At 67.7% G+C, this 57106-nt stretch carries 54 protein-coding genes (1 of these 54 cut by a window edge); 26 read left to right on the top strand and 28 right to left on the bottom strand.

All coding sequences use genetic code 11. From position 1 onward, the window contains the following. The first annotated feature begins 270 nt into the window (after positions 1-270). Positions 271-1404, top strand: coding sequence for a mechanosensitive ion channel family protein (locus AWC24_RS13825; protein ID WP_085085805.1), 1134 nt, complete (start codon positions 271-273; stop codon positions 1402-1404). A 21-nt stretch (positions 1405-1425) separates the two neighbouring features. Here the strand turns inward: AWC24_RS13825 and AWC24_RS13830 are convergent, their stop codons facing one another. Further along, positions 1426-2406 (bottom strand): PE-PPE domain-containing protein, encoded by a 981-nt coding sequence (locus tag AWC24_RS13830; protein ID WP_234807377.1) that lies wholly within the window; start codon positions 2404-2406, stop codon positions 1426-1428. A 265-nt stretch (positions 2407-2671) separates the two neighbouring features. Between AWC24_RS13830 and AWC24_RS13835 the strand changes: the two genes are divergently transcribed. Beyond that, positions 2672-3652, top strand: coding sequence for a PE-PPE domain-containing protein (locus tag AWC24_RS13835; protein WP_085085807.1), 981 nt, complete (start codon positions 2672-2674; stop codon positions 3650-3652). Positions 3653-3672: 20 nt separating this feature from the next. Here the strand turns inward: AWC24_RS13835 and AWC24_RS13840 are convergent, their stop codons facing one another. From AWC24_RS13840 to AWC24_RS13860, 5 genes are all read right to left on the bottom strand, one after another. After that, the gene (locus AWC24_RS13840; protein WP_085085809.1) at positions 3673-5172 is read right to left on the bottom strand and encodes a bifunctional phosphatase PAP2/diacylglycerol kinase family protein; all 1500 of its coding nucleotides are present in this window, start codon (positions 5170-5172) and stop codon (positions 3673-3675) included. A 128-nt stretch (positions 5173-5300) separates the two neighbouring features. Then, positions 5301-6743, bottom strand: coding sequence for an alkaline phosphatase family protein (locus tag AWC24_RS13845; protein ID WP_085085811.1), 1443 nt, complete (start codon positions 6741-6743; stop codon positions 5301-5303). 164 nt (positions 6744-6907) lie between these two features. After that, positions 6908-7819 carry an MBL fold metallo-hydrolase gene (locus AWC24_RS13850; protein WP_085085813.1) on the bottom strand — a complete coding sequence of 304 codons (912 nt, stop codon included), beginning with the start codon at positions 7817-7819 and terminating at the stop codon, positions 6908-6910. 279 nt (positions 7820-8098) lie between these two features. Continuing rightward, positions 8099-8893 (bottom strand): DUF1906 domain-containing protein, encoded by a 795-nt coding sequence (locus tag AWC24_RS13855; protein WP_109560474.1) that lies wholly within the window; start codon positions 8891-8893, stop codon positions 8099-8101. A 73-nt stretch (positions 8894-8966) separates the two neighbouring features. Further along, positions 8967-9419 carry a hypothetical protein gene (locus AWC24_RS13860; RefSeq protein WP_085085815.1) on the bottom strand — a complete coding sequence of 151 codons (453 nt, stop codon included), beginning with the start codon at positions 9417-9419 and terminating at the stop codon, positions 8967-8969. 181 nt (positions 9420-9600) lie between these two features. Between AWC24_RS13860 and AWC24_RS13865 the strand changes: the two genes are divergently transcribed. Genes AWC24_RS13865 through AWC24_RS13900 form a run of 8 tightly spaced genes read left to right on the top strand, consistent with a single transcriptional unit; the run spans position 9601 to position 18794 of the window. Beyond that, complete coding sequence (locus AWC24_RS13865) at positions 9601-10419, top strand: MlaE family ABC transporter permease (protein ID WP_085085817.1); 819 nt, start codon at positions 9601-9603, stop codon at positions 10417-10419. Positions 10420-10422: 3 nt separating this feature from the next. Further along, the gene (locus AWC24_RS13870; protein ID WP_085085819.1) at positions 10423-11277 is read left to right on the top strand and encodes an MlaE family ABC transporter permease; all 855 of its coding nucleotides are present in this window, start codon (positions 10423-10425) and stop codon (positions 11275-11277) included. 13 nt (positions 11278-11290) lie between these two features. After that, positions 11291-12484: an MCE family protein gene (locus AWC24_RS13875; RefSeq protein WP_085085821.1), complete on the top strand. Its 1194-nt coding sequence runs from the start codon at positions 11291-11293 to the stop codon at positions 12482-12484. Then, on the top strand, positions 12481-13512 hold the full coding sequence (locus AWC24_RS13880) for an MCE family protein (RefSeq protein WP_085085823.1): 1032 nt from the start codon (positions 12481-12483) through the stop codon (positions 13510-13512). The genes AWC24_RS13875 and AWC24_RS13880 overlap by 4 nt, the downstream gene beginning before the upstream one ends. Next, on the top strand, positions 13512-14594 hold the full coding sequence (locus AWC24_RS13885; protein WP_085085949.1) for an MCE family protein: 1083 nt from the start codon (positions 13512-13514) through the stop codon (positions 14592-14594). The genes AWC24_RS13880 and AWC24_RS13885 overlap by 1 nt, the downstream gene beginning before the upstream one ends. Next, the gene (locus AWC24_RS13890) at positions 14591-16045 is read left to right on the top strand and encodes an MCE family protein (RefSeq protein WP_109560475.1); all 1455 of its coding nucleotides are present in this window, start codon (positions 14591-14593) and stop codon (positions 16043-16045) included. Before AWC24_RS13885 ends, AWC24_RS13890 begins: the two co-directional genes overlap by 4 nt. Positions 16046-16053: 8 nt before the next feature. Beyond that, a complete protein-coding gene (locus tag AWC24_RS13895; protein ID WP_085085953.1) occupies positions 16054-17232 on the top strand; it encodes an MCE family protein in 1179 nt (392 codons plus the stop codon). Then, positions 17232-18794 (top strand): MCE family protein, encoded by a 1563-nt coding sequence (locus AWC24_RS13900; RefSeq protein ID WP_085085825.1) that lies wholly within the window; start codon positions 17232-17234, stop codon positions 18792-18794. Before AWC24_RS13895 ends, AWC24_RS13900 begins: the two co-directional genes overlap by 1 nt. A 21-nt stretch (positions 18795-18815) precedes the next feature. On the opposite strand, the gene AWC24_RS13905 is transcribed toward AWC24_RS13900, so the two are convergent. Then, complete coding sequence (locus tag AWC24_RS13905; protein ID WP_085085827.1) at positions 18816-19328, bottom strand: Rv2253/PknI dimerization domain-containing protein; 513 nt, start codon at positions 19326-19328, stop codon at positions 18816-18818. 131 nt (positions 19329-19459) lie between these two features. Here AWC24_RS13905 and AWC24_RS13910 point away from each other — a divergent pair, with 131 nt between their 5' ends. From AWC24_RS13910 to AWC24_RS13925, 4 genes are all read left to right on the top strand, one after another. Continuing rightward, positions 19460-19855 carry a hypothetical protein gene (locus AWC24_RS13910; RefSeq protein ID WP_085085829.1) on the top strand — a complete coding sequence of 132 codons (396 nt, stop codon included), beginning with the start codon at positions 19460-19462 and terminating at the stop codon, positions 19853-19855. 10 nt (positions 19856-19865) lie between these two features. Continuing rightward, positions 19866-20255 carry an Rv2576c family protein gene (locus AWC24_RS13915; protein ID WP_234807381.1) on the top strand — a complete coding sequence of 130 codons (390 nt, stop codon included), beginning with the start codon at positions 19866-19868 and terminating at the stop codon, positions 20253-20255. A 146-nt stretch (positions 20256-20401) separates the two neighbouring features. Then, positions 20402-21073, top strand: coding sequence for an Rv1363c family protein (locus AWC24_RS13920; RefSeq protein ID WP_234807378.1), 672 nt, complete (start codon positions 20402-20404; stop codon positions 21071-21073). Next, on the top strand, positions 21070-21603 hold the full coding sequence (locus AWC24_RS13925) for a hypothetical protein (RefSeq protein WP_085085835.1): 534 nt from the start codon (positions 21070-21072) through the stop codon (positions 21601-21603). The genes AWC24_RS13920 and AWC24_RS13925 overlap by 4 nt, the downstream gene beginning before the upstream one ends. Positions 21604-21643: 40 nt before the next feature. On the opposite strand, the gene AWC24_RS13930 is transcribed toward AWC24_RS13925, so the two are convergent. Next, complete coding sequence (locus AWC24_RS13930) at positions 21644-22264, bottom strand: PaaI family thioesterase (RefSeq protein WP_085085837.1); 621 nt, start codon at positions 22262-22264, stop codon at positions 21644-21646. Further along, entirely contained in the window at positions 22261-23835 is a 1575-nt protein-coding gene (locus tag AWC24_RS13935) for an FAD-binding protein (protein ID WP_085085839.1), read from the bottom strand. Before AWC24_RS13935 ends, AWC24_RS13930 begins: the two co-directional genes overlap by 4 nt. Before the next feature lie 130 nt (positions 23836-23965). On the opposite strand from AWC24_RS13935, the gene AWC24_RS13940 reads away from it, so the two are divergent. Next, positions 23966-24634: a PadR family transcriptional regulator gene (locus tag AWC24_RS13940; protein WP_085085841.1), complete on the top strand. Its 669-nt coding sequence runs from the start codon at positions 23966-23968 to the stop codon at positions 24632-24634. 16 nt (positions 24635-24650) lie between these two features. Here the strand turns inward: AWC24_RS13940 and AWC24_RS13945 are convergent, their stop codons facing one another. Next, complete coding sequence (locus AWC24_RS13945; RefSeq protein WP_085085843.1) at positions 24651-26330, bottom strand: 3-ketosteroid-delta-1-dehydrogenase; 1680 nt, start codon at positions 26328-26330, stop codon at positions 24651-24653. A 131-nt stretch (positions 26331-26461) separates the two neighbouring features. Between AWC24_RS13945 and AWC24_RS13950 the strand changes: the two genes are divergently transcribed. Both AWC24_RS13950 and AWC24_RS13955 read left to right on the top strand, forming a co-directional pair. Further along, positions 26462-27634, top strand: coding sequence for a 3-ketosteroid-9-alpha-monooxygenase, oxygenase component (locus AWC24_RS13950; RefSeq protein ID WP_085085845.1), 1173 nt, complete (start codon positions 26462-26464; stop codon positions 27632-27634). Further along, positions 27634-27915, top strand: a complete 282-nt coding sequence (locus tag AWC24_RS13955) for a hypothetical protein (protein ID WP_085085847.1) — start codon at positions 27634-27636, stop codon at positions 27913-27915. Before AWC24_RS13950 ends, AWC24_RS13955 begins: the two co-directional genes overlap by 1 nt. A gap of 37 nt (positions 27916-27952) precedes the next feature. Here the strand turns inward: AWC24_RS13955 and AWC24_RS13960 are convergent, their stop codons facing one another. The 10 genes from AWC24_RS13960 to AWC24_RS14005 all read right to left on the bottom strand — a co-directional run bounded on the left by AWC24_RS13960 (position 27953) and on the right by AWC24_RS14005 (position 38782). After that, a complete protein-coding gene (locus tag AWC24_RS13960; RefSeq protein WP_085085849.1) occupies positions 27953-29032 on the bottom strand; it encodes a hypothetical protein in 1080 nt (359 codons plus the stop codon). 120 nt (positions 29033-29152) lie between these two features. Then, positions 29153-30109, bottom strand: a complete 957-nt coding sequence (locus tag AWC24_RS13965; protein WP_085085851.1) for an alpha/beta hydrolase — start codon at positions 30107-30109, stop codon at positions 29153-29155. Further along, on the bottom strand, positions 30106-30993 hold the full coding sequence (locus AWC24_RS13970; RefSeq protein ID WP_085085853.1) for an SDR family NAD(P)-dependent oxidoreductase: 888 nt from the start codon (positions 30991-30993) through the stop codon (positions 30106-30108). The genes AWC24_RS13965 and AWC24_RS13970 overlap by 4 nt, the downstream gene beginning before the upstream one ends. Before the next feature lie 19 nt (positions 30994-31012). Continuing rightward, positions 31013-31513: a nuclear transport factor 2 family protein gene (locus AWC24_RS13975; RefSeq protein ID WP_085085855.1), complete on the bottom strand. Its 501-nt coding sequence runs from the start codon at positions 31511-31513 to the stop codon at positions 31013-31015. Positions 31514-31622: 109 nt separating this feature from the next. Next, the gene (locus AWC24_RS13980; RefSeq protein ID WP_085085857.1) at positions 31623-32663 is read right to left on the bottom strand and encodes an acyl-CoA dehydrogenase family protein; all 1041 of its coding nucleotides are present in this window, start codon (positions 32661-32663) and stop codon (positions 31623-31625) included. Then, entirely contained in the window at positions 32660-33811 is a 1152-nt protein-coding gene (locus AWC24_RS13985; protein WP_085085955.1) for an acyl-CoA dehydrogenase family protein, read from the bottom strand. Before AWC24_RS13985 ends, AWC24_RS13980 begins: the two co-directional genes overlap by 4 nt. Next, on the bottom strand, positions 33811-34596 hold the full coding sequence (locus AWC24_RS13990) for a crotonase/enoyl-CoA hydratase family protein (protein WP_085085859.1): 786 nt from the start codon (positions 34594-34596) through the stop codon (positions 33811-33813). The genes AWC24_RS13985 and AWC24_RS13990 overlap by 1 nt, the downstream gene beginning before the upstream one ends. A gap of 34 nt (positions 34597-34630) precedes the next feature. After that, a complete protein-coding gene (locus AWC24_RS13995; RefSeq protein ID WP_085085861.1) occupies positions 34631-36052 on the bottom strand; it encodes an aldehyde dehydrogenase family protein in 1422 nt (473 codons plus the stop codon). A 13-nt stretch (positions 36053-36065) separates the two neighbouring features. After that, on the bottom strand, positions 36066-37193 hold the full coding sequence (locus AWC24_RS14000; RefSeq protein ID WP_085085863.1) for a zinc-binding dehydrogenase: 1128 nt from the start codon (positions 37191-37193) through the stop codon (positions 36066-36068). Then, positions 37190-38782: an acyl-CoA synthetase gene (locus tag AWC24_RS14005; RefSeq protein WP_085085865.1), complete on the bottom strand. Its 1593-nt coding sequence runs from the start codon at positions 38780-38782 to the stop codon at positions 37190-37192. Before AWC24_RS14005 ends, AWC24_RS14000 begins: the two co-directional genes overlap by 4 nt. A 118-nt stretch (positions 38783-38900) precedes the next feature. Here AWC24_RS14005 and AWC24_RS14010 point away from each other — a divergent pair, with 118 nt between their 5' ends. Next, the gene (locus AWC24_RS14010) at positions 38901-40820 is read left to right on the top strand and encodes a flavin-containing monooxygenase (protein ID WP_085085867.1); all 1920 of its coding nucleotides are present in this window, start codon (positions 38901-38903) and stop codon (positions 40818-40820) included. Next, complete coding sequence (locus tag AWC24_RS14015) at positions 40817-41704, top strand: SDR family NAD(P)-dependent oxidoreductase (protein WP_085085869.1); 888 nt, start codon at positions 40817-40819, stop codon at positions 41702-41704. The genes AWC24_RS14010 and AWC24_RS14015 overlap by 4 nt, the downstream gene beginning before the upstream one ends. Positions 41705-41706: 2 nt before the next feature. On the opposite strand, the gene AWC24_RS14020 is transcribed toward AWC24_RS14015, so the two are convergent. Together AWC24_RS14020 and AWC24_RS14025 are read right to left on the bottom strand one after the other, a co-directional pair. Further along, a complete protein-coding gene (locus AWC24_RS14020; protein WP_085085871.1) occupies positions 41707-42333 on the bottom strand; it encodes a Dabb family protein in 627 nt (208 codons plus the stop codon). Then, on the bottom strand, positions 42326-42694 hold the full coding sequence (locus tag AWC24_RS14025) for a hypothetical protein (RefSeq protein ID WP_085085873.1): 369 nt from the start codon (positions 42692-42694) through the stop codon (positions 42326-42328). The genes AWC24_RS14020 and AWC24_RS14025 overlap by 8 nt, the downstream gene beginning before the upstream one ends. Before the next feature lie 101 nt (positions 42695-42795). Here AWC24_RS14025 and AWC24_RS14030 point away from each other — a divergent pair, with 101 nt between their 5' ends. Then, positions 42796-44049 (top strand): NADH:flavin oxidoreductase, encoded by a 1254-nt coding sequence (locus AWC24_RS14030; protein ID WP_085085875.1) that lies wholly within the window; start codon positions 42796-42798, stop codon positions 44047-44049. Here AWC24_RS14030 and lipP1 read toward each other — a convergent pair. From lipP1 to AWC24_RS14050, 4 genes are all read right to left on the bottom strand, one after another. Beyond that, positions 44039-44986: a LipP1 family hormone-sensitive lipase gene (gene lipP1 / locus AWC24_RS14035; RefSeq protein WP_085085877.1), complete on the bottom strand. Its 948-nt coding sequence runs from the start codon at positions 44984-44986 to the stop codon at positions 44039-44041. The genes AWC24_RS14030 and lipP1 overlap by 11 nt on opposite strands. Beyond that, positions 44983-45864 (bottom strand): IclR family transcriptional regulator, encoded by an 882-nt coding sequence (locus AWC24_RS14040; protein WP_085085879.1) that lies wholly within the window; start codon positions 45862-45864, stop codon positions 44983-44985. The genes lipP1 and AWC24_RS14040 overlap by 4 nt, the downstream gene beginning before the upstream one ends. 243 nt (positions 45865-46107) lie before the next feature. After that, the gene (gene bphC, locus AWC24_RS14045) at positions 46108-47016 is read right to left on the bottom strand and encodes a biphenyl-2,3-diol 1,2-dioxygenase (RefSeq protein WP_085085881.1); all 909 of its coding nucleotides are present in this window, start codon (positions 47014-47016) and stop codon (positions 46108-46110) included. Between the two features lie 16 nt (positions 47017-47032). Beyond that, entirely contained in the window at positions 47033-48214 is a 1182-nt protein-coding gene (locus AWC24_RS14050; RefSeq protein WP_085085883.1) for an acyl-CoA dehydrogenase family protein, read from the bottom strand. Positions 48215-48351: 137 nt separating this feature from the next. Here AWC24_RS14050 and AWC24_RS14055 point away from each other — a divergent pair, with 137 nt between their 5' ends. Continuing rightward, complete coding sequence (locus tag AWC24_RS14055) at positions 48352-49962, top strand: flavin-containing monooxygenase (protein WP_085085885.1); 1611 nt, start codon at positions 48352-48354, stop codon at positions 49960-49962. 9 nt (positions 49963-49971) lie between these two features. Here AWC24_RS14055 and AWC24_RS14060 read toward each other — a convergent pair whose 3' ends face one another. Further along, positions 49972-51588: an FAD-binding protein gene (locus tag AWC24_RS14060; protein ID WP_085085887.1), complete on the bottom strand. Its 1617-nt coding sequence runs from the start codon at positions 51586-51588 to the stop codon at positions 49972-49974. A 204-nt stretch (positions 51589-51792) separates the two neighbouring features. Here AWC24_RS14060 and AWC24_RS14065 point away from each other — a divergent pair, with 204 nt between their 5' ends. Beyond that, the gene (locus tag AWC24_RS14065; RefSeq protein ID WP_163705472.1) at positions 51793-52683 is read left to right on the top strand and encodes a carotenoid biosynthesis protein; all 891 of its coding nucleotides are present in this window, start codon (positions 51793-51795) and stop codon (positions 52681-52683) included. A gap of 14 nt (positions 52684-52697) precedes the next feature. On the opposite strand, the gene AWC24_RS14070 is transcribed toward AWC24_RS14065, so the two are convergent. Further along, positions 52698-53351: a TetR/AcrR family transcriptional regulator gene (locus AWC24_RS14070; protein ID WP_163705470.1), complete on the bottom strand. Its 654-nt coding sequence runs from the start codon at positions 53349-53351 to the stop codon at positions 52698-52700. Between the two features lie 129 nt (positions 53352-53480). Here AWC24_RS14070 and AWC24_RS14075 point away from each other — a divergent pair, with 129 nt between their 5' ends. The 4 genes in view from AWC24_RS14075 to AWC24_RS14090 are tightly spaced (at most 35 nt apart) and all read left to right on the top strand, a layout consistent with a single transcriptional unit that may run on beyond the window. After that, positions 53481-54446 carry an acyl-CoA thioesterase gene (locus tag AWC24_RS14075; protein ID WP_085085891.1) on the top strand — a complete coding sequence of 322 codons (966 nt, stop codon included), beginning with the start codon at positions 53481-53483 and terminating at the stop codon, positions 54444-54446. Continuing rightward, positions 54443-55054, top strand: a complete 612-nt coding sequence (locus tag AWC24_RS14080) for a VOC family protein (RefSeq protein WP_085085893.1) — start codon at positions 54443-54445, stop codon at positions 55052-55054. The genes AWC24_RS14075 and AWC24_RS14080 overlap by 4 nt, the downstream gene beginning before the upstream one ends. Further along, on the top strand, positions 55033-56460 hold the full coding sequence (locus AWC24_RS14085) for an aldehyde dehydrogenase family protein (protein ID WP_085085895.1): 1428 nt from the start codon (positions 55033-55035) through the stop codon (positions 56458-56460). Before AWC24_RS14080 ends, AWC24_RS14085 begins: the two co-directional genes overlap by 22 nt. Positions 56461-56495: 35 nt before the next feature. After that, on the top strand, positions 56496-57106 hold the 5' portion of the coding sequence (locus AWC24_RS14090; RefSeq protein WP_085085897.1) for an SDR family NAD(P)-dependent oxidoreductase. Its footprint extends 211 nt past the window's final position; 611 of the gene's 822 nt are visible here — the first part of the coding sequence; the start codon lies at positions 56496-56498; its stop codon lies off the right edge, out of view.

Raw genomic sequence — 57106 nt, forward strand, 5'->3', positions numbered from 1 at the left:
TCTGGACCAAAACCGCCGACCAAATCCTGGAATCCATCGCCAACTACTGCCGACGAATTAATGACTCAGGACACTAGGCCGGCTGGGCCGACTTCCGGATCTTGCGGTGGCGCTGCGAGCGTTTAACAAGTCGGGCCATTGGGAACCGGAAGTCGAGTACGTCTTGGGCCGGGGGAGAGCCCCGACCGATTTCGCAGCATCGGCGCAGCAACGGCGATCTCACCTAGACTCGCGGCCGATCCGAATCCGACCGAAAGAGGTGATATGGCTATGCCAGAAGAACTCGATCGAGGTTCCGCAATCCACCTTGCTGCCACCACGGCGTGGCTGGCGGGCGCGGTAGCCGGGGCCTGGGTGCTGGGCTGGGTGCTGTATTGGCTGCTGCAGCGCGTCAGCCGGCGCAGCGGACTCGTCAACGACTTCGCGGCGTTGACCCGAATGCCGGTTCGGGTGATCCTGATGGTGATTGCCGCGCGCATCGCCTTCGAGGCCACCGTTCCTGCATCGACACCGGCCGGCGGCTGGATCGATCAGCTGTTCCGCATCTTGATGATTGCCGCCATGACGTGGTTGCTTGCCGCGTTGACGCTGCTGGCGGAGCGACGCGCCATCGCCCGCTTCGTGGGCGGCGGGGTGCAGGTAAGCGATGCCGATCGGCTCCAGCGGCGGGTCAAGACGCAGATCACCACGCTGCGGCGGCTCGCCATCGCCGTCGTTGTCGTCCTCGGCACGGCAGCGGCGCTGATGACCTTTCCGTCCTTCACCCAGATCGGCACGACGATGTTCGCCTCGGCCGGAATCCTCTCGGTGGTCGCCGGCCTGGCCGCGCAAACCTCACTGGGCTCGGTGTTCGCCGGCATGCAGATCTCATTTTCAGATGCCGTTCGGGTCGGTGACGTCGTCGTGCTCGAAGGCGAGTGGGGACGCATCGAGGAGATCACGCTGACGTATGTCGTGGTCCAGATCTGGGATGAGCGACGCATGATCCTTCCCACCACCTACTTCACCAAGACGCCCTTCGAGAACTGGACCCGCCGAACGACGGAGTTGCTGGGCACCGTGCAGCTCGACGTCGACTTCACGGCACCGGTTGATGCGATGCGCGCCGAGCTGGACCGCCTGCTTTCAGCGAGCGACTTGTGGGATGGCCGATCCAGCGGGCTGGTGGTCACCGACGCCGTCGACGGCTACCTGCGGGTGCGGATCACGGTGAGCGCGGCCGATTCCGGTGCGCTGTTCACCCTCAGATGCGCCGTGCGTGAGGGCATGGTCGAGTGGCTGCAGCGCAACCACCCCACGGCTTTGCCGCGCTGGCGCGTCGATCAACCGCCGGCAAGTGGCCTGGCCGGCGATTCGGGTGTGGACAGCGACAGTGACACGAAGACCCCCGCCTACGCGCATTAGCCCGGCCGTCCAGGAGACGCGTTACGGCTCCACCGGGAACCAGAAGTCGAGGGTGTCCTCGACCCCACCCCAGTCGATGCCCAGCCAGTCGCCGAAGAAGTCCTCGATGTTGCCGAACGCGCTGTAGAAGAACGCCACGACGGAGTAGAAGATGCCTTCCCACCAGCCGCTGTCGACCAGGCCGTGGCTCCAGGCGTTGAGCCAGGCGTCGAACTGGTCGAAGTCGCCGGAGATGTCGATGTCGGTGATCGTGCCGTCGGTGGTGGCAATGTGGTCGGCCACCTGATCGGGCGTGAGCCCCAGGTACATCATGTGTTCGTAGAGCAACCCCAACGCCGAGGTGGAGGTGGGGTCGGTGACCGGGTCGCCGGGGATCGTGTAGTCGGTTACCGCGAACCAGTCGTTCGGGGTCTGGACACCTGACAGCAGACCCGTGTCGAAAAAGTCGGGCGAGGAGGCCCCGCCCATATCCGCCGACGCGGTGTCCGCGCCGACCGGATTGCCGATGAACACGAAGTGCACCAACTGCGGGTCGACGTCGTCGTGGGCCAGCTGAGCCATCGCGATCGAGGCGGCCGTGGCGCCCTGCGACCAGCCGAACACCCACAGCGGGTTGTCGGCGTCATAGGCGTCCGGGTTGGCGTCGAGCTCGGCGTGCACCGCGCGAACGATCTCGGCGGCACCGACGAAGCTGCTGTGGCCCTGCTGGATGAGGGCAGGGGTGGACAGCACCCGCAGCGGCGCGTCACAGTCCCCGATGCCGACCACGCACGAGGCGGGGTCGTCACCGGCGTCGAAGCCCAGCGGCTGTAAGAACAGATCGGCCGCGGTCTGGGCGAACGTCGGCGACGGTGTGGACAACGTGGTGGGACCGACGAAGAACGCGGTGCCGGCCAGCAGGTTGATGTCGGCATAGGTGGCGTAGGCCGCCGGGCCGGCGAGCACCCCGCCGGCCACGGTGCTGGCGATCGCGATCGGCGCGAAGGCCTTGGTCAGGATCACTGGTCGCTACCCTTCGCTCGTCATCGGAGCCTCTGCTGCGCCGCCGCTCCCGCTGGACCTGAAAATCCCACGAGTAAACAAAAAGCGTCGGCTGAGGGCGATCATGGCAAGGCACCGCCCGCAAGTCAATGGAGGTTGCCGCCGATACGCCGGTCACCGGTGCCGAGCCGGCCGCATAGTCGTTGACTCTCGTCACGCAGGAATGCGATTATCAGCGCTTCACGCTCTGTTGACCGGCCGCTACATAAACCCTAGGTGTGTCGCAATGAACGTAACCAAAGCTTTCGCTCCGATCGCCGTCGCGAGCGCGATCGCCGCCGGCGTCGTGGGAACTCCGGTCGTCCAGACGACACACGCCCGGGTGGCCCTGCTATCGGACACCGCCATTTTCGTCGGCGGGACCATGTTGTCCACCCCGTCGGCGACGTTCGCCCAGAACGCCGCCGATCTGTTCCTGCAGCCGCTGGGCTTCGACGCCGGCGACGACCCGGCGGTGTGCGTCATCGGTGCCGGCGTCTGTGATGGCCCGCTGCAGGTGCTGACCACCCCGCAACTCATCCTGCAGGGCCACAGCAGCTTCGTCGGTGCCGCCGAGATCGTTCGCGCGGTGCACGCCCAACTCGACGCCAACCCGGACGCCTACGACGCCGACAACCCGCTGTGGGTGTTCGGCTACTCGCAGGGCGCCACGGCCGCCTCGATCGCGATGGCTCAGTTGGCCCACGACGACGTCGACCCGCAGTTGCTGCACTTCGTGTTCATCGGCGACCCCTCCGGTCCGACCGGCACCTGGCCGGGCAATGACAGCGACACGCTGTGGGACCGGCTTTTCGACATGCCGATACTGAACGGCAACGAAACCCCGAACGACGCGTTCGCGGCAACCATCTACACCTTCCCGGGCGACCCCGTCGCCGACGCGAGTTCCAATTCGATGCTCGGCCTGTTCTACGAGCACGTTATGTACCTGGGGCTCACCCCGGAGCAGGTCGCCGACCACACGGCCATACCCGACGGTCTGATCACCAACATCGACATCTCCGGCGATATCGACCAATTCAGCGCCTGGCTCAGCGCGTTCGGCAACGGGTTACTCGACAGCGCCTCGTTGGAAGCCTTCGTCAATTCGCTGGTGGCCTTGGTCTACAACGCTTTCGGCAATATCGAGGGCTTCTTCACCGACTGGATGGGCATCGACTGGGGCGGGGTGGAGCAGACGCTCGACTTCTGGTTCCCGGAGGTCTGACCAATCGCCGGGCGGTCTGCTCACCGCGGGCCCGGCGGCAGTGGCCGAAAAACCTGCAACGCGCGGTAGCAGACAGTGAATTCGGCTTCGGCACAAGGGTTGTCGACTTCGCCATCGCGGGCGATCGGCACTGGACCGTCGGGGGCGGTGAACCGGAATCGGGGAACCCGAAGCTCGTGGTAGAGCCGGCTGCGCTGCAGTCGCCCGGTCAGCAGGGCCGCCGTTATCCGCAGCGTGGACCACGGCCGGCCGACGTCGAGGATCCGCACGTCCAACAACCCGTCGTCCATCCGGTGCCGGACGGCCGGAGCGAAGCCGGCCGGCAGATACACCGAGTTGCCGAGGAAGAACAGCGACGTCTGCAGCGTCTTGTCGTCATAGGCGATGCGCACCGGCTGCTCGCGTCGCAATGTCAACAGCATCGCGTAAGCGCTGGCCAATGGCTTACCGACCTTGTGCTGCAACCGCTCCCGCCGGCGCACGAACGCCGGGTAGGCGCCGATGCTGGCGGTGTTGACGACGGTCGCCGCATCGTTGAACCGCACCACGTCGACACGGGACAGCGATCCTTCAGCCACGGCAGCAACAGTTTTCGCGGCGGTGTCGCAGCCGATGTCCTTGGCGAAGTGGTTCAACGTGCCGCCCGGGAAGACTGCCAGCGGCAGGTCCCGTTCCACCGCCACCCCGGCCGCCGCGGCCACCGATCCGTCGCCGCCGGCGATCGCCAGCACCTCGGCGGAATCGGCCGCTCGCCGCAACACCTCGGTCACGTCATCGTCGGGGCCGAGTTCGATCACCCTGGCCGCCGGCAGGGCCTGGCGCACCTGCTCGGCGACCTCGCCCGCCCGTCCGCCGCCGGAGCGCGGGTTGACCACCAAGATCACGCCGGCACCGTCGGGACGCGCGGGACAGCCCACCCGTAGGGCGTCGGTGTGTGGCGGTGGCGGCGACGCGATCCGCGGCACCAGTTGGGCGCCGAGCACCGAGATCGACGCGCCGATGCCCAGCCCGGCGAGCACATCGCCGGGGTAGTGGGCGCCGGTGACGATCCGCGACAGCCCGACCAGGCCGGCCAACCCCGCCACGGGCAGACCCAGCAGCGGACTCTCCAGCCCGACCCCGGTGGCGAACGCCGCTGCACTCGCGGCGTGGCCCGACGGCAGCGAGTTCGACCGCGGCAACCGGTGGGCGCGGCGCAGCAGCGGGACCAGCATGACGTTAGGGCGCGCGCGGGGCCGGATCCGCTTGACCAGTTGGTTGGTCACCAGACTGGTGATTGCCAGGCTGGCCACCCCGCGCGCGGCGGCACGCCGGGTGGCCGGCCGGCCGGTCACCGCCATGGCCGCGGCGAGCGCCAGCCACAGTTTGGAGTGGTCGGCGGCGCGGGTCAGCCCCGGCATGGTGGCATCAAGGAGCCGGCTCGGCGAGTGCGCGATCGCCTCGAACACCTCGGCGTCGAGTTCGCCGAGGCCTTCGGTGATCCGGCGAAGCCCGGAACGTCGCCGCTGAAACGGCATCATCGGTCGTCGACCACGGCAGTGATTCCTCCGTCCACCGGCGCCGCTGCGGGCGCCGTACCGCAGCCCTATACCCCGTTCAGCGGTGTAGAAACGCACCATCCGGCCGTAGTGAGAGCGGTGGTGAGGAATCAGTCCAGCAGTGCGCCGAAGTCGAGTAGTGACGCCAGGTCGAGGCTGCCTTCGTCGGGGCTGAACCAGTTCTGGTCGCCCAACAAGGTGTCGAACAGCGAGGCCTCCGAGCCTCCCGGCGGTGGCGGCAGCGGGGGGTCGGTCGGCGCCATGACGCCCGAGCCGGTCAGGTAGGCGACTCCGCGTGCCAAGGTGTCGGTCACGTCCACCACCGCACCGCCGACGAAGTTGTTGACCTGCTGGAGCAGTTCGGCCAAACCGCTGATCAGGAAGATGTCCTGGTCGACGATCGACTGCAGGAATTTGTCGATCTCGGTGACGACCAGGTTGATCCCGTAGGGGATGCTCGTCACCACCGTGCGGATGCCCAGCATGATGTCGTTGCCGATGTTCGGGTAGCCGTACATCGCGATCGCGTCGGACAGCGACTGCTTGAGATCGGTGGGCGTGACGATGCTGTCCAGGATGGCCGGGTCGGTGCTCATCGGGGAGCCGTCGAAGTCGGAGCGCAGCGGCACGCCGAGGAGTTGCAGGATCGTGGGGGTGATGTCGGCGATGGAGTAATTCAGGTTCTGGCTGCCGTCGGTCGCGTCGTGGCCGGCTTGATCGAAGATGACGAACTGCGATGTCTCGTTGGGGGACTGGAAGCCGTGGCCGAAGCCCAGCGACTGCTGGTGGCCGTGGTCGGTGGTGATGATGATCGACCAGTTGTCGCCGGTTTCCTGCCTGGCCTGCTCGACCGCGGCCAGGATCTGCTGGATGTTGGCCCCGACGTTCATCACGGCCTGTGCGTATTCCTGGGACCCGCCGCCGTACGAGTGCCCGGCCTCGTCGACCTGCACCTGGTAGGAGAACAGGAAGGTGTCGATGTCCGGGTTGGTGGTGGTCGCCAGGATCTGGGAGATGGTCGCCGCGGTGACCGCCGCGTCGGTGTCGGCCCAACTGTCCTGGAACGGGATGAACAGGTTGTTGTCGGCGCCGTAGCCGCCCGCCGCGCCGATGTCGTTGATGTAGTCCCAGTCGGCGATCACCGAGGTCTCGATATCCGGGTCGTGGTACTCGAGCAGGTTGAACACCGTCGGCCACTGGTCATACGGCTCGGGCCGGAACAGGTTGTTGACCACTCCGTGCTTGTCGTCCCACACGCCGGTGAGGATCGTCGACCATGACGGGCCGGAGATCGTGGTGTGGTTGACTTCGCTGGTGGCCCCGGTGATGCCCTGGTCCATCGCCGTCTTGAAGCCGCTGTCGTCGCCGTAGGCGTACTCCAGGATCTTCGAGAGGTTGGTGCCGTCGGTGCCGATCAGCAGCACGTGCTCGGCGGCGAGCAGCCAGTCGGCGGTCAGCGCCGACAGTCCCGACGGCACCCCGATGGCTGCCCCGGTCCCGGCGACCATGCCGGCGACGGTCGCACCACACAGGAACTTTTTGATTGTCGTCACGATCGTGTCCCTCGTCGAAGTTGCGCGGACCGGCAGGCCAGTTGCGCGAGAGACTAACAGAAACCCAGGAAATCCTCAGCTTACTTGCCAAAGTTTTTAATTAATCCATGGCGGTGCTGGCGAAAATCTATGGACCTGGGGCGCCGCCGTCGGCGCTGGTGCGGTCAGTAATCCCAGACCGCCGGTACGCACCGGAAGGCGTTGCCGGCGATCCCCACCCGGCACACCGAGGGGAACGGCAGGTGGGTGGCCACCAGGGACTCGCCCGTCGACGCCAATTCCCGCAGCAGCCGGATCCGGACGCGAGCGGCCTCCTCCGGGTCGTGCTCGAATCCGTTATGCCACTCCGGATGCTCAAAGCCGACCTGGAACACCGCGTCGCCGGCAAAGGTCAGCCGGTCGCCACCGGAAGCCAGCCGGACCACGCTGTGCCCGGGAGTGTGGCCGCCGGTGCGGCAGACGAGCACGCCGGGCGCCACCTCGTGCTCGGTCTCGAACGGGACCAGCCGGGAGCGGTACTCGTCGAGGAATCGGGACGCGATCGATTGCAGCGCGGCCGGCACCGGAGCCGGCATCCGGGTGCCCGAGAAATCGGGTGCCTCCCAGAACTCGGCCTCGGCGGCCGCCACGTGGATCCGCAGGTCCGGCCGCAGCCGCGCCTTGAGCTCGTCGGCGAGCAGTCCGCCGATGTGGTCCATGTGCAGGTGGGTCAGCACCACGTCGGTCACGGCCGCCGGATCGATGCCGGCGGCTTCCAGGCGCGGTATGGTCTGGCCCGCCCGCGGGAAGTCCGGGAACTCCATTCCGAGCCCGGCGTCGACGAGGATGGTCTGCTCCCCGCTGCGCACCACGGCGACGTTGAGGGGCCAGTCGATCACCTCGGGCGGCAGGAACATGTCGCTGAGCCAATGCCCCAGGTCGGCCGGGTCGACGTTGGTGGCCATCGTCGAGGCGGTGATCGGTAGTACCCCGTCGCTGATCACCAGGACTTCTATGTCGCCGACCTGCACCGCATAGCGCGACGGAACCAGCTCGGGCTTTCCGGTGCCGGCTCGTAGGGCGTTGTCCAAGCTCATCGTTGCCTCCTCGATCGTCGGGATCGCACTCGACGAGCATCGCAACCGGAAAGCGGATCTCGAGCCCTTGAAATCGCGTAGTCCAGCCCGGGGCAGACGGGAGCGTCGAGCGGCTGCGGTAGATTGGCCGTCGACCGACTACAGACAGGAGCCGACTCATGGCGTCAGCGAGCCTGGGCGTCTGGACGTGCATTGTGTGCGTGGTGCTGCTCACCGTGGGCCTCTTCTTGACGACCAACCAGTAGCCGAGCCGTCGGCAGGGCCTACCGACCGACTAAGTCACGGGTGCAGGTTCCACTGCCCGCAGTCCTGGGCCAACACGTCGTTGACGTCGACTTCGATCCCGCCGACGATCGGGCCCGGGGTTGACGCGGTGCTCACGATGCGCTGGAAGAGCACCGCCCCCGGGAATCGTTGGCCGCGCGACCAGGATCGGGTCTGCCAGGCCCAGCGGTGGCCCGGGGTGCGCGAGTTTCCGATGACACCGTCGGCCGCGGCCCACGTGCAGGTGTTGACGCCGCCGTAGATGCCGGTGCGCTGCACCCCGATCACCGAGTTGATGCCCCGGAACCACTGCAGCGCAACGTTGTTCCAGGTGTCGCGGTTGATGTCGTCGTCGACGCTGAAGAAGATCGGTGCGCTGCGGCCACCGCCCGCCGCGGTGTGAATGTTCCAGGCGGTCTGGGCGTCGGCGACGCCGCCGGCGTAGCCGCGGGTGAAGTCCGACGGTGCCGTCCCGCCCGGCTTGCCGTACTGGAAGTTGCTGACGATCACCAGCCCGGCGGCGGTCAGTGACTCGGCGTAGGGCCGGGTGATCGGCTTGGCGCCGAAGTTCGATCCGGGTCGCGACGTCGACACGTAGTTGATCACCCCGGCATGGCCCGCGGCCCGGATGTCTTGCGCCGGGATCTGGCGCATGGCGTAGTCGATGAGCGTGGGAGCGGCGGCCGAGGCCCGGGGGGCGCCGGCGGTCGCCGCGCCGAATCCGGCGAGCGCCGCCGCGGCGCCATACCGCAGCGCATCACGTCGGGAAACGGGGCGCCGAGTCGGGTCGATCCTCGGGGAATCCGGCACCGGCCGATGTTAACAATGTTGCTGGTGTTAACGATGGAGCCTCGCCGGGCGTGCTCGCGACGGCAGCCGCCGATCAGAGCCGCACCAACGAGAACGGATAGCTCGACGTCCCGCCCGGCGCGCCGTCACAACCGGCGGCGAACGACGAGGTCAAGGTTCCCTGCAGCGTGTTCGCATCCCAGGAGTAGACGTCGCGGGTCGGGATCACCGGTCCGTAGTAGACGTTTCCGCAGCGCAATCCGTCGGGGATGTCCACGGTGAGGGTGTAGCGGCCATCGACGAGCCGGGCGTCGCCGGTGTACTCGAACGCCTTGGCCACCGGCATGGGGATGGCACTGATGTGCGCACAGTTCGCCGAGCCGTCCAGGCAGTGCGACACCGCCCACGTCCAGGTGTGGAAGTCGTATCGCTGCGGGATGATCAGCTGGTAGTTGGCGAAGAAGGGTTCGGAGTGGCTCGGCGGCGACGCCAGTAGCACTGATGCGCCGAGCACCGACAGTGCGCACCACAGCCTCGCGACTTTCATTCAGCCTCCGTTACGCCGCCTCGACAGCAAGGCCACGTTCGTGCCCGAATCGGCCCGCGGTCCCGACGTTTCCCGGTGGATGGGACGCGGTGTGCTGTCCGGCACCGTGGACTGTCACCGTCTGTGTTGCCGGTGAGCCGGCGCGTCGAATTCGGTCGGGCACCAGTGAAGGGTTTGCGGCATGGTGAACAACGCCCAAGACCGCTGGTCCCCGGGACTGCCGGTTCTTGCGCTCGCCGGGGGCGTAACCGGGCCCCTACGGGCGATCGGTGGTCTGGTCGCGATGTCGGTCGACGCGGTGAAGTTCCTGTTCCGCCGGCCCTTTCAAGGCAGAGAGCTGCTGGAGCAGGCATGGTTCGTGGCGCGGGTATCGCTGATGCCCACGGTGCTGGTCGCGATCCCCTTCACCGTTCTCGTCAGCTTCACGCTGAACATCCTGTTGCGCGAACTCGGGGCGGCGGACCTGTCGGGCGCCGGCGCGGCATTCGGCGCGGTCACTCAGGTCGGGCCGATGGTGACGGTGCTTATCGTGGCCGGTGCCGGCGCGACGGCGATGTGTGCCGATCTGGGCTCGCGCACCATCCGCGAGGAGATCGACGCCATGGAGGTGCTCGGCATCAACCCCGTGCAGCGGCTGGTCACGCCCCGGATGCTCGCGTCGGGAGTGGTGGCACTGCTGCTCAACAGCCTGGTGGTCATCATCGGGATCGTCGGCGGGTACACCTTCTCGGTCTTCATCCAAGGGGTCAACCCCGGTGCCTTCGCAGCCGGCATCACGCTGCTCACCGGGGTTCCGGAGGTCATCATCTCCTGCGTGAAGGCCGGATTGTTCGGCCTCATCGCAGGAGTCGTGGCCTGCTACCGGGGCTTGACCATCAGCGGTGGTGGCGCGAAAGCGGTCGGAAACGCCGTCAACGAGACGGTGGTCTACGCCTTCATGGCGCTGTTCGTGGTCAACGTGGTGGTCACCGCCATCGGTATCCAGTTGACGTCTGGCTGATCGATGGCGACGGTGGCATTGCGCGTGTTGCACCCGCGGTTGGCGCGGGAGCTCAACCGGCCGGTCGAAACGATGGTCCGGATCGGCGATCACACCGCCTTCTACGGTCGTGCGCTGGCCGGTGTGCCGCTCGCCGCCTCGCGTTACCGCCGCGAAGTCATTCGGCTCATCGCCGAAATCAGCATGGGCGCGGGAACGTTGGCGATGATCGGCGGGACCGTGGTGATCGTCGGGTTTCTCACCTTGGCCGCCGGGGGCACCTTGGCGGTCCAGGGTTACAGCTCCCTGGGTGACATCGGTATCGAGGCGCTGACCGGCTTCCTTGCCGCCTTCATCAACGTCCGGATCTCGGCGCCGGTGGTGGCGGGCATCGGTCTGGCGGCCACGTTCGGCGCGGGGGTGACCGCGCAGCTGGGCGCCATGCGGATCAATGAAGAGATCGACGCATTGGAGACCATGGGCATCCGTGCCGTCGAATACCTGGTGAGCACCCGCATCGTGGCCGGAATGGTGGCGATCACACCGCTGTACTCGATCGCGGTGATCCTGTCGTTCGCGGCCAGCAAGTTGACCACGGTGGTGATGTTCGGGCAGTCGGCGGGACTGTACAACCACTACTTCGGAACGTTTCTCAACCCCAAAGACCTGTTGTGGTCGTTTTTACAGGCGATCCTGATGGCCATCGCGGTGCTGCTCGTGCATACCTACTTCGGGTACTTCGCCAGCGGCGGGCCGTCCGGGGTGGGGGTGGCCGTGGGCAACGCGGTCCGGACCTCGCTCGTCGTGGTGATCTCGGTGACGCTACTGGTCTCGTTGTCCGTATACGGCTCCAACGGCAACTTCAACCTGTCCGGCTAGCGGTGGGTGGCTGATGGCGGCGAATTCACGGGTCAGACGGGCCATGACGGGACTGGCCACAGTGGCTGTCGCCGGGGCCACGGTCGCACTGGCGGTGGGCCTGTTTCAGGGTAGCTTTGCCAGCACCGTTCCCGTCACCGTGCTGTCCAGCCGAGCCGGCTTGGTTATGAACGCGGATGCCAAAGTGAAATTGCATGGGGCGCAAGTCGGTTCGGTGAGGTCGATCGAGGTATTGCCCGACGGGCGCGCCGCGCTGCACCTAGCCATGGACCCGTCGTACCTGGACGTCATCCCGGCAAACGTTCGGATCGAGATCGCCTCCTCGACGGTGTTCGGCTCCAAGTACGTCGAGCTGATTCCCCCGGCGGATCCGTCTACCGGCTCGCTGCAGCGAGGCCAGGTGCTGCATGCCGACCACGTCACGGTGGAGATCAATACGGTGTTCGAGCGGCTGTCGCAGGTACTGGCGAAAATCGAACCCACCAAACTCAACGAGACGCTGGGAGCGTTGTCGACGGCGCTGGACGGCCGAGGCGATCGGATCGGGCAGATGATGGCCGACCTCGAGGAGTTTCTGGCCCGGGTCGACCCGAGCCTGACGACGTTGGACCATGAATTGACCGTGGCCCCCCGCGTGATCGAGGCCTATGCCGATGCGGCACCGGAGTTGGTCACCACCGCCGATGCGGCGACCCGGATGAGCGATACGGCTGTGAGTGAACAACACCACCTCGACGCCCTGCTGATCAGCGTGATCGGCCTGGCCGGCACCGGCAACGACGTCGTCGGTACCAACCGCCGGGCAATCACCGACACCGTGCAGCTTCTCGGCCCGACCACCGACCTCACCAACCAGTACCACGAGGCGCTGACCTGTGGCCTGGGTGGCGCCGTCCAATTGGCCAAGGCCCCAGGCACTCCCGTCCCCGGCGGTCTGCTGCTACAGACGGTGGTCCTGGGCGTGGAGCGCTACCGGTATCCGGAGAATCTGCCCAAGGTCGCCGCGACGGGAGGACCGCAGTGCACGGATCTGCCGAAGGTCGGATTTCAGAAGCGGCCGCCGTTCGTGATCACCGACGTCAACGCCAACCCGGCACAGTACGGCAACGATGGGATCCTGCTGAACTCCGACGGCCTCAAGCAGTTGCTGTACGGACCGATCGACGGACCACCACGTAACAGCGCCCAGGTCGGACATCCCGGATGAGCGGGCTCGGGAAGACCGCCGTCAAACTGGGGGCGTTCGGCGTCACGATGGTCTTGCTGACCGCGGCCCTGCTGGTGATCTTCAGCCAGTACCGGTCCGGTTCCACCAACGCCTACTCGGCGGTGTTCCAGGATGTCTCAAGCCTGAAATCAGGTGACTCGGTTCGCGTCGCCGGGATCCGCGTCGGCACCGTCCGGAAGGTCGCGTTGCAGTCGGACAACACCGCCCTGGTCGCCTTCGACGCCGACGACACTGTGCGGCTCACCGAGAGCACCAAGGTCGCGGTGCGCTACCTCAATCTGGTCGGTGACCGCTACCTCGAACTCATCGACGAACCCGGGCCGGCCCGCATCCGGCCGCCGGGGTCCCGCTTCGAAACCGACAGAACCGAGCCGGCGCTGAATCTCGACCTGTTGCTCGGCGGCCTCAAGCCGGTCATCCAGGGCCTCAATCCCGACGACGTCAACGCGCTGACCAGCTCGTTGATTCAGATCCTGCAGGGGCAGGGCGGCGACCTGGAGTCGCTGTTCGCCAGGACAGCGTCGTTCACCAACGCCGTGGCCGACAACGGTCAGACCGTCGAACGGCTCATCGACAACCTCAACGACACGCTGGGTGTGCTGGCCAAAGACGGCAAGAAGTTCTCCCATGCGGTCGACGGACTCGAACGGTTGGTGAGCGGTCTTGCCCAGGAACGGGATCCGATCGGTGAGGCCATCACGGCGCTGGACGACGGAAGTGCTTCGCTGGCCACGCTGCTCACCGAGGCGCGGCCACCGCTGTCGGGGACCGTGGACCAGCTGACCCGGTTGGCCCCGCTGCCGTCGAACGAAACCGACCTCGCCCGGCTCGAGCTGGCGCTGCACAAGACACCGCAGAACTACCGCAAACTGGTGCGCCTTGGCTCCTACGGCAGCTGGCTGAACCTCTATCTCTGCGGAATCGCGGTGCGGGTCACGGATTTACAGGGTCGCACCGCCCAGTTCCCCTGGATTGTCCAGCAATCCGGAAGGTGCGGGGAACCCTGATGCTCAAGTACCGTGACTCCGCGCTCGTGCGTACCGGGCTCGTCGGCCTGGTGGTGGCGACACTGATCATCCTGGTGGGACTGCACCCCAAACAGCTGTTGGCCATGGCGACGTCGATTCGGTACCAGGCGGTCTTCGCCGAAGCCGGCGGGCTGTCCGGCGGCAACAACGTGAAGGTGTCCGGCGTCGATGTGGGCTCGGTGTCCGATGTCGCACTCGAGCACGGCAAAGCGTTGGTCACCTTCGTCGTGGACAGCAAGGTGCGGCTCGGCAAGGACACCACGGCGCACATCGGCATCGGAACATTGCTCGGCGAGCGGGTTCTGGTGATCGAACCGCGCGGCAGCGGCAGCATCGGCGCGCTGGGCGTCATCCCGATGTCGCGCACCGCCTCGCCGTACTCCTTGACCGATGCGCTCGGCGAGTTCACGTCGAACACCGCGGCGACCGACACCGCGGCCATCAACCAGTCGCTGGATACGTTGTCGTCCACCGTCGAACGACTCGCACCGCAGCTGGCACCCACCTTCGATGGGGTGAGCCGGATATCCCGATCGCTGAACGCCCGCAATGAGTCGTTGAGCAGTCTGTTGACGACCGCCTCCAGTGTCACCGGAATCCTGTCCGAGCGAAGTGAACAGGTCAACCGGCTGATCCTCAACGCCAACGACCTGCTCGGGGTCTTGCAGGAGCGCCGCCATGCGATCGTCGGCCTGCTCGCCAACACCACCGCGGTGGCACAACAGCTGTCCCGGCTCGTCGATGAGAACGAACAGGACCTGGCCCCCACGCTCGAGCAGCTCAACAGAGTCGCGGAGACGCTCGAGCGAAACCGCGACAACCTCGAGAAGTCCCTCAGGGGACTGGCCAAATACCAACTGACCCAGGGGGAGGCGGTCAACAACGGGTTCTACTACTACGGGTTCCCGGCCAACCTGCTTCCCGCACAGGCGCTTCAGCCGTTCCTGGACTACGCGCTCGGATTCCGCCGCGGTGTCAACGCCGGACAACCGCCCGACAACGCCGGGCCTCGCTCGGAGTTCCCCTTCCCCTACAACGGGATTCCCGGAGGTTCGCGGTGATCGCGACCGGGCCGCGGGGGCGGCCGGCCAGAAGGCTCCTGGTGATCGTGGTGGCGGCGCTGGTGACGGCCGCCTCCGGGTACGTCGCTTACCAGAAGTTCGCGGGACCCAAGACGCTGATCGCCTACTTCAAGTCGGCGACGGCCATCTATCCCGGTGACGAGGTCCGCGTGGTCGGCGTGCGGGTGGGCACCATCAAATCCATCGAGCCGCTGGGAACGCGGGCCAGGATCACCCTTGCCGTGGACCGCGACGTACCCATACCCGCCGACGCAAAGGCCATCATCGTGGCGCCCAACCTGGTGTCGGCCCGCTATGTGCAGCTGACCCCCGCCTACGGGGCGAGTCCGCAGGCCAGCGGCGCCATCATGGCTGACGGTGCCGAGATCGGCGAGGACCGCACCGCCATTCCGGTGGAGTGGGACGAGATCAAAGAGCAGCTCACCCGGCTCGCCGCCGAGTTGGGCCCCTCCAGCGGGGTGTCGAACACGTCTCTGGGCCGCTTCATCGACAGCACCGCTGATGCCATGGCCGGAAACGGCGACAAGCTGCGGGACACCATCACGCAACTGTCTGATGTCGGCAGAATCCTCGGACAGGGCAGCGGTGACATCGTCAGCGTGATCAAGAACCTGCAGATCTTCGTCACCGCCTTACGCGACAGCAACACACAGATCGTGGAATTCCAGGACCGCCTCGCCGACGTCACGAGCGTGGTCGACGGCAGCCGCTCCGACCTCGACTCGGCGATCACCGAACTCTCCGGCGCAATCGGCAAAGTGCAGCGCTTCGTTGCCGGCTCGCGAGACCAGACCGCCGAACAGATCCAGCGATTGGCCAACGTGACCCAGGTGCTGTCCGACAACAGCATAGTCGTCAAGAACATCCTGCACGCCGCACCGAACGCCCTGGTCAATGGCTACAACATCTACAACCCAGACACCGGCGGTCCCCGCGGCTCGTTCACGATGAACAACTTCTCCAACCCCGTCGCCACGATCTGCTCGGCGATCGCAGCGGTGGAGAACGCCACCGCAGAGACAGCCGGTAAGGCGTGTGTGGAGTATCTCGGCCCGGCACTGCGACTGATGAACTTCAACTATCTTCCGCTGCCCTTCAACGCCTATCTGGGGCCCGCACCGAAGAACGTCATCTACTCCGATCCGGAGCTGGCGCCCGGCGGCGCGGGACCTGCCCCGAGCCCGGCGGAGATCCCGCCGGCGGTGTCGGCGTACACCGGGGCCGGCGACGTGGCACCCCCACCCGGATGGAGCGATCCGTCGCACCCACCGGGCGCCTATGCCCCCAACGGGTTACCCGCCGACCGGCACCCGGCGCTGTACCCGGGCGCGCCGATCCCGCCCGGGGCGTCGCCTCCGGCGCCGGCGGCGACCGATCTGCCCGAGTTGCTGCTGCCCACCGGTGCGGGCCTGGCAGGAGGCGCGCCGTGACGGCCGCGATGTCGCTGCGACGACTGGCCGCGCTGGCATGCTGCGCAGCCGTGGCGACGTCGGGCTGCGCGTTCGACGGCCTGAACTCCTTACCGCTGCCCGGCACGGTGGGAACCGGCGCCGACGCCACCACCTATCACGTACAGATCGCGAACATCGGGTCGCTGGAATCGAACTCACCGGTCATGGTGGGCGACGTGATCGTCGGAACGGTCCGCAGGATGACCGTCGACAACTGGCGTGCCGACGTCGAGGTCTCGGTCAGACCAGACGTGGCCATCCCCGCCAACGCGGTCGCCGCCGTGGGCCAGACCAGCCTGCTGGGATCGATGCATCTGGCACTCGATCCCCCCGTGGGCGAGTCCGCTACCGGACGTTTGCGGCCCGGTGCGACCATCCCGATCTCCAAGACCTCGACGTACCCGTCCACCGAGCAGACGCTCTCATCGCTGTCGGTGGTGGTCAACGGTGGCGGACTGACCCAGATCGGGGACATCGTCCGCAACTTCGCCGCAGCACTGGACGGCCGGCAGGTTCAGATCCGCGATCTGCTCAGCCGGATGAACACGGTGGTGACACTCCTGGACACCCAGCACGACAACATCATCGCCTCGATCTCGTCGCTGAACCGCCTCGCCGAGACGTTCGCAGGACAGCGGGACGTGCTCACCGCCGCCCTGAACCGCATCCCGGCGGCGCTCGACGTGCTCAACAAGCAGCGCCCACAGTTGATCACCGCACTCGAAAGGCTGGGCGACTTCAGCGCCACCGCAACGCAACTCCTCAATGACTCGCACGCCGACATCGTCCGCAACCTCAAGAACCTCGAACCGACGGTGCGGGCACTGGCCGATGTGGGGCCCGATCTGGCCGTTGCGCTGGGCTACCTGCCGACCTACCCCTATACCCAGGAATTCATCGACCGAGGCATCCGCGGCGACTTCATGAACCAGTTCATCGTGTTCGACTTCACGATTCCGCGGCTGAAGAACGGACTGCTGCTCGGCACCCGCTGGGGCGAACAGAACGCCTCGCTGGTGCCGGCGCCGGGTGACCCCTGGTATTCCACCTACACCCGGGATCCGCTCAAAGCCCCGCTGACCCCGCCGCCCACCGAGGTGGCCACCGCGCCGCCGCTCATCGACCCGGCTCAGCCCGACCCGATCTCCGTACCGGGCGGCAACTGATGCTGACTCGATTCGTCCGAAATCAGTTGATCGTCTTCGCGATCGCCTCGGTGATCGGCGTCGGCACCATGGTCTTCGGCTACCTGCAAGCGCCCGTACTGCTCGGCATCGGGCGTATCTCGGTGAAGCTGGAACTGCCCTCCACCGGAGGCCTGTACCAGTTCTCCAACGTGACCTACCGGGGTGTCGAGGTGGGCAAGGTCACCGACATCCGGCCCGTTCGTGGTGGCGCCGAGGTGATGATGTCGCTGAAGCCGTCGCCGAAGATCCCCGCCGACCTACAAGCCAATGTGCGCAGCGTGTCAGCGGTCGGCGAACAGTATGTCGATCTGGTGCCGCGGACCGACAGCGGGCCCTACCTCAAAAACGGGTCCGTCATCAGCGCCGACAACGCATCGCTGCCGAAACCGGTGGGCCCGATGCTCGATCAGATGAACACACTGGTGGACAGTATCCCGATCGGAAAGCTCGGCGTCCTACTCGACGAATCCTTCAAGGCGCTCAACGGAACCGGTAACGACCTCGGTGCCCTGTTCGAGTCTTCGAGCCAGCTCGCCGCCGAACTGAACGGCGTGGCCGACAGCACGCGTTCCTTGATCGACGACAGCGGCCCGCTGTTGGACGGTCAGGCCGACACCCTGGATGCCATCCGGAGGTGGGCGCGCAGTCTGGCCGGCATCACCGGGCAGGTCGCCGCGCGCGATCCGGAGGTGCGGACCATCCTTCGCACCGGTTCCGGCGCAGCGGATGAAGCATCCCGCCTGCTCGATCAGGTCAGGCCCACGCTGCCGGTGCTGTTGGCCAATCTGACCACGGTCGGCCAGATCGGCCTCACCTACCATGCCTCGATCGAACAGCTGCTGGTGCTGTTACCGCCCTACCTGGCCGCCACCCAGTCCTACGGGTCGTCGCTGAACAACCCGACCGGCATGGCGCTGGCCGAGTTCACCCTCACCCTCGGTGACCCGCCGGCCTGTTCGGTCGGATTTCTGCCGCCCTCGTCCTGGCGTTCGCCGTCGGATCTCAGTGACGTCGACACCCCCGACGGGCTGTACTGCAAACTGCCGCAGGACTCACCCATCGGCGTGCGCGGAGCGCGGAACTACCCCTGCATGGCACAACCGGGCAAACGCGCGCCCACTGTCGAGATCTGTGAGAGCGACCGGCCTTACGAGCCGCTGGCAATGCGCCAGCACGTGACGGGGCCGTACCCGATCGATCCCAGCCTCATCGCGCAGGGCATTCCGCCGGACGACCGGATCACCTTGGGTGAACAGATCTTCGGGCCCATCGAGGGCACCCCGGTGCCCGCGCCGGACAGCGCCGACCCAACCCCGCCGCCGGCCGCGGAGTCGCCGATCAACCCGCCGACGCCACCGGGTGACGCTGCGCCCGCGGCAGTGCCCAGCGGCCACGCCCCGGCTGCAGCGGGTCCGTCGGTGGGCGTTGCCACCTACAATCCGCGGACCGGGCAGTATGCCGCGCCCGACGGCAAGGTGTACACCCAGACCGACCTGGTTCGGCCGGCTGCTCAGCGTTGGGAAGACCTACTGCCGCAGTGAGGCGTTGCGCGCGCGAGTGAGTCAGCCGATCTTGACGAGCTTGAACGGCATGTTGATGTACACCGGCTTGTTCGCTCCGCAGGCGCCGCTGGGGCCGGTGGTGACGTCCTCGCCGGTGAGGGTATCCGATGCCGGGTCCGCGTACGCCCCCTCGGGCGTCATCGCCTTGAACCGAAAGGTCTGCAGCCCGGGGGCGGTGCTGCCGTCCGGGCAGGGAATCCAGTTGTCCACAACATGTTTGACGTACCAGACGGTGCTTCGCTGGTAAATCGGCGCCGTCCAGCCCCGGTCACTCTGCACGGTACCGGTGCATTCGCCCGGGTAACTACACGAAGTGGTGATGGTCCAGGTGCTGCGCAGGCTCGCCTGCTCGTAGAAGACCTCGTTCTTGCGGGCCCACTCCCCGTTGGAGGTGGCGGTGTAGCTGCCATTGAGGCCCCAACCGGGGTTGTCGGCCGCGGCGATCGCACCGGTGGGCAGCGCGGTGAGCATCGCGACGGCAGCGATCGTCGCGATGGTGGGCGCACGCAGCATAGCCACTCCAGGGACGGGGAAACGGCGGTGCTCCGAAGTAAACACCGGCGGCCCGAGCCGACGAGGCAACCTGCCCGCTGAGTGGACCATCGATGTCCGCGTCGTGGTCTGGGCTGACAGAGTGCCGCGGTATGCGGCGAACAGTGGTACTGGCTGCGGCAGCCGTGGTCGCGGTGTTGACGGCCCCGGTTCGCGCCGGTGCGGACCCGGTCTCGTGCGACGATCCGTCGTGCGTACCCGGGATCACTCCTGGAGTCACCCTCGGTGCGCCGTGCCCCGACACCGAGCGCTACGTCTTCGGCACCGCGGTCAGCGGCCCGTCCATCCAGCCGGGCAGGCTGGTGTTCTGCGGATCACCGCGCCGATACGACCCACGGTACTTCCGGTCGCCGTCGATGGCCGGCGTCAAGCAGCTCGACGCGAGCTGTGAAGGCTACGAGAACTGGGTCGCCCAAGCTCCCGACGGACTGTTCCTGATCTGCCAGTCCAAGAACGGAACCGCACGGTGGAGTCGCGGTGATACCTAGGCTCGTGCTGCTGACGCTCCTGGCCGGGGCCGGCGGGCTCGCCGGTGCGGGGTCCGGCCTCGCGGACCCGCCGGCCGGCCACCACGTGGTCTATACCGTCACTGCTGCCACACCGGTGACAGCCGACATCTACTACCGCGACACCGATCCGCCGACCTGGGCGGACTACAGCCACAATCCTTATGAGTTCAGCCCCAAGGCCCGTGTCGAAGTCGGCCCGGACAAGCCGTGGGTGCTGCACGCCACCCTCAACGACCCGGCGCGATGGGCGATGGTCACCGCGACGAGCGGCCGGTTGCCGGCCGAGCCGATGTTCCGCTGCGAGTTGTCGGTGGACGGGGCCGTGGTCGCCACCGCAGACGGCCCGAAAGGGGCACTGTGCGCCCTGCGGCACTGGTGATCCGACGCCCTTGACACCGCCCACTGGATGGGAATCCGGCGATAGACCGGCAGCGCTGCGGATTACGGTGCGTACGCCGGTCGGCGAACCCCCGGCCCGGCAACGAAGGGGAACCGGTGGGCGGTATGACGAGAACCGGGACGCGGGTGGCACTGGCGGAAGCTGAGGCTGCCGAAGCCGAAGCAACGGCGGCGAAGGCGCGCGCAAGGGCGATCAGGTTGCAGCAGGAGGCGGACAACGCCGGCGCTGACGGGGACGGCCAGCCGCGCCCCAGTGCTGCCGGCCCACCCGCCGATCCCGACGCGCCTCGATCAGCCCGTGTCCGGGATCTTGCGCTCAACTGGGGACGACCAGCCGCAGTGGCGGTCGTGTTGGGCAGCTGTGCTCTGCTAGTCCTCAGCGCCTTGATGATCCGGCAGCATCAGCACGCCCAGGCCGAACAGCGGAACCGGGCCGAGTTCGTCGCCGTCGCGCGCCAGGTCGTCGTCACCTTGATGTCGATCGACCACAACGACGCCGAAGGGAGCGTGCAGCGCATCGTCGACAACTCCACCGGTCCGTTTCGTACCGAATTCCAGGGCGCGGTCGACGATTTCGTCAAAGTATCGAAGGACGCAAAAGTGACCACCAAGGCGTCGGTGAACGCCGCCGCGGTCGAGTCGATGACACCGGACTCTGCGGTGGTGCTGGTGGCCGCATCCTCGACCGTGACCAACGCGGCAGGCGCTGACGATGCTCCGCGGCGGTGGCGCCTCACGGTGGACCTGCAGCGCGAGGGAGATCAGATCAAGATGTCGAAGGTGGAGTTCGTACCGTGACCGGGAACGTAACCGACGCGGCCGAAACCGCCGATGACAACACCCGTACCCCACGCTGGAAGACATTGGCCGGGCCAGTGATCCTGGTAGCGACCGCGGTTCTGGCTGCGGCGCTGTACATCACCGTCCACCGGCCCGATCAGCAGTCGGCTGCCGCGGCCGCCCAGCGCGCCATCGACGCCGCGTCCTCGGGGACGGTGGCGTTGCTGTCCTATGCGCCCGAGACCCTCGATCGCGACATGGAGCGGGCGCGAACCCTGATGGCCGGTGGGTTCGCGACCTACTACGGAAAATTCACCGCCGATGTGGTCGCTCCGGCGGTGCGGACCAAAGGGATCAAGGCGTCTGCCCAGGTGCTGAACGCGGCTCTGATGGAGATCGGGTCGAATGAGGCGAAGGTGCTGGTGTTCCTCAATCAGGAGACCGTCAGCCGCGACCGTCCCGAGCCGGCACGCACCGCCAGCAGCGTCATCGTGAGCCTGACCAAGGCCGACAACGCGTGGCGAGTCTCCGCATTGGACCCGGTATAGGCCTCACCACGGTCACCGGCGGACGGAATCGTCGAGCCGGTCAGCGCCGGGTACCAGAGTTGGCCTTCGGCCTGATGAAGATTCCCTCCGCCTGCACCGTGACGGTGCCGGCCGCATCGATGAGGCGGCCCTCGGCGAAGGTCTTTCCCCGGTCGTCGCGGTCTACCCACGCCTCGGCGCGCAGTGCGCCCAGCGGCGTGGGCGCCACGTAGCGAAGGGTCAAGGTGCCGGTGAAGGCGGGCTCGCCGGGGCGGTGCGCCGTGGCGCCGAGGATGTGATCGAGCACCAGCGCGCACACCCCGCCGTGCACCAGCCCCGGCGGGCCTTCATAGGCCGCGCCGAGCACCAGATCGGCCCACACCTTGCCGGTGTCGTCACGGTGCACCCGCAGCGGAGGGGCGATGGCGTTGCGGTTGCCGATCAACACATTTCCCCAGGTCAGCGCCCCGCCATCACCGGCGGTACGGATGCCGGGATGCGGGGCGACTCGCGACCCCAGCAGCCGGGCGGCCTCCCCGATCAGCGCGTGTGCCCTGCGCACGTCGGCCTCGTCGGCCTCGCTGCGGATGGCGAGATCGACGAGTTCGCGCAGCGAATCGGTCAACGGCGGGAACAGGGTCTCCGCCTGCTGCACTTCGGCAGGGCTGAGATGACGGTTCAACTGCTGACCTCCAGTGCGGCCATGTCGAGGGCGGCGAGATGGCTGAACAACATGGATGCGCCGATCGGGTTGCCGCCCCCGGGGTAAGTGGTTCCGCTGACAGCGGCCATCGTATTGCCCGCTGCGTAGAGCCCCGGCAGGATGCCGCCGCCGGCGGCCAGGACCCGGCCGTGTGCGTCGGTGCGCAGGCCGCCCTTGGTGCCCAGGTCCGACAGGCCGAACGTGGCCGCGTGGTAGGGCGGCGTCTCGATGGGCACCAGCGGCGAGGCGCCGTCGGTGAACATCCGGTCATAGGCCTCGTCGCCGCGGCCGAAGTCCTCGTCCGCCCCGGCGGATGCCAGCGTGTTGAACCGCTCGACCGTGGCGATCAGGTTGCCCGCCGGGACGCCGATGGCCTCGGCGAGGCCCGCGAGCGTATCGGCGGTGTGCCACAACCCGGCGTTGCGGTAGTCCGCGGCGTCGACCATCGACACGTTGGTGGCGCCCACCGGCGGGATGCCGCCGGTGCGGTCGTCGTAGACCATCCAGAACGGCAGAGTGGTCTCACCGGTGGCGATCTGCCGCAGCACGTCGCGGCCGAGCCGATCGTAAGGAGCCGATTCGTTGACGAATCGACGGCCGTCCTGGTTGACGAAGATGCCCCCGGTGAACCACAGCGCGAACGCCGATCGGCCGTCCGGGTGGGTCATCCCCGGCGACCACCACGCCTGATCCATCAGATCGACGTCCGCGCCGACGGCGATGGCAGCCCGGTGGGCCGCACCGGTATTGCCCGGTGCTCCCATGGTGTCCCTGGCGTCGCCGGGCACACCGTAGCGGGCCCGCATCGCCGCGTTCTGCTCGAAACCGCCCGAAGCGAGCAGCACACCGCGCCGGGCACCCACCCGCTCCGGTCTGCCGTCGCACTGCACCACCGCGCCGGTCACCCGACCGCCGTCGATGATCAACTCGGTGAGCGGTGCATTGCGCCGGCACGAGACGTGCGCCATCTTGTCCAGCACGGCCAGGAATCGGCCGACCAGCGCACGACCGCCGGCCAAGACCGGCGGTGCCGGCGACCCGAGGCGCTCGGTGTCGAGCGGACCGCGCACCAGGCCGGCGTACCGGCCGAGTTCCCGGTCGGCGATCGGCACCGGGACGGTGTGCCGGTAGCCGTCGTTGCGGGCGCCGGGCACCGAGCCGTAGTAGTCCGGCCAGGGGAAGGCCACGAACTCGAATCCCGGGTCCTTCTCCAGGTATTCGATCAGCGCCGCGCCGCCAAGGACGTAGGCGTCCTGCAGGTCGCGCGGGGTGCGATCGCCGACGACCGCGTGGAAGTAGCGCAGCGCGTCATCGACGGTGTCGTCGGTGCCGGCCCGTCGGAGGGCGGGGTTGCAGGGATACCAGACACCGCCGCCGCCGGAGTAGGCGGTGGTGCCGCCGAAGCGGTCGGTGGCCTCCGTCAGCAACACCGAAAGACCCTCGCGCGCCGCGGTATAGGCTCCGGCGATGCCGCCCCCGGAACCGGCGACGATCACATCGAAGACTGAATCGAAGTCATCGGGCGGGCCGCCGGTGGATTCGTCTGACATGCCTCTCCTCGCGGTGGCGGATTTCACTGCCTGTCACTGTCGGTCCTGGGCCGGCTGTGGCGCAACGTGGGCTCCCGGTCAGCGGCAGTCGCGGCATTCCGGCGGCGGGCTCGGTTGTTAGCCTTGTGCGGTGAGCGAATCCACTGATAATGCGCCCGACGGGCTGAGTGTGTCACCCACCGGGTGGGCATTGTTGGGGATGCTGTCGGGCGGGGACGAACTATCCGGCTACGACGTCAAGAAGTGGTTCAACTGGACCGTCCGGTTCTTCTATTCCAGTCCGGCCTACAGCCAGATCTACTCGGAGTTGAAGCGGCTGGAGCAGAAGAACCTGGTCACCTCTCGCCTCGACGCCGGCGTGCGCAGCCGGCGGATGTACCAGATCACCGATCAGGGGCTGGCGGCGGTCACGCGGTGGGCTAACGACGAACCGGTTGAAGCGCCTACGCTCAAACACAACCCCTTGTTGCGGGTCATCTTCGGTCACTTGATGAACCCCGGCCGGCTCCGGGAGATCCTCACCGAGCATGTCGCCCACGTCGAGCAGTTGCATCGGGAGGCTGCGACCGAGGCGCGCTGGACCGGCGATCAGCCGGCGTGGTCGTATGCCCGGCTGGCGCTGCGGTGGTCGGAGGAGTACTACGCCGCCGAACGGGAACTGGCGCTGCAGATGATCAAAGAGTTGGACGAAGTGGGGGAGACCTTCGCCAAGGGCGGCGAGGGCGGGGTCAAGTTCCCGGTGCGCGACTACTGGTACGAGGTGGAACGGCGGATCGCCGCCGAAGACGACCCGGCCTGAGAAGCACCGGGCGGGCTCAGTCGAGTTCTCCCGCCGCGTGCAGCGCAGCGATGTAGCCGAACACCAGGCCCTGCCCGATGGTTGCGCCGGCGCCCGGATAACCCCCGCCGAACGCGTTGGCCGCGGTGTTGCCGATCGCGTAGAGCCCCTCGATCAGCGACCCGTCCTCGCGCAGCACCCGGCCGCGGACATCGGTGCGAAGCCCGCCGCAGGTGCCCAGGTCGCTGAGAACGATCTTGACGGCGTAGAACGGGCCGGAGTCCAACGGCCGCAGGTTGGGATTCGGTGTGACGGTCGGATCGCCGTAGTAGCGGTCGTAAGCACTGACGCCGCGATCGAAATCGGTGTCGGCGCCCGCCGCCGCCACACCGTTGAACCGGTCCAACGTCTCGACGAACGCCGACGGGTCGACGCCGATGGCGCGCGCCAGTTCTGGAAGATCACCAGACCGGTGCGCGATCCCGGCGTCGTACCACGCCTGGGGAATCGGCATGCGCGGAAACAGTTCGGCGGCCATGAGATAGCTGTTGCGGTACTTCTGGTCGAAGACCATCCAGATGGCTTCGATCGGGTTGCCCGCCCGTTCGCGTTCGAGCACGATCTGCCCGAAGGACATGTAGTCGATCGCTTCGTTGACGAAGCGCCGTCCGGTCTGATCCACCAACAGGCAGCCCGGCAGGGAACGTTCGGCGAGCATGACGGTCGGCTCGCCGCCCGGAAGCGGCGCGAAGGCCGGAAACCACCAAGCCTGCTCCATCAGCTCCGTGCCGGCGCCGCAGACATCCTGAGCAAGGCGGATGGCGTCGCCGGTGTTGCCCTCCGAGCCGAGGCTGGCATGCTGCTCCAGCCGTTCGGACTGGAACTTGTGCCGCCAGTCCATCCGGTGGTCGAACCCACCGGCGGCCAACACGACCCCGCGTCGGGCGGCGATGGTCACCGGGGCGCCGGCGCGCTGCACGACGACGCCGGTCACCCGGTTGCCTTCGACGATCAGGTTCGACACCGGCGAATCCGTCCACACCGGAATGCCGGCGCGCAACACGCCGGCGAACATGCCCGCCGCCAAGGCCTGGCCCCCGGCAGCGTATCGCCGGCGCAGCAGCAGTCCGCCGATGCCCTGGAAGGCGCGCAACATGATGCGGGGCAGTGACTTTCGGGGAACTTTGACCATCAGGTTGAGCCACCGGTAATCCGCCCCGGTTACCGGCATCGGGAACGACGACTTCATCACGCCGGGACGGAACCGTGCCGACTCCGCCCTCAGCACCGCGGTGTTGAAAGGACGGCATTCGCAGGTGCGGCCGATGGCACTGCCTCCGGGGCGCTCCGGGTAGTAGTCGGAATAGCCCTTGGCCCATTGGAATTTCATCGAGGTGGTACGACGCAACATCTCCACGGTGGCCGCACCGTAGTCGATGAAGGTGTGTGCGCGGTCATGGGAGGTCGCGTCGCCGACGACCGAGTCGACGTAGCGGCGACCGTCGGTGAGCGTGTCGTCGGAGCCGGCTTCGGTGAGAATCGGGTTGGCCGGCATCCAGAACGCGCCGCCGGAACGGGCGGTCGACCCGCCGACGAGAGAGGTTTTCTCCACGATCAACGTCGACAGTCCCGCTTCATGAGCGGCGAGCGCCGCCGCCATCCCGGTTCCGGATCCGACGACGAGAAAATCGACGGTGGTGTTGTGTGGCTCGGTCACCGGCCGATTGTCGGTCCGATCGTCACGAGCTGCCCCCGCCCCGCCCGGTCAGTGGAACAGCGCCCCGCGGAAGGGGTGTGGCGGTGCTACAACAACAACGATTCCCACAAGCACGAGCGAGGACGGCCCGGATGGCATCGTTGGAGCAGGATTGCGGCGGAGAGGTGCGCGAGATCGAGGCGCAGGCCGCGCCGACACGGTTCGCGCGAGGATGGCATTGCCTCGGGCTGACCCGCGACCTCGGCGATGGAAAGCCGCATGCGATCACCGCGTTCGGCGGCAAGCTGGTGGTGTTCCGCGGCGAGGACGGAAAGATCAACACCCTCGACTCCTACTGTCGGCACATGGGCGGCGACCTGTCCGATGGTGAGGTCAAGGGCAACGAGATCGCCTGCCCGTTCCACGACTGGCGCTGGGGCGGTGACGGCCGATGCAAGAAGATTCCCTACAGTCGGCGCGTTCCCAGGCTGGCCCGCACCAGGGCGTGGCCGACCATGGAGCAGGACGGCATGCTGTTCGTCTGGAACGACCCGGAGAAGAAGGCTCCCCCGGCAGACGTGGTGATACCCCGCATCGAGGGTATCGGCGGCGACGACTGGACCGATTGGCATTGGTACAGCACGATTGTCCACACCAATTGCCGAGAGATCATCGACAACATCGTCGACATGGCCCACTTCTTCTATATCCATGGCGGGCTGCCCACCAGTTTCAAGAACGTGTTCGAGGGGCACATCGCCACCCAGTACTACAAGAGCGAGGCACGGCCGGATCTCGGATCCGGGGAGGGCGTCAAGATCCTCGGCACGACGTCGGTGGCCTCCTACTACGGGCCCTCGTTCATGATCGACGATCTGACCTACCACTACGAGCATGGTGACCAACGCACGGTTCTGCTCAACTGCCACTATCCGATCGACGCCGATTCCTTTGTGCTGCAGTACGGGATCACCGTCGAGAAGTCCGATGAGCTGCCGGAGGAGGCGGCCATGCAGATGGCGGTCGCCCTCGGTGACTTCGTGAAGATGGGCTTCGAGCAGGACGTGGCCATCTGGCGCCGCAAGGCGCGGATCGACAACCCGCTGCTGTGCGAAGAGGACGGACCCGTCTACCAGGTGCGGCGATGGTACGAGCAGTTCTACGTCGACGCCGCCGATGTCGAACCGGACATGGTCGATCGATTCGAGTTCGAGATCGACACCACCCGGCCCCGGGAGGCGTGGATGAAAGAGGTCGAGGACAACCTCGCTTCCAATCGCCTGCCGCGGCTGGTCGGTTTGACCAAAGCCGCCGATGTGCCCTGATGATCGGCGATGAGCGGCTCAACGACGCGCCGATGAGGCCGGTGACCTGCCGGTCGTGCGGTGCGAAGGTGCTGGCCCGCAAGAGCAGTTGGGAGCAGACCAGCGTGCAATGGAGTGGCCCGGCCACCGACCGGTGCCTCGAGCGCCGGCAGACGCCGGAGCATTCGGCGATCGACGGCACCGCGTTGCGGCCGGGCGTGTTCGTGGTGTGCGCACGGCTGCGCGCCTCGATCGACGCTGCCGTGAGTACGGGCGCATTGCCGGTGCTCCACGAGCGCTGAGTCGGCGGCCCGCGAAGACGCCGGCCCCCGACCCCGCTCACCCGAGCAGGAAGGCGCTCAGTGGGGCCTCGTCGGGGTAGCTGGCGGGTCCGCCCAGGTCGTAGCCGGCGTTGAGCGCGCCGATGAATTCGGCGTCGTGCATGGGCTCACTTGGGATGTCGAGCTTGATCCCCTTCTTGGCGAGGTCGTCGACCATTATGTCGATCGCCTTGTCGACGGTGAGGTCGTCGGAGTGGTCCATGTTCTTCTTCAACTCGTCGTAGTCCCGGTACACCTCCGAGGACCAGTGCACCAGGAACCGCAGGTCGTCGGTGTGATGGCGCGCGATGACATCCTCGCCGTTCTTGAGCACCCAGTGGTCGCGCGAGGCCGGGTCACCGGCGAACACGGTGTCGAAGGCCAACCCGGCCGGCATCTGCTGGTCGAGCGGGCCGTTGGCCTCACCCCGGTGCACCAGCATCTCGTTCTGGACCAGGACTCCGCGGTTGTACACCGGCGGCTGGATTCGTTTGGGGGCCTTGAGCGGACCGTCGGGCCAGTAGGTGAACCCGCTGCCCTCGTCCAAGGAGAACCAGGTGATGACCTGCGCCATCTTGATCAGGTAGTCCCGGAACAACCCCGACTTGCCCATGACGCTGGACAGCCAGGTCGGTGCGTTCTCGTAACGCACACCGCGGAAGCTCGGCGAATCCAGATGCCCCGGATCGCGATTGGCGCACGGGCCGTTGATGTTGAACAGCATCATCTGCGGCTTGGCGTACTCGGCGTCCCAATACGACTTGGCCAGTTCGAGGAACCCGGCGTTGTAGAAGCAGTCGTGCAGCTCGGGGTAGAGCACGGTGCCGTGATTGGCGAGGAAGCCGCGGAAGGTGGGAGTCAGGAAGAGATCCAGGGAGGGGGTGGCGCCCTCGGGGAATGCGCCGCTCATGGTGGCCATCAGTTCTTCGGGGGAGGCGAAGTGCTGCGCGATGATCAGACTCCACGGACCGCCCGTGCGAACCACCTCCAGCAGCCGCTCTCGCTGATCGTCGGTGTAGACGTCGGCGATTTCACGTGGCGGTGAAGCGGGGCGCAGGATGTCGGAAAGCTCCGTTCGCCGCTCCTCGGTGAGCGTCACAAAGACTCCTTTTCGTCGGTGCTGGCGGGCAAGCACGCCTTAGCTATCGTCGATTGTGTGCGCCGCGCCCGGCGTCCCGAACCCAGGTGTCCAGCCATCGGGAAGTTGGTTGCCCGGCCTTCAGAAGGGCAGCGGATGGGCGAATTTGGCTCGCAACAACGCCCCGATCTCAGCCATCGCCAGCCGGCCCCGTGCGGTCGCTTCCGATCGCATGAGGAAACCGTGGTAGCTGCCGGGGTAGCGCGTGATCGTGGTCTGCACCCCGGCGTCGCGCAGCCGGGTGGCGTACCGCTCGCCCCAGTCGGAGATCGGATCGAGCTCGGCGGTCGCCACGATGGCCTGCGGCAGGCCGCGCAAGTCGGTGGCGTAGGCGGGGATGCGGCGGACGTCGTGCGCGTCACCGGCCCCGGCATCGGCAAGCTCGTGCAGGTAGACGATGTCGTCGTGGGTCAACATCGGGGCGTCCGGCAGCCTGATCACCGACGGCGCCGCCATGTCCCGGTCCACCCCGGGATACATCAGGACCTGCGCGAAGATCGCCGGCCCGCCATGGTCACGGACCGTCAGGGTGACCGCCGCGGCAACGCCGCCGCCGGCGCTGTCCCCGGCGATGACGAGCCTGCGGGCGTCCACGTCGAGCACCTCCGCATTGGCCGCGGCCCACTCGGTGGCGGCCAGGGCGTCCTCGAACTGGGCCGGCGGCGGGTTCTCCGGCGCCAACCGGTAATCGACGGCCATCACCACCGCACCGCTGGCGGCCGCCAGCGCCCGGGCCATCGGTTCGAACGAGTGATTGGAGCCCATTACCAGTCCGCCGCCATGCAGCTGGATGATCACCGGCAGCGGGCCGCCGCCGACTTGCGGCCGATAGATGCGCACCGGGATCGGGCCCCCCTTTCCGCGCACCGTGGTCTCGGTGACTGCCGCCATCTCCGGCATATCGGTCGGCAGCGGTGCGGACTCCACCGCGGCGCGGACCGCTTCGAGGCCGCGGGAACGCATCGGTGTGGGCGGGCCGAAGGATGCCAGCCGCGCGGCGGCGTCGGGATCCAGTGCGGGCCGGTGCGACGCGGTCACGCCTGCCCCTGCTGCTCGGCGGAACCGAAGCGGGGCGCGGTCCGTAGCTGCGGCGGCACCAGTGTGGTCAGGGCGGTGGCACGCTCGGCCATCGCCGAGCGGACCTGGTCGGGCTGGGTCAACAGGTAGAACTCGCCTTGCGCCGATTGGTCGAACACCACTTCGGCGGCGTCGAGCGGGTCCATACCAGCCGCCTTGATGTCGAGCATCGCGTCGCGTTGTGCCTCGGCGGCGTCGATATCGGCACCGGACAGGCCGGCCTCGACCCCGCCCGCCACTTCGAAAATGTTGGATCTCACCGCGCCCGGCAGCACCGCTTGGACATGGATGTGGTCGTCATGGCCGGCCAGCTGAACTTCCAGCCGCAGGCATTCGGTCAACGCCAGTACCGCGTGCTTGCTGATGATGTACGGGGCCTGCAGCGGAACGGCCGCCACCCCGCCGATCGACGACAGGTTCCAGATCCACGCCGGAGCTCCGGCCGCGATCATCTTGGGCAGGAAGGCTCGGACGCCGTGGAAGACGCCGCTGACGTTGATCTCCATCAGCCGGTTCCAGTTGGTGATCGGCGTATCCCACAGGTAGCCGAACTGCTCGACGCCGGCGTTGTTGACCAACAGTCGCACCGGCCCGATGTCGCGGTAGGTGCGCTCGGCCAGGGCGGCCACCGCGTCCGGGTCGCGCACATCGCAGGCGATGTCGACCGCCGTGCCCCCGTCGGCGATCAGCTCGTCGCGTAGTTCCGCGATCGCCGTGCGGTCGATGTCGGCCAGCACCAGCGACATTCCCAGCCGGTGGGCGTGGCGCGCGAGACCGGCGCCGATACCCGCGCCGGCCCCGGTGATGACGGCGACCCCGCCACCGAAGACCTCACCTGCGTGCAATGGATCCGCCGCCGAACCGTCAGGTGTTCACGTTCTCGGCGCCGGGAAGCCCGGCGCCCGAAAGCGGTTCGGAGTTGGTGACGTCAAGGATGACCGACATCTTGGTGAATGCGAGCCCGCGCGCGTTGCGGCCGCCACGGCGGACGCCGATCTCGGCGACTCCGCTGGAGACCGCGAACGGAACGAAGTCGGTGATCTGATTGACGAAGATGTAGAACCGCGCGAACGTCACGCCGTCCCGGGTGCCGGTGATGTGCAGGTTGGTGGTGTGGTGGCGCAGCGGGTACGGGCTGGCCTGGCGATGCTCGGTGAGCCACGGCATGATCTCGGCCGCACCGTTCAGGTCAGCGGACAGGGCTTCTTCGAAAGGGCAGGCGCCGGAGTCGCTACGACTCAGGTATACGGCGTCGTCGGCGAAGGCAGCGCCCAGCTCCGGGTAGTCCGCCTGGTCGTAGTGGTACCAGAATTCGCCGACGAAGCTCTGCAGTTCGGCCAGCGAGATCGCTGGGTCAGTGGTCACGGAGCCCTCCCGGTGTTGGTCGTGCGGAACTCCCGAGCAGTCAACCGGAGATCGGCGGGACCCGGCACCGCGGTAACCGGTCAGTGGAACACCGGTGCGCCGGTAGCGCTCAATCGGCGATCAGACTCCACAGACCATCGGTGCCGGCGGCCAGGGCGGCATCGGTGACCTGCTGATCCCAGTGCTGGACCGATCCGAATTCCGAACGCCACGCCAGCGCCGCCCGGGTGTACTCGTGCAGCCGGTGTTCGGCGGTGGTGCCGATGGCGCCGAGCACCTGGTGGGCATTGCGGACGGCCACTGAAGCCGCGTGCCCGGCACACGAGCGTGCCACCGAAACGGCGAATCTGAGGTTGGACCCCGACCAGTTGCTACGGACCGCCGCTGACAGCGCGGCCTCGGTGGCCGCCCGCGCCAGCGCAGCCTCGGCGGCGGTGTCGGAGATCAGCTGCTGGACCGCTTGGAACTTCGACAGCGGACGGCCGAACTGGGTACGGGCGGAGGCATGCTCGACGACCAGCTCCAGGATCTTGTCGAGCGCGGCGCAGACCTGGATCGACCGTACCAGCGCCGCCTTCAGTTGCAGCTGCGCGACCAGTCCCGCCGGCACGGGGGTTCCCGGCAGTGCCGAGGTGTCCGCGGCGACGGTGTCACGAGGCTCGCCGATCAGGTTGCTGCCCGGGGTGATCCGCAGCTGCGCACAATCCAGGTCGGCGAGCAGATGGCCACCGTCGTGCTGCCAGATGACCACGATCCGCTCGGCTGTCGATGCCCACGGTACCGCCGTCGCGGTACCGGTCTCATCGAGAATGCAGGCGGTACGTGCGGCCGCTGCGATAGGCGCACCGACCTGCTCGAGCAGCCAACAGGCCAACACATCGTGTTCGGCAAGCGGAACGCGCACACCGTTTCGCGCTGCCGCGGCGATGAGTTCGGCGACCTCGTACCAACTCGCCCCGCTACCCCCGGATTGTTCGGAGCCGGTCAATCGCACCAGACCCAGTCGATCGAGGCCGGCCCACAATTCGGTGTCGCGCCGGATCGGTCCGGTCGGCGGGTGCGTCGCCCGGTAGTCGGCGAACACCGCGTTCATCATGTCCACCAGGCCGGCATCGAGCTGTGCTCCGCGATCGGCGCCGGAGGCACTCATCGCAACCCCAATCCGCGCGCGATCACGCCGCGCAGCACCTCGTTGGTTCCACCGCGCAGGGTGAACCCGGGCCGCTGGTCCACCGCCGCCATGACCAGCTCCCGATGCCGGGAGTCGACGCCGGTGCTGTCCCCGGTGCGCAGGTCTGCGAAATCGGCGATATCGCCCTCGGTGGTGGTGCCGAGCACCTTGACCACCGCGGCGGCAACATCGGCCGGCTCCTTGCGTTCCAGTGCGCCGGCGACGGCGGTGGACATCTGGTGCAGACCGGCGATCCGGGCCACCAGCCGGCCCAGCGTTGCGTCAGCGGGCAGCTGTTCGTCGGCCATGCTGTCGGTCACGGCGGCCAGCAGCGGGAAGGTGGAGAGCAGTCGCTCGGGACCACTTCGTTCGAAACTGAGCTCCGAGGTGACTTGACGCCAGCCGTCGCCGATCTCGCCGAACACCATGGCGTCGGGCACGAAGGCGTCGTCGAGGATGACCTCGTTGAAGTGGTGGCCACCGTTCATCGAGATGATGGGCCGCACTTCGACGCCGGGGCCGTCGAGGCGCACGATGAACTGGCTCAGCCCGGCGTGCCGGTGCTGCGGGTCGACCGGCGCGGTGCGGGCCAGCACGATGAACGCGTGAGCGCGGTGCGCTCCCGACGTCCACACCTTGGTGCCGGTCAACGCCCAGCCGCCGTCGACCCGCACGGCGCGGGTCCGCACGCCGGCCAGATCCGAACCGGCGTCGGGCTCGCTCATCCCGATGCCGAAGAAGCACTCGCCGGCGGTGATCGCGGGCAGGAATTCGCGCTTCTGGGCCTCGGTCCCGTACTTCAGCAAGGCCGGCACGATCTGCCGGTCAGCGATCCAGTGCGCCGCCACCGGGGCGCCGCCAGCGAGCAGCTCCTCGGTGACCACGAAACGTTCGAGGAACGAACGTCCGTGGCCGCCATACTCTTTCGGCACGGTCATGCCCAGCCACCCGCGAGCAGCCAGAGCGCCGGTGAAGGCCACGCTCCAGCCGCACAGCCAGGCGTCCACCGACGGGGAGAAAGTTCCCGCCGCCAGTTGTTCGGTCAGGAAGGCGCGGACCTGCGCCCGCAGGCCCGCGGTGCCGGCCGGATCGCCGGCAGCTGCGGGAACCAGGCGCGGCAGCGCCATCAGCTGCTCCGCCACTTCGCGATGCGGCGCTGATGCTCGCCGTCATGGTGGGCCAGCGGCTGCATTGCGGCCGCCATCGCCAGTGTCGAGTCCAGCGAGCCGGTGCGCGACTCCTGCAGCAGACGCTTGGCCATCCGCAGCGCCCGCGGCGGGTTCTTGACGATCCGGTCAGCCAGCTCCATTGCGGCGGTGAGGAGTTCGTCGTGGGGGACCACGCGACTGACCAGCCCCCAGTCCAACGCGGTCGCCGCGTCGATCCGGTCGCCGGTCAGCGTCATCTCCGCGGCGCGCTCGTAACCGATGGCGCGCTGCAGAAACCAGGTGCCGCCGTCGCCGGGAACCAGGCCGATCTGTACGAAACTCTCGGCGAACGAGGCGCGCTGCGAGGCGATCCGGATGTCGCACATCGCCGCCAGGTCGCAACCCGCCCCGACCGCCGCGCCGTTGACCGCGGCGATGATCGGCACCTCGAGGCGCGCCAGGGCGCGCGGCAGCCGCTGGATTCCGCCCACGTAGGCGTAGCGCTGGTCGATCGCGTCCAGCCCGAACATGCCCTCGCGGTCGGCCATCTGTTTGACGTTGCCGCCGGCGGAGAAGATCTTTCCCTCCCCGGTCAGGATCACCGCGCCGATCTCGGTGTCCGAATTGGCGGCGTCGACGGCGGCTTCGAATGCCGCGATGAACGCCGTGTCGGTGATCGTGTTGCCGACGTGGGGAGCATTGATGGTCCAGACCGCAACGGCGTGCTGACGCGTGATGACCAGTGGCCCGGCGGGCGTGCTCATAGCTGGGGTACCTCGATTCTGGCTGGTTGCGGTCCTACGGTAGCTGCAGCGACTTGGTCTGCAGGTACTCCTCGAACCCGAACCTGCCGAGCTCGCGCCCAATCCCCGACTTCTTGTAGCCGCCGAACGGCGCCGAGGGGTTGTACTTGCCGCCGTTGATATCGAGCTGACCGGTCTGTACCTGACGGGCGAAGCCGATCGCGGTGTCGTCGTCGGCGGCCCACACCGCTCCGGACAAGCCGTACGGCGTGCCGTTGGCGATGCGCAGAGCCTCGTCGGTGTCGCGGAACGGGATGACGGCCAAGACCGGCCCGAACACCTCTTCCTGCCCCAGCTCCGAATCGGGGTCGACGTCGGCGAACACCGTCGGGGCGATGTAATAGCCGACATCGCGCAGCCGCTGAGCGCCGCCGCGGACCAGCCGCGCACCATCGCGCGGCGCCCGCTCGATGAACCCGAGCACCGATCGGTACTGCGCTTCGGAGGCCGACGGGCCGATCCGGGTGGCCGGATCCCAGGGGTCCCCGACGACGTACTTGGCGGCCGCCTGCTGCACCAGATCCAGCGCCTCGCTGTACCGGGACAGCGGGACCAGCATCCGGGTCCAGGCCATGCAGGTCTGCCCGCCGTTCAGGAAGGCATTACCGACGCCGACCCTGACCGCGGTGGCGAAGTCTGCACCGTCGAGGATCACGTTGGCCGACTTGCCGCCGAGTTCCAGGGCCACCTTCTTGATGGATCGGCCGGCCAGTTCCCCGACCCGGCTGCCGACCGCGGTGGACCCGGTGAAGGACACGAAGTCCACCTCGGGATGAGCCGACATCCGTTCGCCGATCACCCGGCCGGGTCCGGAAACCAGGTTCACGACGCCGGGCGGCAATCCGGCCTCGGCGACGGCATCGACGAACTCGAACACCGACAGCGGGGCCTCGTTGCTGGGTTTGAGCACCACCGTGCAGCCGGCGGCGATGGCCGGCAGGACCTTGGCGACCACTTGATACAGCGGGTAGTTCCAGGGCGTGATGGCGGCGACCACGCCGTAGGGCTCCCGGACCACGAGCGAATTGCCGATCCGTTCCTCGAACTCGAAAGCGGCCAGCGCGTCGGCGAATCCGCGGGCGACGGCCAGCGGCACCTGGGTCTGCACACTCTGGGCGATGCGGACCGGAGCGCCCATCTCGCGGGTGATCGTCTCGGCGATGCCGGGCAGCCGCTTCTCCATCGCGGTGATCACCGCGTCCAGGCGCGCGCGGCGCTCGGCGATGCTGATCAGTGGGTCGAACGCCCGGCGCGCGGCGGCCACCGCGGCATCCACGTCGGCCGCAACGCCGCTGGGAACGGCGCCGCAGACCTGCTCGGTCGCGGGATCGATCACCTCGATGGCGTCTGTGCCGCCGGGGTTCACCCACTGTCCGTCGATGAAGAGCTCGGTGCGGGGGTGGTGGTGGTTGGTCATGGCTGCTTTCGGGTCAGGGGATCGCGGGCACGATGCTGGCACGCACGTCGCGCTTGCCCTCCGCTGCGGTGAAGGCGTCGTTGATGTCGTCGAGTGGATAGCAGGCGGCGCCGAGCCGCTCGAGTGGCAGCTTGTGCTGGTGTTCGGCCAGGAAGTCCAGGGCCCGGGACAACACGGCCGGGTCGTACAGCGACACCCCGACCATGGTCTTGTTCCCGAACACGAACCGCGACGGGTCGAACGCGAAGGTCTTGCCGATGTTGATGTTTCCGATCTCGACGTAGCGGCCGAACTGGCCGAGCAGCACCAGACCCTCGTCGATGGCCGAAGGGTGCCCCACCACCTCGACGACGACGTCCGCCCCTTGCCCGTCGGTCAGCCCGCGGACGAGCTTGGCCCGCTCCTTCGCGGTGGTCGCCCCGGTGATGTCGATGACCTCGTCGGCGCCGAACGCGGTGGCCAGCTCGAGCCGTTCGGCGATCCCGTCGATGGCGATGACCTTGGCGGCGCCACGGGCCTTGGCCACCGCGATGGCGTACAGGCCGAGCGCCCCGGCGCCTTGGACCACGACATACTCGCCGAGTTGTTGATCGACTCGCTCCAGCCCGTACATCACCTGCGAGAGCGCACAATTGGCGCCGCTGGCGATCTCGTCGGTCACCGAGGCCGGCACGGCGTAGACCACCGCGCCGGCCGGCAGCAGGAAGTAGTCGCCGTAGCCGCCGACGAAATACGGTGGATCGTCGGCGCGGCCGAGCATCGCCATCTTCAGGTTCGCACAGGCGTTGCGGCGCCCGGCCAGGCAGTTGCGGCAGGTGTGGCAGCAGAAGAAGTAGGGGAAGACCACCCGCGAGCCCACACTCAACGGCTTTCCGTTGGAGTCAGCGGCGACGCCGGAGCCCAATTCGTCGACCGCACCCACCATTTCGTGGCCGAGAACGGTTGGCAGCTGCCCGCCGAGGCCGCGGGTGGCGAAGGTGCCGTGCCAGGCGTGGATGTCCGAACCGCAGATGTTGGTCCGGGTGACCCGGATCAGGATCTCGCCCGGGCCGGGTGCCGGAACGGGAACGGTCTGGATCTGGAACGGTTTGCCGGGTTCGTCGAAGCGGGCGATGCGTCCCTCGCGCGGGGCAGCACTCACGAGGCGGGTTCCTTTCGGTTGCTTGAAGTGGTGAACCGGTCGCGCAGCAGGCGTTTGAGCAGCTTGCCGCTGGGATTCTTCGGCAATGAGTCCACGAAGAACACCTGCTTGGGTGTCTTGAATCCGGCCAGCCTGGCCCGGCAGTGGCCGAGGAGTTCGGCTTCGGTGATCGTCGTCCCGTCGCGGGGCACCACGGCGGCGACCACCGCCTCCACCCACCGCGGGTGGGGGAGACCGAACACCGCGACCTCCTCGACGCCGGGGTGCCGGTAGAGCACTTCTTCGACTTCGCGGCTGGCGACGTTCTCGCCGCCGGTCTTGATCATGTCTTTCTTGCGGTCCACGACATGCAGCAGTCCGTCCCGGTCGTAGTAGCCGAGATCGCCGGAGTGAAACCAGCCACCGGCGAATGCCTCGGCGGTTCTGCCCGGGTCGTCGAGGTAGCCCAGCATCAGATGCGGACTCCGGTGGGCGATCTCACCGATCTCACCGGTGCCGAGCGGAACGTTGTCGTCGTCGAGGATCGCGGTTTCGACGTTGATTACCGGACGGCCGGCCGCCCCGGGGTGGGTGTCCTGTTCGTCGGGCCCCAGCGCCGATGCCAACGGCGCCATCTCGGTCTGGCCGTAGAAGTTCCACAGTTGCAGATCCGGCAGCCGCTCCCGCAGTTCGGCGAGGATCTCCCCGGGCATGGCCGAGGCGCCGTAGTAACCCTTGCGCAGGCTGGACAGGTCCACCTGGTCGATCACGGGGGAGCGCAGCAGCGAGATCCACACCGTGGGCGGCGCGAAATAGCTTGTCGCTCCGTAGCGGTCGATGCCGCGCAGCACCAGCTCCGGCGCCGGGCGCGGCAGGATGACGCCGGTCGCGCCGAGGTAGACGCCGGGGATCAGGAAGTTGTCCAGTTGGGCGCAGTGGTAGAGCGGCAGCGAGTGGATCGTGATATCGGTGCCGGTCATCGCGCCGGCGATGATCGAGCTGATGTAGTTGCCCATCAGGCTTCGCGTGGAGTGCAGCGCGCCTTTGGGGTGCGACTCGGTGCCGCTGGTGTACATCAGCCGGATGGGCTGATCGTCGGCCACATCCGGGCGAGGTGCTGCTGAACCGGTCTGCAGCCACTGCCCGAAGTCGTTCCAATCCGGTGGCGGCCGCTGGCCGGGCAGCACCAGTGCGGCCGTCGTGTGAACGGCCCCGCCCAGTTGCATGGCGGTGCGGGCGGTGGGAACCAGGTCGGCTTCCACGACAAATCCGCCGGCTCCGCTGTGCACCAGGATGAACGAGATCTCCTCGGCGGTCAGCATGAAGTTGACCGGAACCAGGATCACCCCGGCGCGCGCCGTCGCGAACGCCAGCACGGCGTACTGCCAGCAATTGTGGGCCAGCACCGCGATGCGGTCGCCCGGTCGGAAGCCGTTGTCGTGCAGCGCGGCTGTGGTGCGGTCCACGAGGTGCTCGAGATCGGCGAAGGTCAAGGAGACGTCACCGTCGATGAGCGCGACCTTGCCGGGCCGATTGCGGGCCGACCGCCGGGGAAGGTCACCGAGCGCATGACTGCGTGCCGCTGCCAGTTGGGCGTCCAGCTCGGTCATGCCCCGGACTGTAGGGGCACCGGCCCGGTGGCGACCAAACAGCGTCCCGCTGAGTAGACACGGGGCGGCCGTCACCCGCCCGGCGATCACATACTCGGGAGACGAGCAAGGAGGTTCGATGACGACCGATGCGACCGTGGCGGCCGACGGCACGGGCTGGGAGCGCGAGGAACTGCGGACCAAGCTGCGGTTGGCGGATGCCGGTGTGTTGGTTGCGGTGCTGACCCAGCTGACCGGCGACGCGGGCGTCATCGACCGATTCGCCGGCAAGATCTCGTTCGAACCCGACCCGCCGGAACAGGTCGGCGTCACCGACCCGGCCACCCGCGAGGCGCTGGTGGCCGCGGTGGAAGCGGCGCTGGGCGCCCCGCGCCCGCAGGGCGCGCTGCCGGCTGACGATCGGGAGCTCTTCGGCCGCATCGCCCCGCTGGCATTGGGCCGGGAGGTGGGGGAGGAGTACCTGGGACTTCTCCTGGAACAGGGCGGCTTTCAGCCGCGCCAGCCGGTGCTGCCCCGCACCGCCGACCTGCCGACCGGCTTCAAGGTCCTGATCGTCGGAGCCGGTATGGCCGGGATGGCCGTTGCGCTGGAATGCGCGGCCGCCGGAATCGACTTCGAGATCGTCGAACGCAACGACGAGGTCGGCGGCACCTGGTACACGACCGTCTATCCCGGTATCGGGGTCGACACACCATCGGCGTACTACTCGCTGTCCCGGGACGTCAAGCGCGACTGGTCGAGCTATTATCCGCAGGGCGCCGAATACCAGCGCTACCTCGAAACCGTGGCCGACAAGAACAACCTGCGCGACCGTACGCGGTTCAGCACCGAGGTGCAGGCGCTGTGGTGGGACGCCGACCGGCACCGCTGGGCGGTGCACATGGTCGGCCCGGACGGGGCGCGCGAGATCAGCCACGCCAATGTGGTCATCCCCGCCGCCGGCTACCTCAACCGTCCCCGTTGGCCGGACCTGGCGGGCCGGGAGACCTTCGCCGGCGTCAGCGTGCATTCCGCCGACTGGGATCCGAGCCTGGAGCTGGCCGGCAAGAAGGTGGCGATCATCGGCGCCGGCTGCACCGCGGTGCAGATCGTCGACGCGTGTGTCGACGATGTCGAACATCTGACGGTGTTCCAGCGGCAACCACATTGGGTCGCCCCGCGTAAGCGGCTCTCCGACGACGTACCCGACCATCGGCGTTGGCTCAACATCCACATCCCCTTCTACGCCAACTGGAATCGGTTGAAGTCGCTGTGGGGGACAGCCGACAACAACCATCCGGTCATCATCAGAGATCCGGAGTGGGCGGCCGAGCACCTGTCGATCTCGCCGGCCAACGACGTGCTGTTGCAGATCTGTCTGGACTACATCGACCGGGTGTTCGGGGCGGGATCGGAATTGGCCCGGAAGGTGACGCCCGACTTCGCGCCGTACGGTAAACGCATCATCCGCGATCCGGGCGGCTATTACGCGGCGCTGACCAGACCGCATGTCGATGTCGAGGCCAGCGAGCCGGCCAGGGTCGACGAGCGCGGCATCGTCACCGCCGACGGCCGCCAGGTCGACCTCGACGTCATCATCTACGCGACCGGTTACCACCTGGACTTCCTGTCGACCGTGGACATCCGGGGCCGGGACGGGCTCGAACTCAAGAAGGTGTGGGGCGAGAGCCCGAGTGCCTACCGGGGCGGGCTGGTGCCGGGCTTTCCGAACCTGTTCATCTCCTCGGCGCCCAACTATTCGCCGGGCCATGCCGCCGGGCACAACTTCGGCGTCGAGGTGATGGCGCACTACGTGATGGAGTGCCTGCAGCTGATGGCCTCGCGGGGCGCCGCGACCCTCGAGGTCAAGCCGGCGGCATTCGAGGACTATGTCCGGCAGATCGACGAGGCCATGGCAGAGACGGTGTGGTGTCATACGCCCACCGCCCACACCTACTACCGTTCGGGCGGCCGCATCGTCATCGCATTCCCCTTCCGGCTGATCGACGTGTGGCAGGGCCACCGGGCTCCCGTCGAAGCGGACCTCATCCTCCGATGAGTGGATTACTTACCGGCAGAACGGCGTTGGTGACCGGCAGCAGCCGCGGCATCGGTCGGGCCATCGCCCAGCGGTTGGCCGCCGAGGGTGCGACGGTTGCGGTGACAGCACGTTCTCACCAGCCGTCTCCCTCGGTGCGCGGCGGGGCGGCGACAGCCCTGCCGGGCACCATCGCCGAGACCATCGAGTTGATCGAGGCGGCCGGTGGGCGGGCATTCGGTCTCGTCGCCGACCTCGAGGCCGCTGCGCAGCGGGCCGTCTTGGTCGACCGGGTCGTTGCGGCGACCGGCCGGATCGACATCCTGGTCAACAACGCCGGCTACGCGGACTACGACGTCATCGAGGACATGTCGATGGCGACCTTCGACCGCACGGTCGAACACTATCTGCGTACGCCGTTCGTGTTGACGAAGCAGGCGATTCCGCACATGCGAACCCGAGGTGCGGGGTGGATCGTCAACATCGGCTCGGTGACCGGGCTGGCGCCCGCGCGGCCCTACCGGGAGTACAACAAGTCTTCCGGAGATGTGGTGTACGCGTCGATGAAGGCGGCGCTGCACAGGTTCAGCCAGGGGACGGCGGCCGAACTGCTGGAGTCCAACATCGCGGTGAATGTCGTCGGGCCGTCGAGCGCGGTGCGCACCCCGGGGGCGGCCGGCCTGATCCCCGAATCGTTCCCGACCGAGCCGGTGGAGTACCTGGCCGAAACGGTCTTGGCGATGTGCCACCTCCCGGCCGCCGAACGCACCGGGCTGGTGGCCTTCAGCCTGCACTACCCATGGTCGCAGCAGCTGGCGGTACACAGCCTGGACGGGACCACGGTGCTCCCGCCGCTGGAGCCGCCCGAAGCGGCCAACCCCAACATCAGTGCCTGCGGTCTCTGAGGCTAGGCCTGCAACACGGGTCCAGCCATCGCGCAGAAGCTGTGGCAGACCCGATCACGGACGATCACCTCGGTGGTCTCCGGATCGAACCACCGGTCCACCACCGCCCAGTGGATCGGGTGCATCAGGTACGGGCCGGTCAGTCCCGCCGCATCGGTGAATTCCTGTTCGAACACGTGCGTCCACTCGGTGTCCCCGGCAGACTCGGTGACCCGGCTGAGCTGCCATGCCCGAATGGTCTTGACGTAGCGGGCCATTGACCGCAACTCCGCCTCGAATCGGGCCAGGGTGTCCGGGCAGGTGCCGGGCTGCACCCGCAGCAGCAGGGTCCGGTACACCGTCCCCGGTAGGCCGCTGCAACTCGGCTCTCCGTCATAGCCGGCCCCGTTGATCCGGGTGATGGCCGGATCCGACAGCGCCGCGGCAAGACGCGGCTGCGCGATCTGCCAGCCGGATCGATCGGCGAAGCGCAAGTGCGCCAGCACCTCGCCGCCGTTACGGGAGCCGGGCTCGGTTTCCTCGACGATCCACCGCACCGCCCCGCTGCCCTCGGCTGCCGCGCGGGCTACCGCCACCACCCGGGCACGTTGCCCGGGCGCGACGTCGAGCAGTCGGGTGACGCTAAACACCTGCGGCTCCGCTGTCGAACCGGCACAGCGCGTCCACGTCGCCGCTGGCCGCCGCGACCGAGCGGTCGCGTTCCAGCACCAACTCGTCGATATCGGACCACCATTGCCCCAGCAACGGATCCGGCCGGCCTTGCCACGTCATCTGCCACCAGGCCGACGGGCCCGGCAGTGACCACGTGACCGTGATCGTGTTCGACTGGCCGTCGTACCAGATCGGAGGGCTGACCAACACGTTGTGCAACGTCATTCCCCGCGCCCGCGCGCCCGGCGCGTATTCGGCCAGATACCGGTCGACGAATCGGCGGGCCTGGCCGGGCTTGGTCAGCACCCGGTCGATGACGAAGACTTCACCATCAGCCATGGCAGCGAGGCTAGAGATCGCCCGGGCGGTCGCGGCGCCGCGGTCCCGGACACCGGGAGACCACCGTTGACGCCCGCCGTGGTGGCGACGAACGTTGCAGGATGACCGATCCCACCCCGAACCCGTTCGCTCCCGTCCAGTTGGGGCCCGTTCGGCTGCGCAACCGGGTCATCAAGGCAGCGACGTCCGAGGGCCGGTCACCCCACGGCCTGGTCACCGACGATCTGATCGCCTTCCACCTCGGATTCGCCGAGGGCGGGGTCGGGATGACCACGGTGGCGTACTGCTGCGTCTCCCCGCAGGGCGCCAGCGCGCCGGGACAGATCGTGATGAACGCCCGGGCGCTTCCGGGCCTGACGCAGCTCACCGAGGCGGTGCACGGTGCCGGGGCGGCCATCTCGGCGCAGCTCGGGCACGCCGGTGTGGTGGCGCAGCGAAAGCTGACCGGTGTGACCGCGGTTGCGCCGAGCCGGTTCGTCAATCCGAGCTCCTTCGCCTACTGCCGGGAGATCCGCCGCGACGAGATCCGAACCGTCATCGACCAGTTCGCTGCCGCAGCGCAGGTGGCGGTCGACGCCGGATTCGACGCCGTCGAACTGCACTTCGGCCATCTCTACCTGCCGAGCTCGTTCCTCAGTCCGCTGATCAACCGGCGCAAGGATGAGTACGGCGGAGATATCGACAACCGGTCGCGGTTCGTGCGGATGATCGCCGAGCGAGTCCGCGAGGTGGTCCGGGACCGCGTCGCCGTCATCGCCAAGCTCGACATGGACGACGGGCTACCGGGCAGCATCTGGATCGATGAGGCGCTGCGGACGGCGCAGTTGTTGGACGCCGATGCGACCCTGGACGCCATCGAATTGACGCAGGGATCCTCGGTCTTCAAGCCGATGTATCTGTTCCGGGGCGATGTGCCGGTGCGCGAGTTCGCCCGGGTGGTGCCGCCGCCGTTACGGCCCGGGGTGCGCGTGATGGGCAAGTGGGCCATGGGCAGCTATCCCTACGAGGATCTGTACATGCTGCCCGCGGCGCGCCAGTTCGTCCCGATCATGCGCAACACCAAACTGATCCTGCTCGGCGGTATCACCAACCGGCAGCATCTGGAAACCGGCATGCGCGAGGGCTTCGATTTCATGGCCATGGGCAGGGCGCTGCTGCGGGAACCGGATCTGGTCAACAAGATGATCGACGATCCGAGGGTGCGGAGTCGATGCGATCACAACAACAAGTGCATGGTCACGGTCTTCGGTCGCACGCATTGTGTGCTCGACCCGGACCAGCGTTACGGCAGCGCAGCTCCGCTGACCGGACCGCCCGGATCCGCTGCGCCGGCGGCGAAGCCGGTCACTTCGTGATGGGCCGGCGCAGCAGTCCGGTCAGGTAGGCGCACGCCTGCGCGCGGGCCCGGTGGCAGATGTCGAGAGTCGGCATGGTCATGAAACCGTGGACACCGCCTTCGAAGTAGCGCAGTACCGTGGGAACACCCGCCAGCCGCAGCGCTTCGGCGTAGGCGAGCCCCTCATCCCTTAACGGGTCGTGACCCGCGACCACCGCGACAGCGGGCGGCAACCCCGACAAGTCAGCGGCACCCAGCGGCGATGCATAGGGATGGCTCCGGTCGGCGACTGCCGGAACGTATTGGTCCCAATACCACTGCAGCGCGGGTTTCGGGTTGTAATAGCCGCTGCCGAACTCACGGTAGGACGGCGTGTCGAAGTCGGCTGCGATCACCGGATACAGCAGCAGTTGGCCGGCCAGGCCCGGGCCGCCGCGGTCACGGGACATCAGCGCAGTGACGGCGGCCAGGTTGCCACCGGCGCTGTCGCCGCCGACCACCAGTTTGTCGGGATCGCCGCCGAGCTCAGCGACGTGACGCGCCGCCCAGGCGGTGACCGCGTAGGCGTCCTCCGCGGCCGCCGGCCACCGCCCCTCTTCGGATGCGCGCCGGTAATGCACCGAAACCACCACGGCGGGAATACGGTTCGTGAAATCACGGCACAGGGCGTCGTGGCTGTCCAGGTCGCAGAAGACCCAACCGCCGCCGTGGGCGTACACCAGGGTCGGAACCGGGCCCGCGGCCGCGGCGCTCGGACGATAGACCCGGATCCGCACCGGACCGTCCGGGCCGGGGACGGTGCGCTCGGAGACCTCCGACACCGGTTCGGGATCGGCGCTGGGTGTGAAACGCGAACGGATGGCGGCGCGGGCCTGTTCGCCGGTCATCGTGTGCACCGGGGGGAACCCGCCGTCCAGTGCGTCGATGATCCTCGCGATCTGGGGATCCAGCGTCATGCGAGCTTCAGGTTCCCCCGGTGCACCGCCGGGCGGGCGATCGGGCCCGGGCGTAACGGCCGCATCTGCTGCAGCGTCGGGGCCACCCGGACACGTCCACAGTCCACGGCCTGCCAGATCCCCATCGCGGCGATCCGCACCGGGGCGGCCAGTCGCTGGTCGAACATCATCCGGCCCATCGGGCCGCAGACCGAGATCGCTGCGACCGCCTCGCCGGGGTCGCCGATGGGCGCGGCGACACAGCCGAAGCCCGGCAGCGACTCCTCCCGGTCGAAGGCGATGCCGCGGGAGCGGACCTTGTGCAGTTCGTCGCGTAGCTGGGCATGGCTGGAGATCGAGTACTTGGTCCGGCGTGGCGGCAGATCGGCGCCCAGGGCGGCGTTTTCGCGCTCCTCGGCGAAGGCCAGCAGTGCCTTGCCCAGCGCGGTGTGGTGCGCCGACTGCCGGCCGCCGACTCGGGTCGGGATCGCGGTGGTCATCCGGTTGCCGACCTTTTCCATGTACACCACGTCGGGGCCGTCCAGGACGGCGAGGTGAACAACCAGCCCGGTGGCGGCGTGCAGCTCGTGCAGTTTGGGAATCGCGGCCTTGTGCAGGCGGTCCTGGTGCACGGCCAGGGAGCCGAGCTCGACCAGTCGCATGCCCAGTTCGTAGTCGCGGCCACTGCGGCGCAACCAGCGCAGCTGCACAAGACGCTCGAGCATCCGGTGCGCCGACGACCGGGGCAGCCCGGTCCGGCGCACGATCTGCGCCAACGTCAAGCGGCCCGGTCCGTCGAACGCGTCGAGGACCAGGGATACCCGGTCGATGACGGCGCTGGGGGTTTGGGGCCCGGCCGTCTTCGCGGTGGTGGTTGGCAATGCGCTGGTCGGCGCCATTGAGATCCTCCTGGCATTTCTAATAGGCATATGCCTAATGGGCATATATCTACCACATGCCTGTGGTTGTTGTCACACCAACGGCGGATTCGGTTCACGACGCAGCAAGGTGCGCGGGAATGCCCGGAGACGGACCGCCCGACGCCGGGTCAGCGGGCCGGTCAGCGGCGCGGCACCGCGGCAGGCGGCGATGTGGTTGCGGCCGGCCTCAGCGGCCGGCGGCAATCGAGGTCGAGCAGGTGATCAGGGACGCATGGCTGCGGGCAGGTCGTCGACCCACTGGTGGCCCCAGTAGCTGTCGGCGGTGATTTCCTCGGCGGTGTAATACGTTTCCTCGACGCGCATACCCTCGGTGCCGAACTCGACATCCCAATCCCCGGGAGCGCGGACGTAGAACGACACCATCTTGTCATTGGTGTGCCGTCCCAGGGTCGAGGACAGCTGGAAGCCGTCCTTGTTGACCCGGTCCAGCGCCTGCCCGACCGCGTCGAGGGTGTCGACCTCGACCATGAGGTGGACCAGGCCCGGGTCGCGCAACGTCGCGGCCGGGCACAAGGCCAGGCTGTGATGGCGTTCGTTGACGCCGAGGAAGCGCACCCGCACCGGCCCGAACTCCGGCGGCACGGGAACCCGGAATGCGCCGCGGGGCTTGAATCCCAATACCGCGGTGTAGAACTCGAACAGACCCGGGACATCGAGTGCGGGCAGGACCACATGCCCGAGACCTTGATCGCCGGTCACGAACCTCGCCCCGAACGGGGTGACCACCGGGCTGTGGTCGAGCACCGCACCGTGGAACACCTCGAGGGAGGTGCCGGCCGGATCTGCGAATGCGATGGCCGCTTCGACCCGGCGGGCGTCGGCTTCGGCCAGGGTCAGCTCCCGGTACGCGGTGCCGGACGCGTCCAACAGATCCTTGACCTCGTCGAGGGCTGCGTGATCGCGCACCTCCCAGCCCACGGTGGTGATCTTGTCGGTCTGGCCGGGCGTCACCACGATGCGGGCGGCCCGCTCATCCATCCGCAGGTAGAGCGCCTCGTCGTCGGGTCCGCTTCCGGAGGCGAAACCCAGTACACCGAAGGCGAAATGCCGCCAGCGGGCCATATCGGTGGCCTGCACGGTCACATAGCCGAGGCTCTTGATCGGGCTCATGCGGTTCTCCTAGCTCCTAGATCATCGCCCGCAGCGGACCCTGCGGGTCCACCCCGAGCGAACTCAGTGCCGACGCGTGATAGACGGTGCCCGGGACGTGGATGGCGTGCGCCTGTCCGACGTGCACGTCCCGCCAATAGCGCTGCAGTGGCTTGTCCATCCGGGCGGCGTTGCCGCCGCAACGCGCGAAGAGTTCGTCGACGGCGGACACGGCGCGCCACACCGCACGGATCTGGGTCCGCCTCCCCGCCGCGCGGTCCTCGAAGGACACCTCGTGGCCGGCGGCCACCAGATCGTAGATCCGGTCGGCGTTGGCCAGGAGTTCCTGGCGGGCGGCGTTGATGTCGGCGGCGGCCTCACCGATGGCATACATGACGTAGGGGTCGTCCTTGACTGCGACGCCGCTGGAGTTGACCCGCTCGCGCTGGTAGGCCAGGGCCGCGGCCAGCGCGCCCTCGGCGATGCCGATCGTGGCGGACGAGATGCCCAACGGGAACATGGTCGACCACGGCATCAGATACAGCGGCTCGGTCATGCCGGCGTCGCGCTGTGCGGTGCCGTCCATCACCTTCATCCCGTCCATGGTGCGGTACTCCGGGACGAAGGCATCGGCGACGATGACATCCTTGGACCCGGTGCCGCGCAGCCCGACCACGTCCCAGGAGTCCTCGACGATCTGGTAATCCTTGCGCGGCAGGATCATGTGCAGCATCTGCGGGGGCATCAGCGGCTTGCCGTCGGCGCCGCCGAGCATGGCGCCGAGGATGATCCAGTCGCAGTGGTCGGTGCCGGAGCTGAACTGCCAACGGCCATTGAACAGGTAGCCGCCGTCAACCGGCGTGGCCACCCCCTGCGGGGCGTACGGCGATGCCACCCAGGTGTCGACGTCGTCGCCCCAGATCTCGGCGGGGACCCGGGGGTCGGCGTAGGCCAACTGGTAAGGGTGCACCCCGACCACACCGTTGATCCATCCCGCCGATGGGTCGAGGGCGGCGGTCGCCATCACCGCCTCGGCGAACTCGCGAGGGTGAACCTCAAGCCCGCCATATGTTTTGGGCTGCAACAGCCGGATATTGCCGATCTGCTTCATGGTTTTGACCGTGGCGTCGGTCAGTTTGCCGATCTTCTCGGCCTCCTCGGCCTGCCCACGAAACTGCTCGGCCAGCTCCGCGACGCTGTCAGTCACCCGTTTAGTCATGGCAACGATGGTGGACGCGGGGAGCGAACCGCTGCCCGCCTCATCCCGGTGAGCGGACCGGTAACGGAGAATCCCCCGGTGCCCGTTGACCGGGAGACGCCGCACCCGATGGGCGATGCCGGCGTACGGTCACCGCCGTGAGCAGCGGGACCGAAAGTCATGTCGACGTGATCGTGGTGGGCGCCGGATTCGGCGGTCTGTATGCCCTGCACCGATTCCGGGAGCAGGGCTTGTCGGTCCGCGTCTTCGAAGCAGCTCCCGAGGTGGGCGGGACGTGGTACTTCAACCGCTACCCGGGAGCACGATGCGATGTCGAGAGCCTCGACTACTGCTATTCGTTCTCCGACGAGCTGCAGCAGGAGTGGACCTGGTCGGAGAAGTACGCCACCCAGAGCGAGATCCTCGACTACATCAACTGGGTGGCCGACAAACTGGACTTGCGGGCGGGCATCACCTTCAACACCAGGGTGGTGTCGGCCGTTCTGGACGAGGACACCCTGCGGTGGACGGTAGCCACCAACAGCGGCGAGACGGTCACGGCGCGGTTCGTGGTGCTGGCCACCGGACCGCTGTCCTCGCCGCTGACCCCCGACATCCCCGGGCTGGACACGTTCGGCGGCGAGGTCTATCACACCGCTCACTGGCCGCATGAGGGCGTCGACTTCACCGGTGAGAGGGTGGGTGTGATCGGCACCGGTTCCTCAGGGGTCCAGTCGATCCCGATCATCGCCGAGCAGGCCGCGCACCTCTGCGTCTTCCAGCGCACCCCGAATTACAGTGTGCCGGCGGGCAACCGCCCGCTGACGGCCGAGGAGATCGAGCACGCCAAGGCCACCTACGCCGAGCGGCGCCGGATGTCGTGGCGCAGTGGCGGCGGATCACCGCATGTGGCGCACCCCAAGCTGACCATGGAAGTCGGAGCCGAGGAGCGACGGGCCGCCTTCGAGGAGCGCTGGCAGCTGGGCGGCGTGTTGTTCTCCAAGACCTTCGCCGACCAGATGATCAGCCTCGAGGCCAACGAGGAGGCCCGCAGGTTCTACGAGGAGAAGATCCGCGCGGTGATCGACGACCCGGATGTCGCCGAGTTGCTGATCCCGGACGACCATCCCATCGGGACCAAACGAATCTGCACCGACACCAACTACTTCCAGACGTTCAACCGGCCGGATGTGACGCTGGTCAGTGTCCGCAACACCCCGATCGAGTCGATCGACGAGTCTGGTGTGGTGACCTCGGCGGCCCGCTACGACCTGGACGCCATCGTGCTGGCGACCGGCTTCGACGCCATGACCGGAACCCTGGCCAAGATCGATATCGTCGGCCGCGACGGCCGCAGGTTGGTCGATGACTGGTCGAACGGACCCCGCACCTACCTCGGGCTCGGGGTCGACGGCTTTCCCAACCTCTTTCTGGTCTCGGGTCCGGGTGCGCCGGCGGTGCTGGCCAATATGGTGCTGCACGCCGAGGCGCACATCAACTGGATATCGGGGGCCATCGCCTATCTCGACGAGCACGGCTACGCAGCGATCGAGGCAACTGCAGATGCCGTTGACAACTGGATCGCCGAGTGCAACCAGCGCGCCGACGCCACGCTCTTCCCGAAGGCGAACTCCTGGTACGTGGGTGCCAACGTCCCTGGCAAGCCGCGGGTTTTCATGCTGTTCATCGGTGGATTCGCGACGTACCTCGACATCTGCGCCGAGGTCGCCGGCGCCGGGTACAAGGGGTTCCGGCTGCTCAAGACCTAGTGCGGCCGGTCAGTTCTCGCGATGCGCCGGCTCGGATCCCGGTCGGTGCGCCGCGTGGGCTCCGGCGCGTCTGCCGCTGAAGATGCAGTCGGCTATCGAGAGTCCGCTCACGTAACTGTTGGAGCAGATGCCCACCGCGTTCCGGCCGGCGGCGTACAGCCCGGGAACGACGCCACCGTCGCGGTGAGCCACTTCGCCTGTCGCCTCGTCCACGACGAGCCCACCCAGTGTCAGGCCGGGAATCGGGTAGAACATCGACGAGTCGGCCGAGATGTTGACCGAGTAGAACGGTCCCTGCCGCATGGGCGGGCACAGGTCAGGATCCTTTCGCGCCGGATCGCCCGCGCCGCTGATGATTCCGCTGGTGTAGGCATCAACCGTGCGGCGCAGGCCGGCCGGGTCGATGCCGTTCTTGGCCGCGATGCCCTCGATGGTGGCGGCCTTCTTGTGCCCGGTGGTGAGCAGGTACAGCAACTGCAGTCGCTGGAACAGCTGGGTCTGGTCGCGGATCTGGTCCCGGATCTTCTGCCACGTCGGTGCGTCGTAGATGGCCCAGCCGGCGCCGCCGAACCGACGCATCATCACGTCGCCGTGGGTTGCCCCGTAGAGGTCCTCGTTGGCGATCCGCCGTCCGTCGGCGCCGACGGTCAAACCTTCCAGGAAGGCGCTCGGCGGCGCCAGAAACCGCCACGCGGTGACGTTGCCCATCTTGTCGGTCTTGCCGCCGGCGGCCAGCCCGAGCGCGATCCCACATCCGTCGTCGCCGGCGGTGCCCAGCGGTGAGACCTTCATGAAAGCCGGGGCGAAGTGCTGCATCCATTCGCGGTTGTAGACGAAGCCGCCCGCAGCGAGCACCACTGCGCGACCCCGGGCCGCACCCTCGACCGCCCCGTCGGCCCAGAGCCGTTCGGTCCGTGCGACCGCTCCCTTCACCAGCCCGGGCAGCCAATTTCCCACCTTGCCGGTGAGTTGGGTCAACAGCGAGTGCTGGCGTACGTTGCGATGGGCCGGATCGAGTGCACGGTAGCGCACGCCGGCGACCCGCCCGTGCTCGTCGGTGATGAGGCCGTGAACGCGGGCCAGTGGAATGAAGTCGACACCGATCGCCTCGGCCGAGCGACGTAGGTGCTCGAACAACGCCTTGCCCGAGCCCATGCCGGGTGCCAGCACGCGGTGGCCGCGAGGCGCGGGGCGTGCGTGCTCGACGTAAGGATGCGCTTTCTCGTTGCCGGAGTAGTAGAGGTAGAAGTCGTCGGTGGGATAGGAGGTCTTGTACGACGAGACCGTTCCGCCCCGGAACTCGACGCCGTGGGACTTGAGCCACTCGATCATCGCCGGACTCTGCTCGCAGAACCGGAGCAGGGTCTCCTCGGCGACCGCATCGCCCACCTCCTGACGGAGATAGGCGAGCATGTCGTCGACCGAGTCCTGATAGCCGCCCGCGTGCTGCTCCGGCGTTCCCGCACCGGCATAGACGATCCCGCCGGACAGCGCCGTCGCGCCCCCGCCGTACCCGCGATCCAGGGCCAGCACCCGCGCTCCGCAGCTCGCGGCCTCGATGGCGGCGGCAGCGCCGGCGGCTCCGAACCCGACCACGATGACGTCATACCCGTTGGGCGGCGTCATAGGGTCTCCCCTTCTCGAACGGCAGTCGCGGCAGGAACGCCCAACGTTGGCATCGGTGGCTGGCATGGCGCCAGGGTGCCTCCCGCTCACCGGTCGATGCGGTGTGTCGCCATCGGTCTGGTATTCAGATCCGCACCCGCCCGCGCTGAGCCGTGCCAAACTCATTCCCGGTGCGGGCGGGGCAGACGGCGGAGGGAGACCACGATGACCGACGGCACGACGATTCCGGGCGAGCAGACACCGTTGCGTGCTCGCCGGCAGGTGCGGGCCGGCTGGGGCATCGTGGCGGTCTGGCTCGCTGCCACGGTGACGGCCGCGTTGAGCTCCGGATCGTCGATACCTGCTGTGGCCGAGGCGGTCTCCGGGGCCACCCTGGCGGTCTTCGTGGTGTTCCACGCGCTCACGCAGTACCGGCCCGGCGGGGTGGCCGGCTACTTCGGCATCGCCCTGGCGGTCGCGTTCGGCTTTGAGGCGTGCAGTGTTGCGACCGGATTTCCCTTCGGCTCCTACGTTCATCATCTGGAAGGACCCCGGCTGCTCGGGGTGCCGTTCGTGGTCGTGCTGGGCTGGGTGCTGCTGGCCTGGCTGGCGTGGATGCTGGCCCGGGTGATCGTGGGCGACCAATCCAACCGCGGTGTGCAGGTAGGGCTGACGCCGGCGGTGGCCACCCTGGTCCTCGGGGGCTACGACCTGGTGATCGACCCGATAGCGGCTCATGCCCGCGGCCTGTACTCCTACGGTGAACCGAGTGGCGCCCTTGGGGTCCCGCTGACCAATTACTTCGGCTGGGTGCTCACCGGATGGGTGTTGTTCCAGACGTTCGCGTTGGTTGAGCGACGGTGGCGCCGGGCTCCGGCCGGGTCAGCCCGATCGACGCTGTCGATGCCGGCGGTCATCTGGTTCGGACTGGCCCTGCAGGTGAACCTCGAAATGCTCCGGGTCGGTGATGCCACGGCGACGATCCAGGGCGGCAGATCTGTTGCGGTCGCCGACATCTATGAGACCTGCTCTGCAACCGCATGGTTCACCATGGTGCTGGTGGCGGTGGTCGCCGTGGCGCGGCTATGCCAAGGCGGATCGCAGCCCGCCGCGTAGTTGCGCGCGGGCTGTCACCGGTCGGTCACCGGCGCCTGCCACAGGCCGGTGATCGCGTCCACGAGGCTGCGGCCGGCGCGCGGCCAGTCCGAGCGCGGCCCGCTGCCGCCGTCGGCGAAGCCACGTTCGATCTCCGCGCAGGTGTACATCAACATGGTGCGCATCATGATGTTGCGCTCGGCTTGGACGTGGTCGGGCAATTCGGGAATGCCTTGGCCGATGCGGTCGATGACGTGGCGCAGCGACTCCGACTCCAGGGCGCTCTTGGTGACCACACGCCGATACATCGGGTCGGTCATCACCTGAGCGGCGAATCGCGCGTACCAGGTGGGGCCCGACAGCGACGCCAGGTGGTCGGTCAGCGGCTGTACCAGGCAACCGACCCACTCGCGCAGCTGCGCCGAATCATCGGTGTCGGCGATCCGCGCGGTGCGCAGTTCCTCGATGTGCCCGGCGTGGCTGGCTTCGATGGCGCGCACCAGCTCCTTCTTGGTGCCGAAGTGGTAGGCCACCGCGGCGTTGTTGCCCTGGCCGGCAGCCTCGACGATCTGGCGGTGAGTCACGGCTTCCACGCCGCGCTCGGCGATCAGCCGCTCGGCCGCGGATAACAGCGCCTCCCGGGTGCTGTCGGCACGGGCAGACCGCGGGCTGCGCACGGGTGACGGCATGAGGCCAGTCAACAGCGAGCCCTTGACCTAAGTCAAACATTTTACTTAAATGGGCCGACAGTCACAGGCCGGTTCTTCTCGTCGGGCCCAGCGCGCCCGCACCGGTTGAGCGCGGTGAGGAGGGATGCGTTGAGGCCGACGCCGACGCCCGCCGCCGACTTCAACGGGCCGCTGCTCGGGTCCGGCGGCCCGTTGGAAGCCGCCACGCTCAGCGCACTCGACCACCTCGAACAGGTGCTGAGGCTGCAACCGGTGGGCACGGATCGCTTCCGTGCGGACAGTGAGCCCGGCAGGTTCGGCCGGATCTTCGGCGGTCAGCTGGTCGCCCAGGCGCTGACCGCCGCAGCGGCAACCGTCACCGAACTCGCTCCGCATGCGATCCATGCGATGTTCCTGCGCCCCGGCGACTCGACCGCACCACTGGACATCGCCGTCGAGCGGTCCCGTGACGGGCGGACTATGTCGGCACGACAGGTGGTCATCTCGCAAGCGGGCCGGGCGCTGATGACCGCGCTGGTGTCCTTCGACACCAATCCCGAGAGCTCCGAGGCCGTCACCGTCGAGGGGTCGGTGACGGCGTCGGAAGCTCATCCGTTGCTGCAGCACTGGGTGCACCGGGCGCCGCCGGCCCTGGCCGGCTCGGCACGCACCTGGGTCGACACACCGCCACCGTTGGAGATGCGCATCGCCGACGCGCCCGTCTTCCTCGGCGGCACACCGGCCGGCGGACCGCGCTCCTTCTGGATGCGGCTACCACGAGCGATCGACGGCGGACCGGTGGCACACACCACGATGCTGGCCTACGCAAGCGATTACCTGCTGGTGGACACCGCGTTTCGCGCCCACCCCCAGCCGGTCGGCTACACCACGCATCATGGACTCACCCTGGACCACACCATCTGGCTGCACCGTCCGGTGCGCTTCGATCAGTGGCATCACTACACCCAGCAGATCGTCGCCGCCGCCGGCCACCGCGCGGTGGTGAAGGGAACCATCGTCGACGCCGCCGGCCGGCATGTCGCCAGCACCGCCCAAGAAGTCCTGGTCCGCCCGATCACCGAACCGTCGCGCTCCGATCCGGGGGACACCGGGTGACGGCCGCGACATCTCCGCTCTACGAACAGCAGTGGCCCGAAGGAGAATTCCGGCTGTTCCAACTGGGCTTCGTGGTGCCCGATCTGATCAGCGCAGCGGCCCGTTGGGTGCGGGTGTTCGGCGTCGGACCGTTTCACATCCTGCCGCGCGGACGCAGCACCTGCCGCTACCGCGGCGCAACCGCCGGTATCGACGTGCAGATCGGCGTCGCACAGGCCGGGCCGGTGCAGATCGAACTCATCCAGGATCACACTCCGGAAGGCTCGGTGTTTTCCGAGATGGCCAGGCTGCGCGGTGGTAATCCGTTCGGGTTCCATCAGGTGTCGACGCTGGCCCGCGACTATGACGCGAAAGTCGCCCACTACCTCGATCAGCGCTATGACCTGGTATGCGAATTCACCAATCCCGGCCAGCGGGTGGCATTCATCGACACCGCAGCTGATTTCGGGTTCTTCACCGAGATCGTCGAGGACAAACCAAGTTTTCGAACCAACGTCGCCACTATCGCGCGCACCTGTGAAACCTGGGACGGCACGGATCCGATCCGGCTGCTGACCCGCGACGGCTATCGCACACCAGCTGAACCATGGAAGGACGAAAACCAGTGACCAGAACTATTATTCCGGTCTTCAACCCGTCGACCGAAGAGCAGATCGCCGAGGTTCCCGATTCCGACCAGGCGGCCGTCGACGCAGCGGTGGCCCGCGCGCGGGAGAGCTTCGAATCCGGGGTCTGGCGCAAACTTCCGGCCGCACGGCGCGCCGAGATCATGTTCCGCGCCGCGGAGATCATCAAAGAGCGCACCCCCGAACTCGCCGAGATCGAGTCCCGCGACAACGGCATGACCGCCATGGGAGCCAGCCAGATCATCAAGGTCTCCCAGGAGATGCTGACCTACTATGCGGGCTGGGTCGGCAAGATTCACGGGGAGTCCAGCGACATAGTCTCCGACGGCCTGCTCGGCCACTTTGAGAGCTACCACGCTTTCACCCAGCTCGAACCGGTCGGCGTCGTCGGCCTGATCATCCCCTGGAACGGGCCGTTCTTCGTCGCGATGCTCAAGGTCGCCCCGGCGCTGGCCGCGGGCTGCAGCTGTGTGCTCAAGCCCGCCGAGGAGACACCGCTGACCGCGCTGAAGCTCGAAGAGATCTTCCGCGAGGCCGGCCTGCCCGACGGCGTCCTCAACGTCGTCACCGGCTACGGCGAGACCACCGGTGCGGCGCTGACCGCGCATCCCGATGTCGACAAGATCTCGTTCACCGGATCCACCGAGGTGGGCCGGCTGATCGTCAAGGCGGCCGCCGGCAACCTCAAGCGCCTCACCCTGGAACTCGGCGGCAAGTCGCCGCTGATCATGTTCGATGACGCCAACCTCGACAAGGCCATCATGATGGCCGGCATGGGCCTGCTGGCCGGCTCGGGCCAGAACTGCTCGTGCACCTCGCGGATCTATGTCCAGCGCGGCATCTACGACCAGGTCGTCGAGGGCCTGGCCAACTTCGCCCAGATGTTGCCGATGGGCGGCAGCGACGACCCCAACTCGGTGCTCGGCCCGCTGATCAGCGAGAAGCAGCGCCAGCGCGTGGCGGGCATCGTCAACGACGGCGTGGCCGCCGGTGCCGAGGTGATCACCGGCGGCAAGCCGATGGACCGCCGCGGCTACTTCTACGAAGCGACGATCATCACCAACACCACACCCGACATGCGGCTCATCCGCGACGAGATCTTCGGTCCGGTCGGATCGGTGATTCCGTTCGACGAAGAGGACGAGGCGATCGCTGCCGCCAACGACACCGAGTACGGGCTGGCCGGGGCCATCTGGACCGAGAACCTCGGGCGCGCCCACCGGGTCGCGAACCAGCTTCGCGGCGGCCAGATCTGGGTGAACTGCGCCTTGGCGGCCGACCCCTCCATGCCGATCTGCGGACACAAGCAGTCCGGATGGGGCGGCGAACGCGGCCGCAAGGGGATCGAGGCCTACTTCAACACCAAGTCGGTCTACATCAGTCTCTGACCGGCCGTGACGGCGACCCCACCGGGAGGTGACAAGTGGTGCTGCGTAAGGACGCGTCGAACCTCGGCGGCCGGGTAGCGGTCATCACCGGCGGCGGTTCCGGTATCGGGCGCGGGATCGCCGAGACGTTCGCGGAATTCGGTGCCCGGGTGGCGATCTGGGAGAAAGACCCCGAGACCGCCGAACTGGCTGCGGCCGCGGCCGGCGGCCTGGCCTGTGCGATCGACGTCCGCGACACCGAACAGGTCGATGCCGCGCTGGCCACCACCATCGCCGAGGTGGGCGTGCCGACCATCCTGGTCAACAACGCCGGCGGGGTGTTCGCCTCCCCGCTGCTGGAAACCGCCGCCAAGGGGTGGGAGACGCTGATCCGCTCCAACCTCACCCACGTTCTGCTGTGCACACAGCGCGTCGCGCAGGCGCTGGTACGCCACGGCGAGCCCGGGAGCATCATCAACATCGCCAGCATCGAGGGCACCCGCGCCGCACCCGGCTACGCCGCCTACGCGGCGGCCAAGGCGGGCGTCGTCAACTTCACCAAGACGGCGGCACTGGAGCTGGCGCCGCACGGCATCCGGGTCAACTGTCTGGCCCCGGACCTCACGCTCACCGAAGGCATCGAGCGTGTCGGCTCGGCCGAGATGCT

This window comes from Mycolicibacter senuensis, assembly GCF_002101885.1.
GTDB lineage: Bacteria > Actinomycetota > Actinomycetes > Mycobacteriales > Mycobacteriaceae > Mycobacterium > Mycobacterium senuense.

Excerpts from the sequence above, each read along its gene's own strand:
- AWC24_RS13825 (WP_085085805.1), top strand. The coding sequence starts at position 271 with ATGCCAGAAGAACTCGATCGAGGTTCCGCAATCCACCTTGCTGCCACC.
- AWC24_RS13835 (WP_085085807.1), top strand. The coding sequence starts at position 2,672 with ATGAACGTAACCAAAGCTTTCGCTCCGATCGCCGTCGCGAGCGCGATC.
- AWC24_RS13840 (WP_085085809.1), bottom strand. The coding sequence starts at position 5,172 with ATGATGCCGTTTCAGCGGCGACGTTCCGGGCTTCGCCGGATCACCGAA.
- AWC24_RS13850 (WP_085085813.1), bottom strand. The coding sequence starts at position 7,819 with ATGAGCTTGGACAACGCCCTACGAGCCGGCACCGGAAAGCCCGAGCTG.
- AWC24_RS13860 (WP_085085815.1), bottom strand. The coding sequence starts at position 9,419 with ATGAAAGTCGCGAGGCTGTGGTGCGCACTGTCGGTGCTCGGCGCATCA.
- AWC24_RS13865 (WP_085085817.1), top strand. The coding sequence starts at position 9,601 with ATGGTGAACAACGCCCAAGACCGCTGGTCCCCGGGACTGCCGGTTCTT.
- AWC24_RS13870 (WP_085085819.1), top strand. The coding sequence starts at position 10,423 with ATGGCGACGGTGGCATTGCGCGTGTTGCACCCGCGGTTGGCGCGGGAG.
- AWC24_RS13875 (WP_085085821.1), top strand. The coding sequence starts at position 11,291 with ATGGCGGCGAATTCACGGGTCAGACGGGCCATGACGGGACTGGCCACA.
- AWC24_RS13880 (WP_085085823.1), top strand. The coding sequence starts at position 12,481 with ATGAGCGGGCTCGGGAAGACCGCCGTCAAACTGGGGGCGTTCGGCGTC.
- AWC24_RS13885 (WP_085085949.1), top strand. The coding sequence starts at position 13,512 with ATGCTCAAGTACCGTGACTCCGCGCTCGTGCGTACCGGGCTCGTCGGC.
- AWC24_RS13895 (WP_085085953.1), top strand. The coding sequence starts at position 16,054 with ATGTCGCTGCGACGACTGGCCGCGCTGGCATGCTGCGCAGCCGTGGCG.
- AWC24_RS13900 (WP_085085825.1), top strand. The coding sequence starts at position 17,232 with ATGCTGACTCGATTCGTCCGAAATCAGTTGATCGTCTTCGCGATCGCC.
- AWC24_RS13905 (WP_085085827.1), bottom strand. The coding sequence starts at position 19,328 with ATGCTGCGTGCGCCCACCATCGCGACGATCGCTGCCGTCGCGATGCTC.
- AWC24_RS13910 (WP_085085829.1), top strand. The coding sequence starts at position 19,460 with ATGCGGCGAACAGTGGTACTGGCTGCGGCAGCCGTGGTCGCGGTGTTG.
- AWC24_RS13935 (WP_085085839.1), bottom strand. The coding sequence starts at position 23,835 with ATGTCAGACGAATCCACCGGCGGCCCGCCCGATGACTTCGATTCAGTC.
- AWC24_RS13950 (WP_085085845.1), top strand. The coding sequence starts at position 26,462 with ATGGCATCGTTGGAGCAGGATTGCGGCGGAGAGGTGCGCGAGATCGAG.
- AWC24_RS13955 (WP_085085847.1), top strand. The coding sequence starts at position 27,634 with ATGATCGGCGATGAGCGGCTCAACGACGCGCCGATGAGGCCGGTGACC.
- AWC24_RS13980 (WP_085085857.1), bottom strand. The coding sequence starts at position 32,663 with ATGAGTGCCTCCGGCGCCGATCGCGGAGCACAGCTCGATGCCGGCCTG.
- AWC24_RS13985 (WP_085085955.1), bottom strand. The coding sequence starts at position 33,811 with ATGGCGCTGCCGCGCCTGGTTCCCGCAGCTGCCGGCGATCCGGCCGGC.
- AWC24_RS13990 (WP_085085859.1), bottom strand. The coding sequence starts at position 34,596 with ATGAGCACGCCCGCCGGGCCACTGGTCATCACGCGTCAGCACGCCGTT.
- AWC24_RS13995 (WP_085085861.1), bottom strand. The coding sequence starts at position 36,052 with ATGACCAACCACCACCACCCCCGCACCGAGCTCTTCATCGACGGACAG.
- AWC24_RS14005 (WP_085085865.1), bottom strand. The coding sequence starts at position 38,782 with ATGACCGAGCTGGACGCCCAACTGGCAGCGGCACGCAGTCATGCGCTC.
- AWC24_RS14010 (WP_085085867.1), top strand. The coding sequence starts at position 38,901 with ATGACGACCGATGCGACCGTGGCGGCCGACGGCACGGGCTGGGAGCGC.
- AWC24_RS14015 (WP_085085869.1), top strand. The coding sequence starts at position 40,817 with ATGAGTGGATTACTTACCGGCAGAACGGCGTTGGTGACCGGCAGCAGC.
- AWC24_RS14025 (WP_085085873.1), bottom strand. The coding sequence starts at position 42,694 with ATGGCTGATGGTGAAGTCTTCGTCATCGACCGGGTGCTGACCAAGCCC.
- AWC24_RS14030 (WP_085085875.1), top strand. The coding sequence starts at position 42,796 with ATGACCGATCCCACCCCGAACCCGTTCGCTCCCGTCCAGTTGGGGCCC.
- lipP1 (WP_085085877.1), bottom strand. The coding sequence starts at position 44,986 with ATGACGCTGGATCCCCAGATCGCGAGGATCATCGACGCACTGGACGGC.
- AWC24_RS14040 (WP_085085879.1), bottom strand. The coding sequence starts at position 45,864 with ATGGCGCCGACCAGCGCATTGCCAACCACCACCGCGAAGACGGCCGGG.
- bphC (WP_085085881.1), bottom strand. The coding sequence starts at position 47,016 with ATGAGCCCGATCAAGAGCCTCGGCTATGTGACCGTGCAGGCCACCGAT.
- AWC24_RS14050 (WP_085085883.1), bottom strand. The coding sequence starts at position 48,214 with ATGACTAAACGGGTGACTGACAGCGTCGCGGAGCTGGCCGAGCAGTTT.
- AWC24_RS14060 (WP_085085887.1), bottom strand. The coding sequence starts at position 51,588 with ATGACGCCGCCCAACGGGTATGACGTCATCGTGGTCGGGTTCGGAGCC.
- AWC24_RS14065 (WP_163705472.1), top strand. The coding sequence starts at position 51,793 with ATGACCGACGGCACGACGATTCCGGGCGAGCAGACACCGTTGCGTGCT.
- AWC24_RS14070 (WP_163705470.1), bottom strand. The coding sequence starts at position 53,351 with ATGCCGTCACCCGTGCGCAGCCCGCGGTCTGCCCGTGCCGACAGCACC.
- AWC24_RS14085 (WP_085085895.1), top strand. The coding sequence starts at position 55,033 with ATGGAAGGACGAAAACCAGTGACCAGAACTATTATTCCGGTCTTCAAC.